Below are 56,045 nucleotides of genomic sequence, written 5' to 3'. Positions count from 1 at the left end.
ACCGATTTTTTCAGCTTCGGCGCCGGCTTTAAACATGAAGAACCCGACACGTTCACCTCGGACCAGTTCAAACTGTCCCTGCAAAGGCAGCACATCTCAAGCGGCGGCTGGAAGCTAAACAGCTTTCTGGACTATATATACGAAGCCTACCGCTCCGCCGATGTCGACAACAGCTCGCGGCTGCTGGTTCCGGGCCTTCGCCTGCAATACACGCAGAGCAATTCGCCGGTCAGGGAAACGCGGGGCTATCAATTGAATTTCGCTTTCGCCGGCGCGCATGATTCTGTGATATCCGATGTCAGCTTTCTGCAGGCCGGCGCCGGCGGCAAATGGGTTGCCGGCGTGCCCTGGTCGGGCCGCTTCATCACCCGCGGCGAGTTCGGCGCTACCCTGGTCAGCGATTTCGACAAGCTGCCGGCAAGCTACCGCTATTATACCGGCGGCGCACAATCGATCCGCGGCTACGAATACAAAGAACTCGGCCCCAAAAACAAGGAAGGCGAGGTCACCGGCGGCAAGTTGCTGAGCGTCCTGAGTCTCGAATATGAACAATTCCTCGACGAAAAATGGGGCGTGGCCGCTTTCGTCGACGCCGGCAATGCCTATAACAGCTTCGGCGCGTTCGATGCGAAGGTCGGCGCGGGGTTCGGTATCCGCTGGATATCGCCGGTCGGGCCGCTCAGGATCGATTTCGCCGTGCCTTTGCACGAATCGGGCTCGTCCTTTCAGATTCATTTTGCGGCCGGAGCGCAGTTATTATGAAGCGCAGACCTCCCGGCGTGCGCTTCATCGTAGGCCTCCTCGCCGCAGGCTTGTGCACTCCGGTGCTGCTGCTGATTTTGATCGCTAGCGAGACAGGCAGCCGCTGGCTGATCAACACGCTGTTGCGGGCGGCGGACGCCGACATCTCGGTACAGCGGATCGACGGCACGCTGCTCGATCGATTGACGCTGACCCAGCTCAGCTACACCAGCGATACCGAACGGGTCACGCTGGGAAAATTCGTTTTCGCCTGGCATCCGCCGCGCCTGTTCGCCGGCGAAGTGGCGGTCGACGCGATCGAAAGCGCCGATCTTGCGATCGAGAGAATCGCCGATTATCCGCCTTCGGATAAGCCGGAGCCGTTTTCGATGCCGCGCGTCCCTCTCGCGATTCGCATCGAACAGGTCGATTTGCGCAACGTCCGCTATAAAAACCGGAATCAGGACATTACGCTCGACCGCTTCCGCTTGAGCGCCTCCCTGCAAGACCAAGTGCTTAAGCTGCGCGATGTGTCGCTCGCAATGCCCGAATTGACCATCAAGGGCGACGCCGAGGCCGACCTAACCGACAAACTGCCCATGTCGGGCCGACTCAACTGGACCTTCAAGCGGCCGGAGATGCCGTCTATCGATGGCGATATCGTGGTGCAAGGCACGCTGAACGAACTGTCGCTGTCCGGCAGCATCAATGGCGCGCTTCGAATGACCCATCAGTCCCGTCTCGATCTGAGTGGCGAATCCCCCGCGTTTAGCGTATCGGGACGCTGGCAAAAATTGCAATGGCCGTTGACCGGCCCAGCGCAAGCCGAGGCCAAGGACGGCCGGCTGACCTTGACCGGTACGCCGAACGCTTACCGGATCGAAGTGATTTCGGAAATGGCGATCGAAAAGGCCGCGCCGTTCGGTGCCAGTCTCAAGGGTTCCGGCGACACCGATTCGTTCAACCTCGATCAGCTGGCATTGAGTCCCCGGCAGGGCAAGCTGATCGCCAGCGGCACGCTGTCTTGGCGGGATGCGCCGGCTTTTTCGCTGCGGCTCGACGCAACAAACCTGAATACCGGCGATTTTGTTGTCGGCGTGCCTGGCATGCTGAACCTACAAGCGTCCGCATCTGGAAATTTCGCCGATGACAAGATCGCCGGCAAACTGGAGATCGAAACCCTCGACGGCAAACTGTTCGAGAGCACGATCCAAGGCGCCGGCAAACTGGCCTTCGCCGATCGGCGTCTCCAGATCGAGCGCTTGCGGCTGCAATCGGCGGATAATCGCTTGTCGGCCTCCGGCATCCTGGCGGCACAAGGATCCAGCCTCGATGTTGCGCTCGACGCGCCGAGGCTGGCCGCAGTCTGGCCAGGGCTGAACGGCTCGCTCAACGGTGAAATCCAGGTGCGCGGCGATTATCAGAACCCCGCGGTCAACGCCAAACTGCAAGCCTACGGGCTGCGTTACCGGGACTTGCGGCTCGACCGGCTCGACATGCACCTGAATTATGCCGAGACATTGGCCGCACGCTCGGTCATCGGACTCGACATCAAAGGCTTGCAGATGGCGGGACAAGCGGTCGAAAAGTTCAACTTGCAAGGCGCCGGTTCACTCGCCAATCATCATTTTCAGGCGGCCTTGACCACCCACACCGCAAAAATCGACACGGCGCTGAGCGGCAGCCTACGAAAACCCATCTGGAACGGTACGCTGGAAAAATTGACGATCGAAGATGATCGGCTGAAAACATGGCAACTCGAACACCCCTGGCCCCTGCGCACAGAGATCAGGCAGGACGACATCACCGCGAATCTGCCGAGAAACTGTCTGACCCGCGCCGCTTCAAGATTCTGTCTTGCCCTAAACGGAGGGCTCAAACGCCGCTTGCAGGCCGAGGCCGAGGCCGTCAACATCGACCTCGCCATGGCCGGCCCCTGGCTGCCCGAAAACATCGGCCTGAGCGGTCAATTCGATGCGAAAACGTCCGCGCTCAAGGAGGGCGAACGCTGGACGGCCGATGCCGAGGCCTTCCTCCCGAGGGCTTCCTTGCAATTCAAACAAGAGAGGAGCGCCGAATTGAACCTACCCCTGTCCGCCACGCGACTGAGCGCACGCTACCGGAATGACGGCCTCGCCGCCGATTTACGTATCGGATTGAGCGGCAGCGATTTTATCAGCGCCCAAGTGGCGGCCTCGCCCGCGCCGGCGGCCGACCCGTCGCTGCTGTCGGGCACGCTTCAGGCCTCGATCGCCGATCTGACGCCGGTCGATGCGCTGGTGCCGGAGATTCAAAACCTGCAAGGCCGGCTGACGGCCGAACTGCATCTTGCGGGCGACACCGCGCGGCCTGATGTCAGCGGCCAAGTGCAACTCGGCAATGCCAGCCTGGACCTGCCCGCGACCGGCATTCGCCTTTCGCCTATCGAACTGAAACTACTAAGCCGCGCCGGGCAAACCGGGCGCCTCGATCTGAGCGGGCGCATCGGCTCCGGCAAGGGATCGCTGCAACTTGACGGCCGCATCAACCTGGACCCTGCCGCCGGATTTCCGACCGAAGTCCGGGTGAGAGGAAACGCCTTTGAAATCGCCAAACTGCCGGAAGCCGAAATCAGCATCTCTCCGCGCCTGACGATCAAACATGCCGATAACGCCGTGCAGGCCGAAGGCGATATCACTATCGATAGAGCCGAGCTGAAGCTGATCGAACCGCCCAAAAATGCCGTCGCACCGAGCGGCGATGAAGTGATCGTCGGCCAGGTTGCCGAGAGCGGGCAAAAAACGCCCGCGAACGTCCGGGCTGACCTTGGCATCGTCCTTGACGATAATGTCCGCTTCTCGGGTTTCGGAATCGATACGAAACTGACCGGCAAACTGCGCTATACCGCGGCGTCCGGCACCCAGCGCATGCAGGGCCGGGTGGCGATGAAGGAAGCCAAATACAAGGCTTACGGCCAGAATTTGACGATAGACAAAGGCGAATTTCTGTTCAATGGGCCGCTGGATAATCCGTGGCTGAACTTCGAAGCCACGCGTAAAGTCTCCGGCGAAGACATCACCGCCGTTTTGACCGTTACCGGCCCCGTGCAAGCACCGCAAACGAAAGTTTCGGCCCGGCCTCCGCTGCCCGAATCCGAAGCCCTGGCTTATCTCCTTACCGGCCACTCGCTGCAAAGCGCCAGCGGTTCGGAGTCCGAGGCCTTGGCCAAGGCCGCCTTGAGTTATGGCGCCGGAGAACTTACCTGGCTGAGCAGCAAGCTGGGGTTCGACCAGATCGAGATCGAAGACAGCAAGACCTTGAAGGAGTCCGCCTTACGCTTGGGCAAATACATCAACCCGGACCTCTACCTGGGTCTGACGCTCGGCCTGTTTTCGACTAGCTATGGCGTTACGCTCAAACAGCAGTTGAGCAAGGATTTCAGCCTTGAGACCCGGACCGGCCAATCGCAACGACTCGATTTGAAATACCGGCTGGACAAGGATTGACTCTGAAAAAAAGCCCCGAAATGCGGATCTGCATTTCGGGGCTCTGCATGGGGATTGTCGGCGAAAAGCCGGGGAATAAGCTATTTAGTCGTCGCCGCCGAACACACCGAGCAACTGCAACAAACTCAAGAACAGGTTATAGATCGAAACATACAGCGAAATGGTCGCCATAATATAGTTGGTTTCGCCGCCGTGCACGATGTTGCTGGTTTCGAACAGGATCATGCCGGCCATCAACAGGATAAACATCGCGGAAACCGCGAGCGACAGCGCCGGAATCGTGAAGAAGATCGCGCCCAGACCGGCCAGAAAGGCAACCAGTACGCCGACCATCAGGAATCCGCCCATGAAGCTGAAATCCTTGCGGGTGGTCAAGGCGTAAGCCGACAGGCCGAGGAAAATGACGCCGGTGCCGCCCAGTGCGGTCATCACCAGTTGATCGCCGTTGGTGAAGGCATGCAGGTACTGGTTGATGATCGGACCCAAGGTCAATCCCATGAAACCGGTCAACGCAAAGATCGACACCAAACCCCAGGCACTGTTGCGCAGCTTGGTGGTCAGAAACAGCAAGCCGAAATAGCCGACCAGCGTGAGTACCATGCCCGGATGCGGCAGATTCAGCGTCATCGAAAGCCCGGCGGTCAGCGCGCTGAACAGCAGCGTCATCGACAGCAGCATATAGGTATTGCGCAGCATTTTGTTGGTCGCCAACACCTCGGATTCGGGGCGGGCGATCACGGCTTTATTGAGATTCATCGAATGTTTTTCCTCGTGAAAAGTGAAATACGAAAGTGTAGACCGGCTAATCTTACAAGAGTTTCAGCGCGCAAGCGAAAACCTTCCGCGCATGCACGCGGAAGGTTTTGAGATCGGAGAAAATTAAGCCGCGAAATTCGCTGCCGCAAATTCCCAGTTAACCAACGACCAGAAGGCTTCCAGATAGGCTGGACGGGCATTGCGGTAGTCGATGTAATAGGCGTGCTCCCAAACATCGCAGGTCACCAGCGGTTTTTGACCCGCGGTCAATGGGCAACCGGCGTTGCTGGTGCTGACCAAAGCCAGACTGCCGTCGGCATTCTTGACCAGCCATGCCCAACCTGAACCGAAAGTCGTGACCGCGCATTTGGTGAATTCTTCCTTGAATTTCGCGAAAGAACCGAAAGTCGCATTGATCGCATCGGCCAGCGCGCCGGTCGGCTCGCCGCCGCCATTGGGAGACAGGCTGTTCCAATAAAAAGTATGATTCCAGACTTGCGCCGCGTTGTTGAAGATCCCGCCTGAAGATTTCAAAACAATCTCTTCCAAGGATAAACCTTCAAATTCGGTGCCGGGAACCAAATTGTTCAAATTCGTCACATAGGTTTGGTGATGCTTTCCGTAATGATACTCGAGCGTTTCTTCGGAAATATGCGGCGCCAAACTATTTTTAGCATAAGGCAAAGCAGGAAGTTCGAAAGCCATGTAATTAAGTCCTTAATCAGTTGAACATGTTGCGACCCATGAAGCGGAATCCCCACCCATTTAGTCAAGTACTACTTTAGCATTGCTTGCGGCTGAAACAAAGCGCGAAGTGATCGAAACGGCCGCTCTGTCTCTTTTTTCGCGCACTCGTCCGCGCAGTGGACCATCATGACGAATTAGGCTTACGGTTGTTTTACAATACGGCATTTTGAACTATCCGATTTTAGCAAAGGAAAAACGCATGGCATTAGAAGTCGAACATAAATTTTTACTCGCGAACGAGGATTGGCGGCATGAGATCGAGCATTCCGAAACATTCAGGCAAGGTTATCTGAGTTCGCAGCCGACCAGTTCGATCCGGGTCCGGATTTGCGAACAGCGCGCCTGGCTGAACATCAAAAGCGCAACGATCGGCACGCACCGGCTTGAATATGAATATGAGATTCCGCTCGCCGATGCCCAGGAAATTCTGTCCAATTTGTGCAACAAGCCGCTGATCGAAAAGACGCGCCATTATGTGCAACACGGTCCTGATCTGTGGGAGATCGACGAATTCGAAGGCGCCAATCAGGGCTTGATCGTCGCTGAAATCGAACTCGACGCCATCGGCCAGTCTTTTGCCAAGCCGGCCTGGCTTGGCGCCGAAGTCACCGATGATTTGCGTTATTACAACAACAATCTGGCGCACCATCCTTATTCCGAATGGCGCGGCAATTAACCCTATTTACGCCAATCCACGGCGATCAGGCCGTTATTCCGCCCCCGAATGAAACGCTAAGTCATTGTTTTATTATGCAGCAAGAATCATAGACGGCATACTTTTCCAGCCTCGCCGAGCGCGCTCAAAAATATTTCAGAAAATGATTGAATTGAGATAAAGTTTGCTCTATAGTTCGCTGTATGAAAAAAACTACTTTTGTTGCATTGTTACTACTTTCCAACCAAGTTGTTGCGGACACACTCGGCAACAACTTGCAGTCGATTGAAAGCGAATGGGCGGCAATTTATTACAAAACCCCCAAAGCACAACAAGGCAATGCCTATCGGCAGCTATTAAAAAAAACGGCGGCACTCGAGCAGCAACATCCGAATGCCGCCGAACCGATCGTTTGGGAAGCGGTGATCAAGGCGACCTACGCCGACCACCAAGGCGCGATGACGGCGTTATCGCTGGTCACTGAAGCCAAGGAACTGCTGCAAAAAGCGATCGACATCAACCCGCAAGCCATGGAGGGCTCGGCCTATGTAACGCTGGGCACGCTGTATTACATGGTGCCGAAATGGCCGGTCGCCTTCGGCGATGAAGACAAGGCCAAAACCTTGCTCGAAACCGCACTCAAGATCAATCCGAAGGGCATCGACAGCAATTACTACTACGGTAATTTTCTGTTATCGCAGGACCGCACGGAAGAAGCGAAAAAACATCTCGAAAACGCCGCGAATGCGCCGGCACGCCCCGAACAAACTTTTGCCGACAATCAATTGAAGGCGGAAGCGCAAAGAGCGCTGAATAAAATCAAAGAGACGGCATCCGATGCGGACAACACTGTTTTCGCGTCGTTCAGTCATGCCGCCAATGTCCGCTAAACAAGGCCGCAAGTCCGCTCAACTAGCGCATCTGTTTGATTCATAACCGCGCAGAACCGATGGGGTATTCTATCATCCCCCGGTTTCTGGTATCATAGCCCCCCTTTCACGACCCTAACTCGACAACTTTCCCGGAAATAATTATGGCTTTTGTAGTCACAGAAAACTGTATCAAATGTAAATTTACCGACTGCGTGGATGTTTGCCCGGTCGATTGTTTTCACGAAGGTCCCAATTTTTTGGTCATCGACCCCGATGAATGCATTGACTGCACTTTATGCGAGCCTGAATGCCCGGCGAATGCGATTTTTGCGGAAGATGAAGTTCCCGATGATCAACAACAGTTTATTGCGCTGAACGCCGAACTGTCCAAGAAATGGCCCAGCATCACCGAAGTCAAAGACGCGTTGCCGGAAGCCGACGACTGGAACGGCAAAGAAAACAAGATCCAATATCTGGAAAAATAATTTTCCACGCTTGAGATTCGAATCGGCAACGATTCGAATTTCACAGACACAAAAAAGCCGGGATTTACCCGGCTTTTTTATTTGCTCTTTGACGAATCTTATTGCGGTCTGTCAACCAGCTCGACGTAAGCCATCGGCGCATCGTCACCGGCTCTGAAGCCGCATTTCATGATGCGCAGGTAGCCGCCCGGTCTGCCTTGATAACGCGGACCCAGTTCATTGAACAATTTGGTCACGACATCACGATCGCGCAGTTTCGCGAAAGCCACGCGGCGTTTAGCCACGCTGTCCTCTTTGGACAGGGTGATCAAAGGCTCTGCATATCTTCTCAATTCCTTGGCTTTTGGCAAGGTGGTCTTGATCAGCTCATGGTTGATCAAAGCGCATGTCATGCTGCTGAACAGCGCCTTGCGGTGGCTACTGGTGATGTTGAATTTTTTTCCGGATTTTCTGTGTCGCATTACTGTGTGACCTAGCTATATGTTGTTAATTGCTTGAATGAATGTGCTCTGCCAGACTATCCGGCGGCCAATTTTCCAGGCGCATACCAAGCGACAGCCCTTTTAGCGCCAAAATGTCCTTGATCTCGGTCAGAGATTTTTTACCTAAATTCGGTGTTTTCAACAATTCAACTTCAGTGCGTTGAATCAGATCGCCGATGTAGAATATGTTTTCGGCTTTTAAACAATTGGCCGAACGCACGGTCAACTCAAGATCATCAACCGGCCGCAGCAGAATCGGATCAAAAATTTCTTCAGTCACCTGGACTTCGGCCTTCTCGGGCTCGGTAACTTTCTCGAAATCAACAAAGACGGACAATTGGTCATGCAAAATCGTCGCGGCCAGCTTGATCGTTTGCTCAGGATCGACGGTCCCGTTGGTTTCGAGCTCGATAATCAGCTTATCGAGATCGGTGCGCTGCTCTACGCGAGTACTCTCGACGGTATAGGCCACACGCACGATCGGGCTGTAAGAAGCATCCACATGCAAGGCGCCGACGGCAGAACTGCTGTCGCTGCGCGCTCTGCGCACGCTGACAGGCTCATAACCACGACCCCGGCGCACGCGAATCTTCATGTTCAACACGCCTGATTGAGTCAGGTTGGCAATCACCAGATCGGGATTGACGATTTCAGCATCATGCGGCAAGGCAATATCGGCCGCCGTGACAGCGCCCGCGCCGGTTTTCGACAAGGTCAAAACGGCTTCATCCCGCGAATGCAGGATCACCGCCAATTGCTTTAAATTCAGCAGTATGTCAATGACATCTTCCTGGACACCCTCGATCGTGGTGTACTCGTGCAGCACACCGTCGATCTCGACATCCGTAACTGCACATCCTGGAATCGTAGAAAGCAAAACACGACGCAAGGCATTGCCAATCGAATGACCAAAGCCGCGTTCAAGCGGCTCAATGACGATCTTTGAATGATTCTTCGATTTACTAATAACCTCAACGATACGAGGCCTCAACAAACCAGAAATTGAATTCTGCATTTAATTCCCTCAGAATGGTAATTACTTTGAGTACAACTCTACAACCAACTGTTCGTTGATATCGCTGCCCAGGTCGGCGCGATCCGGCAATGAGGTGAAAGTACCGGTCATTGTTTTAGAGTTAACATCAACCCATGAAGGAAAGCCATATTGTTCGGTAACAGCCAAAGCATCGATGATACGCTGTTGCTTTTTGGCTTTCTCTTTTACAGAAATCACATCGCCAGGAGCAACCTGGTAAGAAGGCACGTTGATGGTGGCGCCATTGACCAGGAAGGCTTTATGCGAAACCAACTGACGCGCTTCGGCGCGGGTCGCTGCAAAACCCATCCGGTAAACGACGTTATCCAGACGCGATTCGAGCAGGTTCAACAGGTTTTCACCGGTAGCGCCCTTCTTCAGGTCAGCGATCTTATAGTAATTGCTAAACTGTCTTTCCAATACGCCGTAGATTCTGCGCAGTCTTTGCTTCGCACGCAACTGCATCGCGTAATCGGAAGTTCTTGTACGTTTGGTGCCATGCTGACCGGGTCTTTGATCCAGTTTGCATTTGCCTTCCAGGGACTTGCCCCGGCTTTTTAAAAACAGGTCAGTGCCTTCTCTGCGGCTTAATTTGCAGGTAGGTCCGAGATATCTTGCCATGATTTACAACTCCAGAAACTATACGCGGCGTTTTTTGGGTGGACGGCAACCGTTATGCGGAATTGGGGTGACGTCGATAATATTGGTGATTTTGAAACCCAGGTTGTTCAACGAACGAACAGCGGATTCACGACCAGGACCGGGGCCCTTGATCAATACATCCAGGTTTTTCATACCGTATTCTTGCGCAACCGCACCAGCCTTTTCGGCAGCAACCTGTGCTGCGAACGGCGTGCTCTTACGTGAACCGCGGAAGCCTGAACCACCGGAAGTAGCCCAAGACAGCGTATTGCCTTTTCTGTCTGTAATCGTAATGATGGTGTTGTTAAATGAAGCGTGAACGTGCGCGATGCCGTCTGCGACTTCTTTCTTGATACGTTTTCTGGTACGAGCGGGACTAGCCATTGTTAACCTCTGCCGGGGAATTATTTCTTAATCGGTTTGCGTGGACCTTTACGAGTACGCGCATTCGTTCTCGTTCTTTGGCCCCTGAGCGGCAAACCACGGCGATGCCGTATTCCTCGATAGCAACCTAGATCCATCAAGCGTTTGATATTCATCGATACTTCGCGACGCAAGTCACCTTCGACGGTCATCTTGGAAATGATGTTCCGAAGCGTATCGAGCTGCTCTTCGGACAATTCCTTGATTTTGACGGATGGCAAAATTCCCGCTTCAGCACAAATGTTTTGCGCTGTCTTACGGCCAATTCCATAGATTGCGGTCAATGAAATTTCCGCATGCTTATGATCTGGTATATTTATCCCGGCAATACGTGCCATGTAGATATTCCCCTGAGTTCTGTTCTTGAGTTAAGCGCCGAATTATAACACTCGTTTAGTGACGGCACAAATAATAATTAACCTTGCCGTTGTTTGTGAGTGCCGTCTTCACAGATCACTCTAACCACGCCATTTCTTTTTACGATTTTGCATTTTCTGCAAATTGCTTTGACCGAAGCTCGGACTTTCATTGGGTTGCTCCTACTGGAAACTTAAATTGGATTTATTTTTTCAAATTAGCTTTTTTCATCAGACCTTCGTACTGATGAGACATGATATGGGTTTGCATTTGCGAGATGAAATCCATAACGACGACCACGATAATCAGGAGTGATGTACCGCCAAAATAGAAAGGCACGTTCCAGTAAAGAATCAAAAACTCAGGCAGCAAACACACCAAGGTAATATAGAAAGCGCCAATCAGCGTCAGTCGGGTCATCACCTTGTCGATATAGGCACTCGTTTGAATACCAGGCCGAATGCCGGGCAAAAAGGCGCCGGATTTTTTCAAATTTTCCGCGGTTTCTTTTGAATTGAATACCAAAGCGGTATAAAAGAAGCAAAAGAAAATGATCGCAGCCGCATAAAACATCACATACACAGGCTGCCCAGGCGACAACATCGTCGCGATGTCACGCAACCAGGTCAGACCCTCGCTGTTGCCGAACCAGTTCGCAACGGTGGCCGGAAACAGAATGATGCTCGATGCGAAAATGGGAGGAATCACACCCGCCATGTTCAGTTTCAAAGGCAAAAAGCTATTTTGCCCCGCATACATCTTGCGTCCTTGCTGTCTTTTCGGATAGTTGATGATGATGCGGCGCTGCCCTCTTTCGACGAAGACGACGATCGCGGTCACCGCTATCGTAATCAGGAACAGCAGAATGATGAACGCGCCATTCATTTCGCCGGTTCTGGCCAATTCCAGGGTACCACCTACTGCTTTTGGCAGACCGGAAACGATACCAGCAAAGATGATCATCGAGATACCGTTGCCGATGCCGCGCTCGGTGACTTGTTCACCCAGCCACATCAAAAAGATCGTGCCGGTCACCAGCGTGATCGTGGTGATCGCGATAAAAGCGACACCGGGATTGATCACGACCGAAAGGCCGCCGGCCGTCTGATTCTGCAACGCAATCGAAATACCGATCGCCTGGAACGAAGCCAAGGCCACCGTCCCATAACGCGTGTATTGCGAAATCTTGCGCCGGCCGGTTTCGCCCTCTTTCTTCATCTGCTCGACCGCAGGAATGATGATGGTCATCATCTGCATGATGATCGAGGCCGAGATATAAGGCATGATGCCAAGAGCAAACAAGCTTAACCGCATCAACGCACCGCCCGAGAACATGTTGAACATGTCCAGGATCGATCCGCTTTGCTGTTCGAACATGATTTGCAGTGCTTTCGGATCGATACCCGGCACCGGAATGTGAGAACCGATCCGGTACACGAAAAAAGCGCCCAAAACGAACAGAAGCCGGGATTTCAGCTCCGACAAGCCGGCGGGTTTATTGGCCAATTCGTCTCTTGACATACGAGCTTATTCCTCTACTTTGCCGCCAGCCGCTTGAATCGAAGCCAACGCACCGCCTGTCACCTTCAGACCTTTCACGGTAACCGCTCTGGAGATTTCACCAGATTTGATTACCTTGACGGTCTTCGTGAAAACAGGAACGATATTGCCGTCGATCAAGGTTTGTACGTCGATCACATCTGCCGTGAGACCGTTCAGTTCATTGAGACGAACTTCAGCAGTGAACATCGCTTTATGTGATTTAAAGCCGATTTTTGGCAACCGGCGTTGCAAAGGCATTTGACCGCCTTCGAAACCGACTTTATGGAAACCGCCAGCTCTGGCTTTTTGTCCCTTATGTCCGCGTCCGCAGGTCTTGCCCAAGGTACAGCCGATACCGCGACCTACGCGTTTGGCTTTCTTGCGCGCGCCTACGCTCGCCTGAATCGTATTCAAAAACATTACCGCTCCTCGACTTTCAACATGTAAGCGATTTTATTGATCATGCCTTTGTTTTCTGGCGTGTTCAGCACTTCAACCGTTTGGTTGATCTTGCTGAGTCCCAAGCCTTTCAGGCATGCCTGGTGATTTGGCAAACGGCCGTGTTTGCTCTTGATCATCGTAACACTGAGTTTATTGCTGGCCATCGTTATTGTCCCAAAATCTGTTCGATCGACAAACCACGCTTCGCGGCAATATGATTCGGGTTATGCATCGAGGTCAGACCATTGATGGTCGCTCTGACCACGTTGATCGGATTGTTGGTACCGATGCATTTCGCCAAAACGTTATGAACGCCAACGACTTCGAATACCGCACGCATCGCGCCACCGGCGATGATACCGGTACCTTCGGAAGCCGGTTGCATATAGACCTTTGCGGCGCCGGTCGTATTCGAGATCGGATATTGCAAGGTATCGCCCTTCAATGGAACTTTACGCATGTTCTTGCGCGCTTGTTCCAGTGATTTTTGGATCGCGATCGGTACTTCGCGCGCTTTGCTGACGCCATAACCGACGCGGCCTTCGCCATCGCCGACCACGGTCAATGCGGTAAAGCCAAAAACCCGTCCGCCTTTTACGACTTTTGCAACGCGTCTGACCGAAACCAGTTTTTCCTGCAGGCCGTCTGTGCTGCCTTGTTGAGGTGCTGCTGCCATTGTTTTCCCCTAAAATTTCAAACCAGCTTCACGCGCCGCATCAGCAAGCGCCTTCACACAGCCATGATACTTAAAACCAGAACGATCGAATGCGACTTCGGTGATACCCGCCGCAAGCGCACGTTCAGCGATCGCCTTACCGACTTCGGCAGCAGCCTTCACATTGCTGGTGCCGCCGACGGCGGCCTTGATCGCCGCCTGATTGGTCGAGGCGCTGGCCAAAGTCTGGTTGCCGTCACCGCTGATAATCTGAGCGTAGATATGCTGTGATGTTTTGTGAATTGACAGGCGAGTTGTACCCAGTCTCTTGATTTTGCTGCGCAGTTTCAATGCGCGCTTCATACGACTATTCTTCTTTTCCATCACGCTACCTTACTTCTTCTTAGCTTCTTTTCTGGCGACATTTTCGTCGGCATAACGCACACCTTTGCCTTTATAGGGCTCGGGTGGACGATAGGCTCTGATCTTTGCCGAAACTTCACCGACCAACTGCTTGTCGTTGCCCTTGACCAGAATATCGGTCTGACTGGGCGTTTCAACGGTAATGCCGGCTGGCACTTCAAAGTCGATCGGGTGCGAGTAACCCAGCGCCAGGCTCAAAATATTACCTTTGGCTTGCGCTCTGTAACCGACGCCGACCAGCGACAATTTCCTTTCATAGCCGGCGGAGACACCGGTGACCATGTTGTTGATCAATGCACGCGCCGTACCGGCTTGCGCGGTCGCAATCTTGTCGTCCCGATTCCATTCCATTTGGATGGTTTTGTCGACAATGCTCACGCCGATTGCGGAGTTAAAGTTATAGGACAACTGACCTTTGCTTCCTTTGACGGTCAGGTTGTTTCCATCGAGTTTGACGTCCACGCCTTGCGGAATCGTCACGGGGGCTTTTGCAATTCTTGACATATCAGGCCTACATTAGCAAACGGTACAAATCACTTCACCGCCATGGCCAATTGCACGAGCAGCTCGATCAGTCATTACACCATTGGATGTTGATACAATAGCAATACCCAATCCGCCAAGAACTTTCGGCAGCTCATCTTTAGACTTATAGATGCGCAAACCGGGTCTGCTTACTCTTTTGATATTTTCGATTACAGGCGCGCCCCTGTAGTATTTCAATACAATCGTCATCTCGGTGTGGTTGCCGACTGTTTCGGTGCTGTAATCGGTAATGTAACCTTCTTCCTTCAACACTTTCGCGATCGCGACTTTCAGCTTTGAAGAGGGTTGTTTAACTAATTTTTTACCAGCAGATTGCCCGTTTCTGATCCGGGTCAGCATATCTGCAATTGGGTCTGTCATACTCATTTATAATCTCCAAACATGATCCGGCCGTTTACCAGCTGGCCTTAACCAGGCCAGGTACGTCACCGCGCATCGTAGCTTCTCTCAATTTGTTTCTTGAGAGACCAAACTTACGGTAATAACCATGTGGGCGTCCCGTCAAATTGCAACGGTTGCGCACCCGAGAGATACTGGAGTCTCTTGGCAGCTTTTGCAGTTGCAGCACTGCGGCTTCTTTTTCTTCAAATGTAGAATTTGGATTTCTGATCGCTTCTTTCAAAGACTTGCGTTTTGCGCTGTATTTTTGCGCCAGTTTTTTACGCTTGTCTTCGCGCGCTATCATTGACTTCTTCGCCATACCAATATCGCCTTAATTCTTAAATGGAAAATTGAACTGCTTCAGCAGCGCCAGGCCTTCTTCATTGGTCTGGGCCGTGGTCGTGATGGTAATGTCCATCCCACGCAGCATGTCGATCTTGTCGTAATCTATCTCAGGGAAGATGATTTGTTCTTTCACACCCATTGAATAGTTACCGCGGCCGTCGAAGCTTTTCGAGTTCAAGCCTCTGAAGTCACGGATACGCGGAATCGCGATATTGATCAAACGATCCAAGAATTCATACATTCTGTCGCTGCGCAAGGTGACCTTGCAGCCGATCGGCATATCGTCACGGATCTTGAAGCCCGCGATCGATTTTCTAGCCAACGTAATCACCGGTTTTTGACCGGAAATCTTTTCCATATCAGCAACCGCCGCTTGCAGGATTTTCTTGTCCGCAATCGCTTCGCCGACACCCATGTTCAAGGTGATTTTGGTAATGCGAGGAGCCTGCATGATCGACTTGTAGCCGAATTGCTGCATCAGCGCAGGCAAAATTCTTTCTTTGTATTCTGTTTGTAGTCTAGCCATGATATATCACCTTACACATCAACAACTTCTTTCGTGGATTTGAAATATCTGACTTTCTCGCCATTATCCAGAATCCTGATGCCGACGCGATCCGCCTTTTTGGTCGCAGGGTTATAAAGTCCGATATTGGAAATGTGGATCGGCATGTCTTTGGTGACAATACCGCCCGTTACGCCCGCATTCGGATTTGGCTTTTGACTCTTTTTGACTTGGTTGATACCTTCAACCAGGACTTTATCATCTTTCAGAATCTTGGTTACGCGACCGCTCTTACCTTTGTCTTTACCGGTACGAACGATGACGTCATCGCCTTTTCTAATTTTTTGCATCGTCAAACCCTACCTTATAACACTTCAGGAGCCAGTGAGATAATCTTCATGAATTTCTCACCTCTCAATTCACGGGTAACCGGTCCGAAGATACGAGTGCCCAGTGGTTGCAAGTTGTTGTTCAGGATGACGGCGGCATTGTCGTCGAAGCGAATGACCGAACCATCGGGTCTACGCACGCCTTTGCAGGTTCTGACGACCAGCGCGTTGTAAACCTCGCCTTTTTTTACTCTTCCGCGCGGAATCGCATCTTTGATACTGACTTTGATAATATCGCCAATATTCGCATAGCGTCGGTGCGAACCGCCGAGTACTTTGATACACATGACCTTTTTTGCGCCGCTGTTGTCGGCGACGTCAAGGTTAGTTTGCATCTGAATCATGATAAATTCCCAGTTTTTTCAAATAAGCTGTGTGCTATTTACTTGCTAGCACTTTCTAACACTTCAACCAGTTTGAAGGTTTTATGTCTTGACATTGGACGGCATGAAGCAATCGATACGACATCACCTTCCTGGCACACGTTGCTTTCATCATGCGCCATCAACTTGGTCGATCTTTTGATGTATTTGCCGTAAACCGGATGCTTCACAACCCGTTCAACCAGAACGGTAATGGTTTTATCCATTTTGTTGCTCACGACACGTCCGGTGATCGTCCGAACTTTGGTTTGATTTTCGCTCATACTTATGCGCCTGCTTTTTCGTTCAATACGGTCTGAATCCGTGCCATTTCACGGCGAACGCGTTTCGCTTCGGACGGCTTGGCCAATTGACCGGTGCTTTTTTGCATTCTTAAATTAAAACGCTCGCGCGCCAAATCGAGCAGTAACGAATTCAGTTCGTCTTTGGTTTTTTGGCGTAATTCTGTTGCTTTCATTACATTATCGTCCGCGCGGTAAACAGTGTTTTCAATGGAAGTTTTGCCGCCGCCAGGGTAAATGCTTCCCGTGCCAGTTCTTCGCTCACTCCTTGAATTTCATAGAGCATCATACCAGGTCTGACTTGAGCAACCCAGTATTCTACACTACCTTTGCCTTTTCCCATACGAACTTCTAAAGGTTTTTTCGTAATTGGCTTATCCGGGAAGATTCGGATCCAGATTTTACCACCCCGTTTGACGTGACGAGTGATCGCACGACGGCCGGCTTCGATCTGCCGTGCGGTCAAACGACCGCGGGTAATCGATTTTAAGCCGAAGTCGCCGAAGCTGACGGATGAACCACGTACAGCAACGCCGTTGTTTCTGCCTTTGTGCTGTTTACGGAATTTTGTTCTTTTCGGTTGAAGCATGTCTCTGTCCCTTCAACAATTATTTCTTGGTTTCAGAATTAAGCGCAGCCTGATGCGCATCCATGTCGAATACTTCGCCCTTGAAGATCCAGACCTTGATGCCGATTACGCCATAAGTGGTTTTCGCTTCCGCCGTCGCGTAATCGATGTCCGCCCGCAAGGTATGCAGCGGCACACGGCCTTCGCGGTACCACTCGCTGCGCGCGATTTCAGCGCCGTTCAGACGGCCGCCGACATTGATCTTGATGCCTTCGGCACCCAGACGCATCGTGTTGGTCACCGCACGCTTCATCGCGCGGCGATACATGATCCGTTTTTCGAGCTGCTGAGCGACGCCTTCTGCGACCAGTTGCGCGTCGAGTTCAGGCTTTCTGATTTCTTCGACGTTGACTTGGACCGGAATGCCCATCATTTTTGAAACTTCCTGTTTCAAGACTTCGATGTCTTCACCTTTCTTGCCGATCACGATACCCGGACGCGCGGTGTGAATCGTGATGTGCGCATTGTTGGCCGGACGGTTGATTTGAATCCGGCTGACCGACGCATGCGCCAATTTCTTCTTGATATAGTCTCTGACTTGCAAATCCTGATGCAGAAAAACCGAATAATCCTGGTTATTGGCAAACCATCTGGAATTCCAGTCCTTCACGATGCCCAGGCGAATGCCTATTGGATGTACTTTTTGACCCATTATCTACCCCTATGCGTTCTCTGCGACTTTAACTGTGATATGGCAGGTTCTTTTCAGGATATGGTTCGCACGTCCTTTAGCTCTTGCCTTAAATCTTTTCAAGGTCGCCCCTTCATCAACATAAACGGTAGACACTCTCAAGTCATCAATATCGGCGCTGTCATTGTTTTCAGCATTCGCGATCGCGGATTCGAGCACTTTTTTCACGATCGCCGCGCCTTTCTTGGAGCTGAATTTCAATACGTTCAAGGCCTGATCCACCGGCAGTCCGCGGATCTGATCGCCAACGAGCCGGGCTTTTTGCGCCGACAGAGGCGCATTACTCAATTTTGCACTAGTTTCCATCTCTCACCTATTTGGATTTCTTGTCGGCCACATGGCCTTTGTATGTTCGAGTTGGGGCAAATTCGCCAAGCTTATGGCCGATCATATTCTCGGAGACGAGAACCGGAACATGAAGGCGTCCATTATGAACCGCAATGGTTAAACCCAACATTTCGGGCACTATCATCGATCTTCTGGACCAGGTTTTAATTGGTTTCCGATTATTGCTGCTTACCGCATCTTCCACCTTCTTGATAAGGTGGTGATCAACAAAAGGACCTTTCTTAATTGAACGTGGCACGCTAATTCCTCACTATTTTTGCTTACGGCGTCTGACGATCATATTGTCAGTCCGCTTGTTTTTTCTAGTCTTGTAGCCCTTGGTCGGCATACCCCATGGCGAAACCGGATGTCTGCCACCGGAAGTCCGGCCTTCGCCGCCGCCGTGTGGGTGATCAACCGGGTTCATGACCACACCGCGAACGGTCGGTCTGACGCCGCGCCAACGGGTTGCACCGGCTTTACCGAGGGAAGCCAGGTTGTGCTCCGAGTTGGACACTTCGCCGATTACTGCACGGCAATCCGCCAGTACTTTACGCATTTCACCGGAACGCAATCTCAAGGTGGCATGAGCGCCTTCGCGCGCCACCAATTGCGCCGATGCGCCCGCACTTCTGGCCAGCTGCGCGCCTTTGCCAGGCTTCAGCTCGACGCAGTGTATGGTCGTACCCATCGGGATGTTGCGCAGCGGCATGCAGTTGCCTGGCTTGACCGGCACGGTTTCGGAAGACAGGACTTCCTGACCGACGGTCAGACCCTTGGGAGCAATGATGTAGCGGCGCTCGCCGTCTTTGAACAAGACCAGAGCGATATTCGCGGTCCGGTTTGGGTCGTATTCGAGACGCTCGACAACGGCCGGAATGTCGGTTTTATTTCTTTTAAAATCAATAATACGGTAGTGCTGCTTGTGACCACCGCCGACATGACGTGTTGTGATACGCCCTTGGTTGTTACGACCTCCTGTTTTGCTGTTTTTATCCAGCAATGGTGCATACGGCTTGCCTTTGTGCAGATCGTCTGATTTGATCCGTACTACAAACCGTGAACCTGGTGATGTCGGTTTTGACTTTACAATCGCCATGTTAACTACCGTTTCCTAATTGATCTTTGTATCTATTAAATTAAGCCGCGGAAAAATCGATGTCGTGGCCGGGTTTCAGCTTGACATACGCCTTTTTCCAATCCGATTTTTTACCCAAGTTGCGGCCAAATCGCTTTTGCTTGCCTTGCACATTCAGCACATTGACGTTGTCGACTTCGACATTGAACATCAATTCTACCGCATCCTTGATTTGTTTCTTGGTCGCTTGCTTCAGGACTTTAAACGCGATGATCTTGTTCGCTTCGGCCTGCAGCGTGCTCTTTTCGGAAATGATCGGCGCGCGAAGGACCGTCGTTAAATAATTTTGATTCGTGCTCATGCTAAGTGCTCCTCAATTTTTTTCAGCGCACCTGAAGTCGCAATCACTTTATCAGCCGACACCAGCAGCACTGGGTTCAGATTGTTCGCTTCCACCACTTCAACATAAGGAATGTTGCGTGAAGCCAGCGCCAGGTTTTGATCGATCACATCGGTCACGATCAGAATGCGGCGCGCATTCACGCCTTGCAGCTTGGCCACAAGCTCCTTCGTTTTTGGCGTCGTCGGGAAAATGTCGTTGGAGACAACCAAACGATCTTGTCTGAGCAATTCAGACAGAATCGAGCGAATGCCGGCGCGGAACATTTTCTTGTTCAGCTTTTGCTCGTAGTTGCGCGGTCTGGCCGCGAACGCGACACCACCGGTGCGCCAGATCGGGCTGCGGGTCGAACCGGAACGCGCACGACCCGTGCCTTTTTGCCGCCACGGCTTCATGCCGCCGCCGCTCACGTCGGAGCGGGTCTTTTGCGCCTTGGTGCCGGCTCTTCTGGCCGCCAAAAAGCGTGTCACGATCTGGTGGATCAACGTTTCGTTATAATCCCGACCAAAAACCGCCTCGTTGACTTCGACCTTGCCGGCCGTGTCTTGATCATTCAATGCAGGTACTTGCAAACCCATAACTTAACCTTTATTTTTCATTTTCGAGGCAGGCTTGATCACGACATCGCCGCCTTTCGCGCCTGGCACAGCGCCTTTAACCAGAATCAGACGCTTTTCGGCATCGACGGCATGGATGGTCAGATTTTCCACAGTGGTTTTTTCCGCCCCCATGTGACCCGCCATTTTCTTGCCTTTAAATACGCGGCCAGGCGTTTGGTTCATACCGACAGAACCCAATACGCGGTGCGATACGGAGTTACCGTGGGTCGCGTCCTGCATATGGAAGTTGTGACGTTTGATCGCGCCGGCGAAGCCTTTACCCTTGCTGGTTCCCTGAACATCCACGATTTGACCCGCGGAGAAAATATCCAAAGACAGTTCGGAACCGACAGACAGGCTTTCGCCTTCGCCATCTTCGAGTCTGAATTCCCAAAGACCACGACCTGCCGTCACATTGGCCGCCGCATAATGACCGGCCATTGCTTTATTGACCCGAGATGATTTCACGTCGCCAGCAGTGACCTGAATGGCGCGATAACCATCGTTTTCAATACCTTTAACCTGAGTGACCCGATTGGAGTCGATCTGCAGTACGGTTACCGGCACAGACGAGCCATCTTCACAAAAAACCCTGGTCATACCGCACTTACGACCTATAAGACCTATTGACATCTGCCAATTCCTCTATCTTTTAATTCAACTTAATTTGGACATCCACGCCCGCCGCAAGATCCAGTTTCATCAGTGCATCAACGGTCTTGTCTGTAGGCTCTACAATGTCCAACAATCTTTTGTAGGTTCTCAACTCATATTGATCTCTGGCATCCTTGTTGGCATGCGGAGAAATCAGGATCGTGAACCGCTCTTTTTTAGTAGGCAATGGAATCGGGCCTTTGACTTGAGCGCCGGTTCTTCTTGCAGTTTCTACTATTTCACCAGCCGATTGATCGATCAATTTGTGATCGAATGACTTCAAACGGATTCTGATTGTTTGATTTGACATTGTGTATTACTCGATAATTGAAGCAACAACGCCCGCACCGACCGTACGACCGCCTTCGCGAATTGCAAAACGTAAACCTTCATCCATCGCGATTGGCGAGATCAGGGTGATATCGACGGCGATGTTGTCGCCCGGCATCACCATTTCAACGCCTTCCGGCAATTTGACTGCGCCGGTCACGTCGGTGGTTCTGAAATAGAACTGCGGACGGTAGCCGTCGAAGAAAGGCGTATGACGACCACCTTCTTCCTTGGACAAGACGTAGATTTCGGCCTTGAATGACTTGTGTGGCTTGATGGTGCCTTTTTGCGCCAACACCTGACCCCGCTCGACTTCGTCACGCTTGGTGCCGCGCAACAGGATACCGACGTTGTCACCGGCTTGGCCTTGATCCAAGAGCTTACGGAACATTTCGACACCGGTGCAAGTGGTAGTCAGAGTCGGACGAATACCGACGATCTCGACTTCCTGGCCGACCTTGATGATGCCGCGTTCAACACGACCGGTTACCACGGTACCACGACCGGAGATCGAAAATACGTCTTCGATTGGCATCAGGAACGCACCGTCCACGGCTCTTTCTGGCAGCGGAATGTAGGAGTCCAGCGCATCAACCAGTCTAATGATCGAAGGCACGCCCAGTTCGCTTTGATCGCCTTCCAGCGCTTTCAGTGCAGAGCCGACGATGATCGGAGTGTCGTCGCCTGGGAATTCGTACAGATCCAACAGTTCGCGAATTTCCATTTCGACCAGGTCGATCAACTCGGCATCGTCAACCATGTCGGCCTTGTTCAGGAATACCACGATATATGGTACGCCAACCTGTCTTGACAACAGGATGTGTTCGCGGGTTTGCGGCATCGGGCCGTCAGCCGCTGAACAAACCAGGATCGCGCCGTCCATCTGCGCCGCACCGGTGATCATGTTTTTTACGTAGTCAGCATGGCCTGGGCAGTCAACGTGCGCATAGTGGCGGGTCGCTGATTGATATTCCACGTGTGAAGTCGCGATCGTAATACCACGCGCGCGTTCTTCTGGCGCGTTGTCGATTTGGTCGAATGCTCTGACTTCACCACCTTGCAGTTCCGCCATGACCTTGGTCAATGCGGCTGTCAGTGTGGTCTTACCGTGGTCAACGTGTCCGATGGTGCCGACGTTAACGTGTGGCTTGCTACGGGAAAATTTCTCTTTGGCCATGTGTCAATACCCTATCTTTTTAATATTCAAAATAATGAAGATTTCTTTATAATCGCATCCGCAATACTAGCCGGCGCCTCATTGTACTTTTCAAATTGCATCGTATATGTCGCCCGTCCCTGAGTCGCCGACCGTAAATCGGTCGCATAACCAAACATTTCGGCAAGCGGCACTTCACAGCTGATTGCCTTGCCTGACGGCGTATCGTCCATGCCATGGATCACACCGCGCCGCCGGTTCAAATCGCCAACGACGTCGCCCATATAATCCTCGGGCGTGATCACTTCCACTTTCATGATCGGCTCAAGCAAGATCGGATCCGCCTTTCTCGCGCCTTCACGGAAACCCATCGAACCGGCGATCTTGAACGCCATTTCGCTCGAATCGACATCGTGGTAGGAACCATCAAACAGGGTTACCTTGACATCGAGAACCGGATAGCCGGCCAACACACCACTCTTCAATTGCTCCTGCACGCCTTTATCGACCGCAGGAATGTATTCTTTCGGCACCGTGCCGCCGACGATTCCGTTCACGAACAGGTAGCCTGCTCCGGCTTCCTGAGGCTCGATCTTGAGCCAGACATGACCGTATTGGCCGCGGCCGCCGGACTGCCGAACAAACTTGCCTTCCTGTTCGACCGACTTCCGGATCGTTTCACGGTAAGCCACTTGCGGCGCCCCGACATTCGCTTCGACATTGAACTCGCGGCGCATCCGGTCGACAATGATTTCCAGGTGCAGTTCGCCCATGCCGGAAATGATCACCTGCCCGGTTTCCTCGTCCGTTTTGACGCGGAATGAAGGATCTTCCTGAGCCAGTTTACCGAGCGCGATGCCCATTTTTTCCTGATCGGCCTTGGTTTTCGGCTCCACCGCCACCGAAATGACAGGATCCGGAAAGTCCATGCGCTCCAGTATGATTTTTTGATTCTGATCGCACAGGGTGTCGCCGGTCGTCACCTCTTTCAAGCCGATCGCGGCGGCAATATCGCCGGCACGGACTTCCTTGATTTCTTCGCGGCTGTTCGCATGCATCTGCACGAGCCGCCCGATACGCTCCCTGCGCTTTTTGACCGAGTTATATACGCTGTCGCCGGAATTCAGTACGCCAGAGTACACTCTAAAAAACGTCAAGGCGCCGACGAAAGGGTCGGTCGCAATCTTGAAAGCCAATGCCGCAAACGGTGCGTCGTCGGTGGACGGGCGCTCTGCCTCGGTTTCTTCGTCTTCCAGATGACCTTTGATAGCCATCACGTCGGTCGGCGCCGGCAGATACTCGATCACTGCATCCAGCATCGCCTGCACCCCTTTGTTTTTAAAGGCAGAACCGCAGAAGGCCGGCATCAGCTTATTCGCTATCGTCTGCTGACGAATGCCTTGTTTGATTTCTTCATCCGACAGAGCCTCTTCCAGCAAATATTTTTCCATCAACTCTTCACTGGACTCGGCCGCCGCTTCAACCAGGCGCTCGCGCCAGATTTTGCATTGCTCCTGCATGTCGGCTGGAATGTCCTTTTCCTGAAAGGTCATCCCCATATTGGCTTCGTCCCAATAGATCGCCTTCATCTTGATCAGATCGACCACGCCTTCGAAACGATCCTCTGCGCCGATCGGCAACTGCATGGGAACCGCAAGGCTTCCGAGCCTCGCCTTGATCTGCTCGATCACTCTCAGGAAATTGGCTCCCGAGCGATCCATCTTATTGACAAACACCAAACGCGGCACGTGATACTTATTCGCCTGCCGCCAGACCGTTTCGGACTGCGGTTCGACGCCACCGACCGCACAAAAAACTGCGCAGGCACCGTCCAGTACGCGGAGCGAACGCTCGACCTCAATCGTGAAATCGACGTGACCCGGCGTATCAATGATATTGATACGGTGCTGCGGATACTGCTTTTCCATGCCGGACCAGAAACAGGTCGTCGCCGCGGACGTGATTGTAATCCCGCGCTCCTGCTCCTGCTCCATCCAATCCATCGTGGCGGCTCCGTCATGCACCTCGCCTATCTTATGCGATACGCCGGTGTAATACAGGACGCGCTCGGTCGTCGTGGTCTTGCCGGCGTCGATATGGGCCATGATACCGATATTACGGTATCGCTCTATCGGAGTTTTACGCGCCACGGACTAAATACAACTTGAATGAATGGATTACCAACGGTAGTGCGAGAACGCTTTGTTCGCTTCCGCCATCCGGTGGGTATCTTCACGCTTCTTCGCCGCAGAGCCTCTGTTTTCATAGGCATCCAGCAACTCGCCAGCCAATTTGCCGGCCATGTTTTTTTCGTTTCTTTTGCGCGAAGCATCGATCAGCCAGCGCATCGCCAAAGCGACACGGCGTGACGGACGCACTTCAACCGGCACCTGATAGGTCGCACCACCGACACGACGGGACTTCACTTCGACCCGCGGCTGTACGTTTTCCAGAGCTTTCGACAAAACATCCAGAGGCTCGCCATGGCCTTTGCTGCCAATCACATCCAGCGCACCATAGACGATGCTTTCGGCGATTGATTTTTTGCCACTTTCCATGATCATGTTCATGAATTTGGTCAGCATCACGCTGCCATATCGCGGATCAGGAATGATTTCTCTTTTGGTAGCAACTCTTCTTCTAGACATAGTTCATCAACCTATTATTTGCCTTTTGGCCGTTTCGTACCATACTTGGAACGACCGCATTTTCTGTTATTGACACCAGAGGTATCCAGACTGCCGCGCACGACGTGATAACGCACACCTGGCAAGTCCTTGACCCGGCCACCCCTGATCAACACCACGGAGTGCTCTTGCAGGTTATGACCTTCGCCGCCGATATAGCTACTGACTTCGGCACCGTTAGTCAACCTAACCCGCGCCACTTTACGCAGGGCTGAGTTCGGCTTCTTAGGTGTAGTGGTATAAACACGCGTGCAAACCCCCCTGCGCTGTGGGCAGGCTTCCAATGCAGGAACATTGGTTTTTTCGACTTTTTTGGCACGTGGCTTACGGACCAATTGGTTGATCGTGGCCATTTTCTAATTACTCCGATATACAAATAACTGCCAGATTATAAAAAAATAACCGCCTGCCATTATTTCGCGGCGGCGGTTAATGGTTTTTTCGACCTGACCAATCACGTTAGTTTATGTTAGCCGTTTATCATACCGGCAAACATCGAGCAGGTCAAGACGATTTTTCTTAAAATTGTAATTTAACTCGGCACTTACAGATTTAATGCCTGTTTCAGTGCTTCCTCGACATCGCCGGCATCGACCGTCGTTGCCGCTTCGGACTCGACGACCTGATACTGAGCCGCCCGGTTTTTCCGGTTCTCGTGATAAGCCAAACCCGTTCCGGCAGGAATCAGGCGGCCTACGATTACGTTTTCCTTCAAGCCTTGCAAGCCGTCGCTGAGTCCGCGCACCGCCGCATCGGTCAAGACGCGAGTCGTTTCCTGGAACGAAGCGGCCGAAATGAAAGACTCGGTCGCCAGCGACGCCTTGGTGATACCCAACAAGACCGGCTCAAAACTGGCCGGAATCTTGCCTTCGGCTTCCATTTTGTCGTTTTCCTCGCGCAGGGCAGCGCGCTCGACCTGGTCGCCTTTCAGCATCGTAGTATCGCCGGACGCGGTAATCTCGACCTTTCTCAGCATTTGGCGAATGATCGCCTCGATATGCTTGTCGTTGATCTTTACGCCTTGCAGACGGTAAACGTCCTGAATTTCCTTGACCAGATAGTTCGCCAGTTCTTCGACGCCGCGCAGACGCAAAATGTCATGCGGCGTCAATTCGCCTTCGGCGATCGTTTCACCCTTTTCGACATATTCGCCTTCGAATACGGTGATATGACGCCACTTCGGAATCAGGGTTTCCACCTGCTCGCCGGCCGCATCGGTAATGATCACGCGCTGCTTGCCCTTGGTCTCCTTGCCGAAAGACACGGTACCGCTGGTTTCGGCCAGAATAGCCGGATCCTTGGTCTTGCGCGCCTCGAACAAGTCCGCGACGCGCGGCAGACCGCCGGTGATGTCACGCGTCTTGGAGGATTCCTGCGGAATCCGCGCGAGTACGTCACCCACCTTCACTTCGCCGCCATCCTTGATGCCGACGATCGCGCCGGCCGGCAGGAAGTATTGCGCCGGAATTTCGGTGCCCGGCAGGAAGATCGCCTCGCCGTTCGCGCCGATCAGTTTTACCATCGGACGCAATTCCCTGCCCGCGCTGCCGCGCTGCTTCGGATCGGTCACGACCAAGGAGCTCAAGCCGGTCACTTCGTCCGAGATTTTTTGCACGGTGATGCCTTCGTTGAAATGCTCCAGCGTGACCACACCATCCACCTCGGTAATGACCGGGTGCGTATGCGGATCCCAGGTCACGATGATATCGCCGGTATTGACCCGGCTGCCTTCTTGTACCGACAGCACCGCACCGTAAGGAATCTTGTAACGCTCTCTTTCACGACCGTAATCATCGACCACACCGACTTCACCGGAACGCGAGACCGCGACCAGATTGCCCTCGCGGTTCTTCACCGATTTCAGGTTGCTGAGCCGCACCGTACCGGACGATTTGACCTGTACGTTGCTGATCGCCGCCGACCGTGATGCCGCGCCGCCGATGTGGAAGGTCCGCATCGTCAACTGGGTACCCGGCTCGCCGATCGATTGCGCCGCGATCACACCGACCGCCTCACCGATATTGACCCGATGGCCGCGGCCCAGGTCGCGACCATAACAGGACGCGCAGACGCCGAAACGGCTTTCGCAGGTAATGATCGAACGCACCAACACCTGGTCGATACTTTGCTCTTCGAGCACGCCGACCCAGTGTTCGTTCAATAAAGTGCCAGCCGGTACGACCACGTTTTCGCCGGCCGCATCCAGCACATCTTTCGCCGCGACTCGGCCGAGCACGCGCTCGGACAACGGTTCTACGACGTCACCGCCTTCGATGATCGGCGTCATGATCAGGCCGTTTTCGGTACCGCAGTCTTCACTGGTAATCACCAGATCCTGTGCGACATCGACCAGTCGGCGAGTCAAATATCCGGAGTTTGCGGTCTTCAACGCGGTGTCGGCCAAACCTTTACGTGCGCCGTGGGTCGAGATGAAGTATTGCAATACGTCCAGACCTTCACGGAAGTTTGCGGTGATCGGCGTCTCGATGATCGAGCCGTCCGGCTTCGCCATCAAGCCCCGCATCCCGGCCAACTGACGAATCTGCGCCGCGGAACCCCGCGCGCCGGATTCGGCCATCATGAAGATCGAGTTGAACGATTTTTGCTTGACCAGCTTACCTTCGGCATTCTCGACCGCTTCTTCCCCAAGACCGTCCATCATCACCTTCGCGACCTGATCGTTCGCATGCGACCAGATATCGACGACCTTGTTATAACGTTCGCCGTCGGTAACCAAACCGGAGGAATACTGGCTTTGGATCTCGCTGACTTCGGCTTCCGCAGACTTGATGATGTCGACTTTTTTCGCCGGAATCGCCATGTCCTCGACGCCGAACGACACGCCGGAAATCGTTGCATAACGGAAACCGAGATACATCAACTGGTCAGCCAAAACCACCGTATCCTTGTTACCCAAGTAACGGTAGCAGTAGTTGATCAGGCGCGAGATATTCTTCTTGGTCATATCGCAGTTGACCAATTCGAACGGCATCAATTGAGGCACGATGTCCCAGATCAGCGCGCGGCCGACCGTCGTTTCGACACGGTGCGTGTTTTCGATGATGTCGCCGTTTTCCGCCTTGGTTCTTTCGGTGATACGCAATTGAATCTTCGATTGCAATTCGACCGTTTTTTCCATCAAGGCCTTTTGAACTTCACCGACGCTGACGAAGATGCCGCCCTCGCCTTTCGCGTTAACCTTTTGCCGGCTGATATAATACAAGCCCAAAACCACGTCCTGCGACGGGTTGATCACCGGCTCGCCGTTAGCGGGCGACAGGATGTTGTTGGTCGCCATCATCAGCGTTCTGGCTTCGAGCTGCGCTTCGAGCGACAGCGGAATATGCACCGCCATCTGGTCGCCGTCGAAGTCCGCGTTGAACGCGCTACAGACCAGAGGATGCAATTGAATCGCCTTGCCTTCGATCAGAATCGGCTCGAACGCCTGAATGCCCAGTCGGTGCAAAGTCGGCGCCCGGTTCAACAGAATCGGATGCTCGCGGATCACTTCCTCAAGAATATCCCAAACCTCTGCGCCTTCGCGCTCGACCATCTTCTTGGCTGCCTTGATCGTGGTCGCATGACCGCGGAACTGCAACTTGCTGAAGATGAACGGCTTGAACAATTCCAGCGCCATCTTCTTCGGCAGGCCGCACTGATGCAGGCGCAGGGTGGGGCCGACCACGATGACAGAACGGCCGGAATAGTCGACGCGCTTGCCGAGCAGGTTTTGCCGGAAACGGCCCTGCTTGCCCTTGATCATGTCGGCCAGCGATTTCAATGGACGCCGGTTGGTGCCGGTGATCGCGCGGCCGCGGCGGCCGTTGTCGAGCAGCGCATCGACCGATTCCTGCAGCATGCGCTTTTCGTTGCGCACGATGATGTCCGGCGCATTCAGATCCAGGAGGCGGTTCAACCGGTTGTTCCGGTTGATCACGCGGCGGTACAGATCGTTCAAATCGGAGGTCGCGAAGCGGCCGCCGTCCAGCGGCACCAGAGGACGAAGCTCCGGCGGCAGCACCGGCAATACCTTGAGGATCATCCATTCCGGCCGGTTTCTGGAGCTCAGCAAGGAATCGATCACCTTCAGGCGTTTCGAATATTTTTTGATCTTGGTTTCGGAATTGGTCGAGTTGATTTCTTCGCGCAGCAGATTGACCTCTTCTTTCAGGTCGATCGCCTTCAACAGGTCGTAGATCGCTTCGGCGCCCATTTTCGCGACGAAATCATCGCCGTGCATCTCGACCGCATCGAGATACTCGTCGTCGGTCAGCAATTGCCCCTTGTTCAACGGCGTCAAGCCGGGGTCGAGCACCACGAACGATTCGAAATACAGCACGCGCTCGATCTCGCGCAATGTCATGTCGAGCAGCAAGGCGATCCGTGACGGCAGCGACTTCAAGAACCAGATGTGTGCGACCGGGCTGGCCAGTTCGATGTGGCCCATCCGTTCGCGGCGCACTTTCGACAAGGTCACCTCGACACCGCACTTTTCGCAGATCACGCCGCGGTGTTTGAGTCTTTTATATTTGCCGCACAAGCATTCATAGTCGCTGACCGGCCCGAAAATCTTCGCGCAGAACAGACCGTCACGCTCCGGCTTGAACGTGCGGTAATTGATCGTTTCAGGTTTTTTGACTTCTCCATACGACCAGGCACGGATCATGTCGGGCGATGCCAAGCCAATGCGGATGCCGTCGAAATCTTCGGCACGGCCTTGGCGCTTCAAAAAATTCATTAAATCTTTCAAGAGTTTATCCTCTTTAAATTTAAATAGGTCCCGGCTTGCACCAGGACAGGCTAGCGTTTACTTGCAGGCTGGCTGTTAGTCGCGTTCAAGCTCGATATTGACCGCCAGCGAACGGATTTCCTTGATCAACACGTTGAACGATTCCGGCATGCCGGCATCCATCTTGTGATCGCCGTCGACGATGTTTTTGTACATCCGGGTTCTTCCGGTGACATCGTCCGACTTGACCGTCAGCATTTCCTGCAGCGTATAAGCCGCACCATAAGCTTCGAGAGCCCAGACTTCCATTTCTCCGAACCGCTGGCCGCCGAACTGGGCCTTGCCGCCGAGCGGCTGCTGGGTAACCAGACTGTACGGACCGGTCGATCTCGCATGCATCTTGTCGTCGACCAAGTGGTTCAGTTTCAGCATGTACATGTAGCCGACCGTGACTTCGCGTTCGAAACGCTCGCCGGTCAAGCCGTCGTACAGCACCGTTTGTCCGTGTTCAGGCAAATCGGCCAGCCGCAACATCGTGCGAATATCCTCTTCGGTCGCGCCGTCGAATACCGGCGTCGCCATCGGCACGCCGCCGATCAGATTTTGCGCCAATTCCAGAATTTCCTTATCCGAGAAGGAGTCCAGATTTTCCCTGCGGCCGCTGGAGTTGTAAATCTTGTCCAAGTATTCGCGAATCTCGTTGATCTTGGCTTTCGCTTCGAGCATCTTGCCGATCTTGATGCCGAGCCCCTTAGCGGCCCAGCCCAAGTGCGTCTCCAGAACCTGACCGACGTTCATCCGCGACGGTACGCCGAGCGGATTCAAGACGATATCGACCGGGTTGCCGTCGGCGGTATAAGGCATATCCTCGATCGGCCGGATCATCGAGATAACCCCCTTGTTTCCGTGCCGTCCCGCCATCTTGTCGCCGGGCTGGATGCGCCGTTTGACCGCCAGGTAGACCTTGACCATTTTCAACACGCCCGGCGGCAGATCGTCGCCCATCGTGATTTTCTTACGCTTGGTTTCGAATTTTTCATCGAACGCCTTGCGTTGCTGTTCGATCTGCTCGGCCGCCGTTTCGATGTGCACGTTCAGGTCTTCGTCCTTCATCCGGATTTTCAACCAATCCGATTGCTTCACGCCGGCCAGATAGTCTTCGGTCACTTCGGTGCCGGTTTTCAGATGCCCAGGGCCCGACTGCGCGACCTTGCCGATGATCAGCTTCGCGATGCGCGCATAAATATCGCCTTCGAGGATCTTCAACTGATCGTCCAGATCCTTGCGGTAGCGCTTGATTTCCGCGTCCTCGATCTCGAGCGCGCGCTTATCTTTCTTCACGCCGTCGCGGGTAAAGACCTGTACGTCGATGACCGTGCCTTCGATACTGCTCGGTACGCGCAGCGAAGTATCCTTCACATCCGCCGCTTTCTCGCCGAAGATCGCACGCAGCAATTTTTCTTCCGGGGTCAGTTGGGTCTCGCCTTTCGGCGTGACCTTGCCGACCAGGATATCGCCCGGCTTCACTTCCGCGCCGACGTAGACGATGCCGGACTCATCCAGTTTCGACAACGCTTCTTCGCTGACGTTCGGAATATCGGCGGTAATTTCTTCGGGACTGTGCTTGGTGTCGCGCGCGACGCAGGTCTTTTCTTCGATATGGATCGTAGTAAAGCGGTCTTCCTTGACGACGCGCTCGGACACCAGGATCGAGTCCTCGAAGTTGTAACCGTTCCACGGCATGAACGCGACCAGCATGTTCTGACCCAGCGCCAATTCGCCCAAATCGGTCGATGGACCGTCGGCCAGGATGTCGCCGGCTCTCACGATGTCGCCCGGCTTGACCAGCGGTTTCTGGTTGATACAGGTGTTCTGGTTCGAACGCGTGTATTTGGTCAGATTGTAAATATCGACGCCCGGCGCGCCGGTTTCGGTTTCGGTGTCATTGACCCGCACCACGATTCTTGCCGCGTCGACCGCTTCGATGCTGCCGCCGCGGGTCGCGACGACCGCAACGCCGGAGTCTTTCGCGACGGTCCGCTCCATGCCGGTGCCGACCAGCGGCTTCTCGGCGCGCAAGGTCGGGACGGCCTGACGCTGCATGTTCGATCCCATCAACGCGCGGTTCGCGTCGTCATGTTCGAGGAACGGAATGATCGAAGCCGCGACCGAAACGATCTGCTTCGACGACACGTCCATGTATTGCACTGTGTCGGACATCGCCAGGGTAAACTCGTCCTTATGGCGGCAGGACACCAAGCCTTCGATCAGCTTGCCGTTTTCATCGACCGGCACACTGGCCTGCGCGATCACGAACTCGCCTTCTTCGATCGCGGACAGGTAGTCGACCTGATCGGTCACCTTACCGTCGACCACCTTCCGATAAGGCGTTTCGAGGAAGCCGTATTCGTTGGTGCGCGCGTATACCGACAGCGAGTTGATCAGACCGATGTTCGGACCTTCCGGCGTCTCGATCGGGCAGACGCGGCCGTAGTGGGTCGTATGCACGTCGCGCACTTCGAAACCTGCACGTTCGCGCGCCAAACCGCCCGGTCCCAAGGCCGAAACCCGGCGCTTGTGGGTCACCTGCGACAGCGGATTGTTTTGGTCCATGAACTGCGACAACTGGCTCGAACCGAAGAATTCCTTCACGGCGGCCGATACCGGCTTCGCATTGATGATTTCCTGCGGCATCAAGCCTTCGGAATCGGCCAAGGTCAAACGCTCCTTGACCGCGCGTTCGACGCGCACCAGACCGACGCGGAACTGGTTTTCGATCATTTCGCCGACCGAACGCACCCGGCGGTTGCCCAGGTGGTCGATGTCGTCGACGTTGCCGTTGCCGTTACGAATGTCGATCAGCTCTTTCAATACATCGATGATGTCTTCGCTGTTCAGCGTGCCGGGACCGACGATCTCGGTGCGGCCCAGACGGCGATTGAATTTCATCCGGCCGACGGTCGACAGATCGTAGCGTTCGTCGGTGAAAAACAGATTCTGGAACAGGTTTTCGGCCGATTCCTTGGTCGGCGGCTCGCCCGGACGCATCATCCGGTAAATTTCGACCAGCGCTTCCATCTGGTTGGTGGTCACGTCCAGACGCATCGCATTCGAGATATAGGGACCTCTGTCCAGGTCGTTCACGAACAGCGTATCGATTTCCCTGATGCCGTTTTCGATGAAGCGCTCGATCGCAGGGATCGTGATCTCGTCATTGACGCTGGCCAGCAATTCGCCGGTCGATTGATCGATGATGTTGTTCGCAAGAATCTTGCCGACCAGATAGTCTCTCGGCACCGCGACCTGGGTCAAACCGGCCGCGAGCATTTGCCGGATATGCTTGCTGGTGATCCGGCGGCCTTCCTCGACGATCACCTTGTCTTCGTGCTTGATGTCGAAGGCGGCAATTTCGCCGCGCATCCGCTCGGGCACGATGTGGAACAGTACCTCGTCGGCACTGATCGTGAATTTGTTGGTTTCGAAGAAAATCTTGATGATTTCTTCGTTGTCCATGCCCAGCGCGCGGAGCAATATGGTCGCCGGGATTTTACGGCGGCGGTCTATCCGCACATAGACGCAATCCTTATGGTCGAACTCGAAATCCAGCCAGGAGCCGCGGTAAGGAATGATGCGCGCATTGAACAGCAGTTTGCCTGACGAGTGCGTCTTGCCCTTGTCGTGATCGAAGAATACGCCGGGAGAGCGGTGCAATTGCGATACGATGACCCGCTCGGTGCCGTTGATCACGAACGTTCCGTTTTCGGTCATTAAGGGAAGTTCGCCCATGTAAACTTCCTGTTCACGGATGTCCTTGACTACTTTTGCCGTTGCCGGCGCATCCTTGTCATAGATGACCAGCCGAACCAGAACTCTTAACGGCGCCGCAAACGTTGCACCGCGTTGCTGACACTCACGCACGTCGAATACGGGCTCGCCCAGGCGATAGCTGACATATTCCAGCACGGCATAACCGGAGTGGCTTTCAATCGGAAATACGCTGGAAAAGGCCGCATGCAGGCCGATGTTGGCGCGTTTGTGGGGAGAAACGCCGGATTGCAGGAAGCTGGCGTAAGAATTAATCTGGGTGGCTAAGAGATATGGCACATCAAGTACTTCAGTACTTTTGCCAAAGTTGTTACGGATACGCTTTTTTTCGGTAAAAGAGTAGGACATATCGATTCCAAACCTTTTCGTCATGGACTGTTTTTACTGTTTTTCGACTGGAAACAGTAAAAGGCCGGTGATAATTCTACCACCAGCCGTACTCATTTGGCTTGCGCCGGATTTGATCAAATGCAATTATTTGATATCGACGGTTGCGCCAGCTTCCAGCAATTGCTTTTTGAACTCTTCCGCTTCGGCTTTCGATACGCCTTCTTTCAAAGTAGTCGGTACGCCTTCTACCGCGTCTTTCGCTTCTTTCAAGCCCAGACCGGTGATGCCGCGAACCGCTTTAATGACGCCGACTTTGTTTTCGCCGAAGCCGGTCAAGATGACATCGAATTCGGTTTGTTCTTCAACTGCTGCTACCGCAGCACCTGCCGCTGGTGCCGCTACTGCAACCGCTGCGGTAACGCCGAATTTTTCTTCCATCGCTGAAATCAAATCAACGATTTCCATCACGGTCATGTTCGCAACCGCTTCCAGGATGTCTTCTTTTGATACTGCCATCTTAATATACCTCTAAAAATATGTTTTAAACTGGTTGACTCAAGCTTATGCCGCTTCTTTCTGGTCTCTGACGGCTGCCAAAGTGCGGGCCAATTTGCCCACCGGCGCCTTCATCACAGACATCAGCATGGCGATACCTTGATCGCGTGTCGGCAAGCTCGCCAGGCGCGCCAATTCGGCCGGGCCATAAGCCTGACCGCCGATTGCCACGACTTTAGTTACCAACTTGTCATGCGTTTTGGCAAAATCATGAATCAATCGCCCTGCCGAACCTGGATCTTCCATCGAGAATGCCAACAGCAACGGACCGACCAGTCCTGATTGCATGCATTCGAATTCGGTTCCGGCAACAGCGCGTCTTGCCAGGGTGTTTTTGACCACTCGCAGATATACGCCCGTCTCTCTCGCGGTTTTACGTAATTCGGTCAGTTCCGTTACGCTCAAACCACGATATTCTGCAGCGACGGCAGAAAACGCTTTAGCGGCATATACAGCGACTTCTTCGACAACAGCTTTTTTGCCGTCTAAATTTAGTGCCACAGCCTACCTCCGGTAAGTTGCTGGATATATTCCAGCATGATGAAACGCATCCTTCAGGATGCACCTTACGGTCCCTTTCCCCAGTTTGTTAGGTTCCAGCTTCCGTCTGCGCAGGAAATTAAGTTATTGCAACACCTGCGGTCTTTGACGGTTGCCGTCGTTACCGGCAACCCAAAGTCTTGCCAGTCTTAGCTTGAAAGACTGTTCTGGTCCAGCCACAGGCCAGGACCCATCGTTGACGACAAGGTAATCTTCTTGATGTAAATACCTTTTGAAGTGGCGGGTTTGGCTTTTCTCAGATCCGCCAGCAACGCTTCCAGGTTGCCCTGAATCGCGGCCGCATCGAAGCTGATCTTGCCGAGCGTGCAATGGATGATGCCGGCTTTGTCGGTACGGTAACGCACCTGACCGGATTTCGCATTCTTGACCGCGGTCGCAACATCGGGCGTCACGGTGCCGACTTTCGGGTTCGGCATCAGACCGCGCGGACCCAGGATCTGGCCCAACTGACCGACGACACGCATCGCATCGGGAGACGCGATCACCACGTCGAAATTCAATTCGCCTTTTTTGACTTGATCGCCGAGGTCATCCATACCGACGATATCGGCGCCGGCCGCTCTGGCCGCATCCGCATTCGGGCCTTGTGCAAATACGGCAACGCGCACACTCTTACCGGTGCCGTTCGGCAACACGGTCGCGCCTCTGACGTTTTGATCGGATTTACGCGGATCGACCCCCAGATTCACGCTGACATCGATCGATTCGCTGAATTTCGCGGTACCCAGTTCCTTCAGCAAGGCAACGGCTTCCGTGATCGAATATTGCTTGGTTCTTTCGACCTTGCTTTTAATCAGTTTTGCTTTTTTAGATAATTTGGCCATTATAAGCCCTCCACGTTCAAGCCCATGCTGCGCGCGCTGCCGGCAATCGTTTTGACAGCGGCTTCCAGATCCGCCGCATTCAAATCTTCCATCTTGGTCTTCGCAATTTCTTCCAATTGCGCACGCGTGACGGTGCCGACCTTCTTGGTGTTCGGATTGCTGCTACCGCTCTTGATGCCGCTGGCTTTCTTCAGCAGGATCGTCGCCGGCGGGGTCTTGGTGATGAAGGTGAAACTGCGGTCACTGTAGACAGTGATCACGACAGGCAAAGGCAGGCCTTTTTCGACATCCTGGGTCTTGGCATTGAATGCTTTACAAAACTCCATGATGTTGACGCCGCGCTGACCCAGAGCCGGACCGACCGGCGGGCTTGGGTTCGCTTCACCTGCTTTGACTTGCAGTTTGATGTATGCTGTAATTTTTTTAGCCATTGTTACTCCAAATTGGGTGCAAACGCATTTCTGCTCCCCCAGACATAAAAATCCCCGTCTTATGCAGACAGGGACTCAGATTAGGATAAATTGTAATCGTTCAGCTTTTTTCGACTTGATTGAAGCTCAGCTCTACCGAGGTCGACCGTCCAAAAATCAAAACCGACAATTTCAATTTACTTTTTTCATAATTGACTTCTTCGACCACACCGTTGAAATCCTTGAACGGCCCATCGATGATGCGAATCACTTCGCCGACTTCGAACAATATCTTAGGCCTTGGCTTGTTGATGCCCTCCTCGACCCGATTCAGGATGGCCATCGCTTCCTTCTCGGAAATCGGCGCCGGCCGATCCGACGTGCCGCCAATGAAGCCCAGGACTCTCGGTACGTCGCGCACCAAATGCCAGGTTTCATCGGTCAATTCCATTTGCACCAACACATAGCCCGGAAAAAACTTTCTCTCGCTTTTCCGCTGTTGACCCAGACGCATTTCGACGATTTCTTCGGTCGGAACCAGAATCTTGCCGAAATATTGTTCCAAACCTTCTCTTTTAATTCTTTCTTCGAGCGCTTGCTTGACCTTACTCTCGTAATTGGAGTAAGCATGCACCACATACCAACGCAATGCCATTTGATTACCCGCCTTGGCCCGTTAACAGGCGCACACCCCAAAAAAGAAACATATCCAGCAACCAAAGAATCAATGAAACGACGGTCACCATCGCGAATACCAGCATCGTCGTGCGCGTGGTCTCATCTTTCGTTGGCCAGACGACTTTTCTGACTTCGACTTTCGACTCTTGCACGAAAGCCCAGACGGAGCGACCCAAATCGGTCGTTACCATCATACCCAGAACCGCCGCCACGATTACGATCAAACCGAGCACTCGGTAAATCAACTGCACCTGTTCCGCAAAGTAGTAGAATGCAGCGATGCCGCCAACCACCAATACCACGGAAAAAACTTGCTTGACTATATCCAGTATCGATGTTTGCGCTTCAGCTTGTGTATTCATATCTTGTAAAGTCAGCAAAAATGCTTGTGTTGTTATTCGTAAATGGCAGGCCAGGAGGGTCTCGAACCCCCAACCTGCGGTTTTGGAGACCGCTGCTCTACCAATTGAGCTACTGACCTGTTACGAAAACCACAGAACTGCTAATTGTAACTAAATTGCAATCATTATTCAATAATTGATGCCACGACACCCGCACCGACCGTGCGACCGCCTTCGCGAATTGCAAAACGCAAACCTTCATCCATCGCGATCGGCGAAATCAGCTTGATTTCTACCGCAATGTTATCGCCCGGCATCACCATTTCAACGCCTTCCGGCAAATCCACCGCACCGGTCACGTCGGTCGTTCTGAAATAGAACTGAGGACGGTAGCCATTGAAGAATGGCGTATGACGGCCACCTTCTTCCTTGGACAAAACGTAAATTTCGGCCTTGAAGTGGCTGTGCGGCTTGATGGTGCCTTTTTGCGCCAAAACCTGGCCACGCTCGACTTCGTCGCGCTTAGTGCCGCGGAGCAGGATACCGACGTTGTCGCCGGCTTGGCCTTGATCCAAGAGCTTCCGGAACATTTCGACGCCGGTGCAAGTGGTAGTCAGGGTCGGCCGGATACCGACGATCTCGACTTCTTGACCGACTTTGATGATACCGCGCTCGACACGACCGGTTACCACCGTACCACGACCGGAAATCGAGAACACGTCTTCGATTGGCATCAAGAAAGCGCCATCGACCGCTCTTTCCGGCAGCGGAATGTATGAATCCAGCGCCTCGACCAGCTTAACGATCGAAGGAACACCCAGCTCGCTTTGATCACCTTCCAGCGCTTTCAGCGCGGAACCGACGATGATCGGAGTGTCGTCGCCCGGGAATTCGTACAGATCCAACAGCTCGCGAATTTCCATCTCGACCAGGTCGATCAACTCGGCGTCGTCAACCATGTCGGCCTTGTTCAGGAATACCACGATGTAAGGCACACCGACCTGTCTTGACAGCAGGATGTGCTCGCGGGTTTGCGGCATCGGGCCGTCTGCCGCAGAGCAAACCAGGATCGCGCCGTCCATTTGCGCCGCACCGGTAATCATGTTTTTAACGTAGTCAGCATGGCCCGGGCAATCAACGTGCGCATAGTGCCGGGTCGCCGATTGATATTCCACGTGCGAAGTCGCGATCGTGATACCACGCGCACGCTCTTCAGGCGCATTGTCAATCTGATCGAACGCCTTGACTTCACCACCTTGAATTTCCGCCATGACCTTGGTTAAGGCAGCGGTCAATGTGGTCTTGCCGTGGTCAACGTGTCCGATGGTGCCGACGTTAACGTGTGGCTTGCTACGGGAAAATTTCTCTTTGGCCATCTGAATAAACCTTTAAAAACATACAAATCTCTGGAGCCCATAACCGGATTTGAACCGGTGACCTCTTCCTTACCAAGGAAGTGCTCTACCTACTGAGCTATATGGGCGGTATCACAGAATTCTTTTTGGAGCGGGTGATGGGAATCGAACCCACGTGATCAGCTTGGAAGGCTGGAGTTCTACCATTGAACTACACCCGCAGATCTCAAAAAAATTGGTGGAGAGGGGAGGATTCGAACCTCCGAAGGCAGAGCCGGCAGATTTACAGTCTGATCCCTTTGGCCGCTCGGGAACCTCTCCGATAACGAGTTAGTCGCTTATTATCTTTTATTTATATCTCTCTGTCAACAAAAGATTTAAGCAAATGATCTAAAAATTCCAGTTTATGCATTAATCTTGTTCATTGCCGCATCGAGCTCGCCCGCAACCATCTGCGGCACAAAAGCCAAGCCGGCTTTGATCGCAACATCCAGTGAATCCGCTTCCTGCCTGGACGGCGAAGACAATACAAAATCGGCAACCGCCCTTCCCGCCGGAGGCCGACCTATCCCCAATCTTAAACGATAAAAATCTTTCGTTCCCAAATGGGCGATAATGTCACGCAAGCCATTATGTCCGGCATGCCCACCATCTTTCTTCAGCTTGACGATACCCGGATTGAAGTCGAGCTCATCATGCACAACCAGCAAATGCTCCGGTTGCAATTTATAATACTTCAGCAGCGCACTCACCGCCTGACCGCTGCGATTCATAAAGGTCGCAGGTTTCAGCAGCAACAACTTTTCGGTTCCAACCTTGCACTCCGCAACCTCACCGAAAAACCGGGACGCCTGTGCAAACGACGAACCGCAATCTTGCGCGAGCGCATCCACAAACAAAAACCCGGCGTTGTGCCGGGTCTTTTCGTATTGTCGCCCTGGATTCCCCAAACCAACAATAAGCTTTATCACTTTCTCTTAAGAAGCCGACTCTTCTTGACCCGCCTTGCCCGGCATCATCGACACCACTGGCAAGTCGTGTTCTGGACCGTGCGACAATGCAACGACTTCGACACCCGCAGGCAATACCAGATCCGAAAGATGGATCGACTCGCCGATATCCAGCTTTGCCAAATCCACCGCAATGAACTCAGGCAAAGCACCCGGCAAGCACGCGACTTCGAGATCAACCAAAGAGTGCGCGGCAACGCCGCCTTTTTTGCCGCCGACCGAAGTGCTTTCATTGATGAAATGCAAAGGCACATGCACCTTGATCGCCTCGGACATGCTGACTCTCATGAAATCGAGATGCATGACCTGAAACTTTGCAGGATTGCGCTGAACGCCTTTCAAAACCGCTTTTTCGGTCTTACCGTCGATCGTCACATCGAGAATATGAGAGTAAACCGCTTCATGCTCAAGATGCTTGATCACTTCGTTATGATTCAAAACCAGCATTTGCGGATCTTGATGACCACCGTATATTACCGCCGGCACATCACCCTGACGGCGCACATTTCTTGCTGCGTTTTTTCCTGACTGCCCACGAGCCTGAGCAACAAATTCAAATACGTTAGACATTTTATCTCTTAACCCCGCGCTTCAACGCGCACAAATCATTCTATCAATCGACATACAGAGAACTAACCGATTCACCGACAGCGATCCGCCTGATCGTCTCGGCCAGCATCTCGGCGACGCTGAGCTGCCTGATTCTTCCGAGCGCCTCGGCTTCCGGACGCAAAGGAATCGTATCGGTCACCACCAACTCATCCAGCACAGAGCGCTCTATATTCGAAATAGCCGCACCGGACAGCACCGCATGCGTACAATAGGCAACCACCTTGATCGCGCCATGATCTTTCAATGCTTTCGCGGCATGACACAAGGTACCCGCCGTATCGACAAGATCGTCAACCAGCACGCAACTACGCCCCTCGACATCACCGATGATGTGCATCACCTCCGAAACATTGGCCTTCGGACGACGCTTGTCGATGATCGCCAGGTCCGCATCATCGAGCCTCTTGGCTAACGCACGCGCTCTTACGACACCACCAACATCGGGCGAAACCACCATGAGCCGGTGATATTTTTGCCGCCAAACATCGCCCAACAAAATCGGCGACGCATAAACATTGTCTACAGGAATATCGAAGAACCCCTGTATCTGATCGGCGTGCAAATCGACGGTCAGCAAGCGATGCGCGCCGGCCTGTTCGATCATCTTCGCGACCAGCTTGGCCGTGATCGGCACCCGCGCCGAGCGGGTCCGCCTATCCTGCCTGGCGTAACCGTAATAAGGAATTACCGCCGTGATCCGCGATGCCGACGCCCGTTTCAGCGCATCGATCATCACCAACAATTCCATCAAGTTTTCATTGTTCGGCGAACAGGTTGGCTGGATGACGAAAACATCCTTACCGCGTACGTTTTCGCCGATTTCGACAGCCACCTCGCCATCACTGAATCGACCTACGCTCGCCAAACCGAGCCGCATATTGAGCTTTCTTACGATACCCTCTGACAAAGCCAGATTGGCATTTCCAGAAAACACCATCATTGCGGCTTCATTCATTTTTTCACTCCTAAAATGAACTCGACTTGATGCAGAAAAATGGCTGGGCCGCAAGGATTCGAACCTTGGTATGCGGGGATCAAAACCCCGTGCCTTACCGCTTGGCGACGGCCCAATAATTTAAGAAGTATGCTTGATAGCCCCGAGCCTGGCATACAAAGGAGATTGATTAACCCCTCTGACCAAGTAGCATTGCCATTTGCCTGCCAGCGCTTGATAAGCGCTTCTCGCGGACCGCTCCGAATCAAACTGCGCAAATACGCAAGCCCCCGTCCCTGTCAGCCTGCCTTCGGCAAATTCGGATAAAGCACCCAGAGCATCTTTCACTGCCCCGTACCGCCGCGTCACCACCTCAAGACAATCATTTTGATGCTGACCGGCTGTAAAGTCGACTATTCTGATCGATTTGCTGTCACGTGTCAAGCCTTTATCAGAAAAAATTTCTCCGGTGTTCACATGACAGTCGGGACGGATCACGACAGTCCAGCATTCGGGCACATTAATCGCCTGCAATTGCTCACCGACACCCTCTCCCCAGGCCGCCTGCCCGAAAACAAAAACCGGCACATCGGCGCCCAAGCGCACGCCCAACTGCATCAAGCGCTCGGTCGTCAGCCCCAGCCCCCACAAATGATTCAGCGCCACCAGGGTCGTTGCCGCATCGGAACTGCCGCCGCCGAGCCCGCCGCCCATCGGCAGATTTTTTTCGACCTCGATGCGGACCCCACGCGCATAGCCTGTCTCCGCTTTCAGCAATTGCGCCGCCCTGACCGTCAAATCATCCGCCTCCGCCACCCCTGGCAGCGTATTATAGAGACCCACCCTGTCTTCATCGACCGGATGAAAAGTGATCCAGTCGCACAAATCGATGAACTGAAATACCGTCTGCAACAGATGATAGCCGTCATCGCGGCGCCCGGTAATTCGCAACATGAGATTCAGTTTGGCCGGCGCGGGCCATTTCTCTGCCCATGCCGACGGATTATTTCGCATTTCCGTCATTGAGTGTCCATTGATCGATGATCAGTTTTAATTTGACGCGGTCATTCGCGACCGACATTTTGCGCGGCAACAGTAATTGCCCCACCGGCTGCATGGCCTGATAGGCGACCGTCCAGCCCGACTGTCTGAAACCGCTGCCGACATCCTCGAAATCCAGCTCAGGCTCCGGCAGACCGAGCACCCAGTAGCGCAGCGAAGTGACCGGCACAAACATGCCCAATTGCTGATTGATGAAGGTTTCGGGATCGTCGGACGACTGCACCTTGCCGTCGCCCTGCGCCACCGTGACTGAATTGCCGGCCAAATGAATCATCACCGCGCCTTGCCCGAGCGGCCCCGACAACTTGATTTGTTCGTCACCCTGCTGATGCGCCCAAGCCAGATCGGCGGTCCAAGAGTCGCGTTCGCCGGTCAGCGCAACCCGGCCCTCCAATGACCACGGCTCCAGACGATACAAGGCCTCATTTGCCGTTCTTGTATAGGAGATTTCGGGCGGAGCGGGCCTAAATAATGTACAGGCCGACAGCGAAGCCGCCAATGCCGCGCAAAGTAGCCCTGCCGCCTGCTTTCGCGCCCCGCCGTATCGACCCTCGATTTGGTTCATCATCATCAATTTTAGGCGATCAGGCGACTTATTCAGCACCGTTCAAAATTCTTTGCTTGAAATCGAGTAAATATTCGTCCTCCGGCGCCGCTTTGAACGCCTTGTCGAACAACTTTCTCGCCTCGTCCTTTCTGCCCAATGACCAAAGCACCTCGGCAATATGCGCCGCGATCTCGTTTTCCTTCTGCTTGGCGTAGGCCCGCTCAAGATATTCCAGCGCTTTTTCGGCCTTGCCCTGCTTGAACAAAAGCCAGCCGTAGCTATCCAGAATGACCGGCTCATCAGGCTGCAACTTCAAAGCCTGCTGCAAATAAGTCTCGGCCTCACCCAGGCGCGAAGGAAAACCCAGCAAGGTATAGCCCAGTGCATTGAGCGCTTCCGCGTTATCCGGATATTGCGCGAGGATTTTTTTCAGATCGGACTCCAGTACATCCAGCTTGCCGATCCGCTCGGCGATCAAGGCGCGGGTATAGAGCAGCTCCTTGCTGTCCGGTTGTTCGACGAGAGCCGCCGTCAGCACATCATAAGCCTCTTGATAATGCTTCTGCTGATTCAACAATTCCGCCTTCATCAGCGTAATGCGGAGCTTTTCCTTCGGAAAACTGTCCTGCATCGTCTGCAAGCGCTCAACCGCTTCGTCATACTGCTTGTTATGCGCGAGCAGATTGACCGCCGCGATGCCCGCCTCGAAGCTGAAGGGCTCCTCTCTGACCTGGTCATACCAGTTCAGTGCCTTTTTAATGTTATCGCGTTTTTCTTCCAGCTTGCCGAGATAAAACCGCGCCTGCTCGCGCCATTCATCCTGCTCCAGCAGCTTCTTCAAACTCTCTTCGGCTTCCTTCTCCCGGCCCAACTGCATATCCACCAGCGCCAAGGCGAGCAAACTTTCAAAATCCTTCGGATCCTTTTCAACCAGCCCTTGATAAACCTTGGCCGCTTCATCGTAGCCGTCGGACTTGATCAAAAGCTGCGCCAGCATTTTGCCGATCTTTTGATTGTCCGGATATTTCAGGTGGACGTTGCGCAAAACCTCGATCGCTTTCGGCAAATCACCGGACATTAACGCGATTTGGGCCTGAAAGACCAGGGCCTTATCCCACTCCGGCTGAAGCCTCAACGCCTCCCCGATCTGCTTTTCGGCGAGAGCCTGATTTTTCATCTGCATCGCGATGATGCCCTGGAGATAATGAACGACCGCCTGATTCGGCCTTTTGGCTGACAAGGCCTCCAACGCGTCGTAGACGTCCTGCAACTTGCCTTCGCCTTGCAGCGCATTCGCAAGTTCCAGCACCGTGCTCTCGAAGCCGGCCGGATCGCTGTCAAGAATCACCGCCAGATGTTCCAGCGTCTTTTGCTTATCGCCATCCTTCAGACTGGCCAATACCGCAAGCTTTCTCGCGGTAACATTCTGCGGCTCCTTTTTCAACCAGAGCGCCAGCGACTTTTTTAGCTTTTTCGCATCCTTTAAATACATGGCGATCATCGCCGCCCTTTCGGCAGGCTTCGGATCCTTGACCCGCTTGGCCGCTTCGATATATCCCTCATAGGCCAGCTCGTACTGGCCACGCTGACCGGCAATCTCCGCCGACATCAGCATGAATAGCACGTCCTGGTCGATTTCTGTTTTCGCTTCTGTGCCTTTGGGGAGCTCTTTTTTGATTGATGGCGCGGAAGCCGCCGGCGTAAGAGGCTCTTGCTGTTTTTCTGGCGAGCTGGCGCAACCATTGAGTACAATAGGGGCTAACACCGCAAACAATCTAAAAATTAACACAAAAACATCCTATAATTCGTCTGACCTAAGATTATAAGGAAAATCGGATGATTCACGCATCTAAATTTATTCCTTTCGGCTCAAGTTAAATGCGCACGCCCGCCGACATAGACACTCGAATGAACGTAAAGATCAATCCGGCAGCCGCCGTTTGAAATTATCGAATAAAACCATGACTCTTCTTGCCGTAGGACTCAACTACAATACCGCACCGCTCGCGGTCCGCGAACGCTTGGCTTTTCCCGCCGACATGCTGGAGTCGGCCTTGCAGGAACTGGGTCGCATCAAGGAAATCAGCGAAGCGGCGATCCTGTCCACCTGCAACCGCACCGAGTTTTATTGCACGACCGATTTGCCCGATCAGCAGATTTTGATCGATTGGGTCGCCAGCAGCCGAAATCTCCAGCCCGCCGACTTCGCGCCGTATTTATACTGCCACACCGACACCGCGCTGATCCGGCACATGTTCCGCGTCGCCAGCGGCCTGGACTCGATGATCCTCGGCGAACCGCAAATTCTCGGGCAAATGAAAACGGCTTATCAGGCCGCCCTGGAAGCCGGCACGATCGGCAAACAACTCGGCAAACTGTTTCAATCGACGTTTACCGCCGCGAAAAAAGTCCGCACCGACACCGCAATCGGTTCGAGTCCGGTTTCGGTCGCCTTTGCCGCGGTGCAGATGGCGCAGCAGATTTTCGACAAGCTCAGCGATCAAACCGCGCTGTTGATCGGCGCTGGCGAAACGATTGAACTGACCGCCCGCCACCTGACACAGCAAGGCATCGGCCGCCTGATCATCGCGAACCGCACTTATGATAAGGCGCATACGTTGGCGATGCAATTCAACGGTTATGCGATCGCGCTTTCGGAACTACCGAACCATCTGGAAGAAGCCGATATCGTGATCTCCTCGACCGCCAGCCAGTTGCCGATTCTCGGCAAGGGCCGTGTCGAGAGCGCGCTGAAAAAACGCAAACACAAGCCGATGTTCATGGTCGACCTGGCCGTGCCGCGCGACATCGAAGCGGAAGTCGAACACCTCCGCGACGTTTACCTTTATACCGTCGACGACCTGAAAAATACGATCGATCAAAACATGAACTCGCGCCGCCAGGCCGCCGAGCAAGCCGAAGAAATCATCGACACCCAGGTCGGCCATTTTCTGGCCTGGCTGCGCGCGCAAGGTGCGCAGACGACGATCCAGGACTATCGCCAGCAAGCTGAACAAATCAGAAATGAAGCTTTGCAAAAAGCGCTCGCCATGTTAAAAAATGGCACGCCGCCGGAGGATGCATTGAACCGGCTGGCCCACAGTTTGACTAACAAGCTGATTCACACACCGAGCGCACAAATCAGAGCCGCCGCCGAAAACGAAAGACACGACCTGGTCGCCGCGGCCCGCGAAATTCTGAAATTAAAACATACTCAATGAAAGACTCCATCAAACTCAAGCTGGAAAATCTAAGCGAACGTTACGAAGAAATCGCCGCCCTCCTCTCCCAACCCGAAGTTCAAAACAATCAGAAGCAGCAGCGCTCGTTGAGCCAGGAATACGCGCAAATCGGCCCCTTGGTCGATTGCTTCCGGCGTTATGAACAAGCCCAGGCGCAGCGCCAGGCCGCCCAGGACATGGCCAATGACAGCGACCCGGAACTGCGTGAACTGGCGCGCGAGGAAATCCGCGACGCCGATACGCTGATCGACACCCTGGATCACGAGCTGCAAATCCTCTTGCTGCCAAAGGACCCGAACGACAACCGCAACATCTTTTTGGAAATCCGCGCCGGCACCGGCGGCGACGAGGCGGCGATCTTTTCCGGCGACCTGTCCCGGATGTATCAGCGCTATGCCGAACGCAAGGGCTGGCAAACCGAAGTGATCAGCGAAAACCCCGGCGATCACGGCGGTTACAAGGAAATCATTCTCCGCGTCTCCGGCCGCGACGTGTATTCGCAACTGAAGTTCGAATCCGGCACGCACCGGGTGCAGCGCGTACCCGAAACCGAATCGCAAGGCCGCATCCATACCTCGGCCTGCACGGTCGCGATCATGCCCGAAATCGATGAAGTCGATGCGATCGACATCAATCCGGCCGATCTGCGGATCGATACCTACCGCTCCTCGGGCGCCGGCGGCCAGCACGTGAACAAGACCGAATCGGCAATCCGGATTACCCATATTCCGACCGGGGTCGTGGTCGAGTGCCAGGACGAACGCTCGCAGCACAAGAACCGCGCCCGCGCGATGTCGCTCCTGCAATCGCGGCTGCTCGCCGCAGAACAGGAAAAGCAAAGTTCCGAACAGGCCAAAGCCCGCAAATTGCAGGTCGGCTCCGGCGACCGCTCCGAGCGCATCCGCACCTACAACTATCCGCAAGGGCGACTGACCGATCACCGGATCAACCTGACCCTTTACAAACTCGAAGACATCATGGAAGGCGGCCTCGAACAAGTCGTCGGCCCGTTGATCAACGAGCATCAGGCGGAACTCTTGACCCAACTCGGCGAAGACTCAGCCTGATGACCACCATAGCGACGCTGCTCAGGGAGGCTGCAACGATCCTTTCCGACAGCTCCGACTCGGCCGCGCTCGATGCGGAAATCCTGCTCTGTCTGGCGCTCGACAAGCCGCGCTCGCATCTGCGCGCCTGGCCGGACCGGGTGCCCGAGGCGGAGCGGACCCTGCATTTTCAGACCCTGCTGCAACAGCGCCGACAAGGCATGCCGGTCGCCTACCTGACCGGCCGCCGCGAATTCTGGTCACGCGATTTCCAAGTCACGCCCGACGTGCTGATTCCGCGTCCCGAGACCGAACTGTTGATCGAAATCAGCCTATCCCTGCTCCCGAAAGACCAACCGGTAAAAATCATCGATCTCGGCACCGGCTCCGGCATCATCGCGATCACCCTGGCCAAGGAATTGCCGCAAGCCGAAGTGACCGCAACCGATTTGAGCCTGGCCGCGCTGGAGGTCGCCAGACACAATGCCGCCGCACACGCCGCGGAGCCTATTCGCTTCCTGCACAGCAACTGGTTTGCCTCGGCACCGAAGGAAAAATTCGACCTGGTGATCAGCAATCCGCCTTACATCGCCGAAAACGACGACCACCTCGACCGGGGCGATGTGCGCTTCGAACCCAGGACCGCGCTGACCGCGCCGCAGCAGGGGCTTGCCGACATTCGCACGATCGCAGGCGATGCCCGCGGCTACCTGAAAACCGGCGGCCATCTATTGATCGAGCACGGTTACGACCAGGAGCAGGCCGCGCAATCGATTTTCCGCGATTTGGGTTATGATAGCGTGCAAACCTATAAAGATTTGTCCGGTCAGCCTCGGGCAACCTATGGAAGAAATGCAGAGAATCGTAAGACTCAAGGCTGAAGTCTTTCCCCGAAGTCCCGTTGATTTCGCCTTTCCCTTTTAGCCCGAAACCACCATGTTCGAACAAGAAGAAATCCATATCCCTCGCAAACTCGCCCAGCAACTCCTGCACCTTGCGCAAATCTCCCCCGATGCCGAAATTTGCGGTCTGGTCGGCGGCAAAGACGGCATGCCGACGTCCTGCTATCCGGTCTCTAATGTTTCCGAACACCCCGACCGCCTCTTTCTGCTCGACGCCAAACAGCAAATCGCCGCGATGGCCGCGATGCGCGACCAGGGCGAACAACTGTTCGCGATCTACCATTCCCACCCGACCGCCCCCGCGCTTCCCTCGCAGACCGACCTTGAAGAGTCAGCTTACCCCGAAGCCTTGTATTTGATCATTTCGTTGAATACCAAAGGCATACTCGAAATGCGCGGCTTTAAAATCGCCGGCGGAAAAGCGGCAGAAATCGCCTTGCTGTTAAGCGAAAACTAAAGCCTATCCCCAAGTAAAAGCTCGTTTTATTCTTCACCCTGTTCATCACGAACCCCATGTCGACAGTTGAAGCAGAGAAGCGTCCTTGAAGGCACGCCGGCTACCCCCCAGCCTTGCCCTTTTATCCCCACCTCCAATCTTCTCCCTCCTCCTATTACCCTTTCATTGCGTTCGTTCGGATACAGGATGAAGGGAAACCTAATCTGTCATTAAGACTTAATTGACAATTTGCTCACGGCAAAGCCAGTCAATTATTAATAATGCGACAGACATCACAGAACCTGGACTACATTCCCGCCAAACCATAATTTAAGCCTGTGTTAATTTCCAATGTACTAGACTTCAAATACTCAAAAAGTCTGACAATAACACTACGAAATTATTTATTTTGCATGGATTTGCACACGGAAGTTACAGCATTTTCTAACTGTTTTCCCAGTCGATCGGCAAATTCATGAGTCCCTTAAAAAAATTAACAAAAAAGGCGAATTATGAAAAGAATCTTGATTAAGCGCTCACTTGAAAAGGCGGTCAACGGGGGGGTCATCGCCTGCGCGCTGGGTTTTGCCGGTGCTTACTCAACGCCGGTTTTGGCCGGCATGGAAATGTTGACCGACGATAGTTATGCATCCTCAAAAGCACCGACCAAAGTCTACGGAAAAGCCGGCGATATCATCGTCACATCAATGCAAACGGGTTATATCAACTTTGCTTTGAATACCCCAGAGCACTATTCGGGCGCCAATGTCGCCAAGGCGATGGTCAGACTGTTCGTCGGCACCATCAAAAGCGGCGGCAATTTAACCATCAGCCAGGTTACCGGCAATTGGTCGGAAGGATCGCTGTCCGGGGCCAACTTGCCCGCCGTATCCGCGGCGGCGACCCATGTCCCCATTGGCATGGACCGAAAGATGCGTTGGATCGAAGTCGATGTCACTGAATTGGTGCAAGAATGGATCGATGCGCACCCGGATAATCGCAATTTCAGCTTGGCGCTGAAAAGCGACGGCGGCTTGAACATCAAGATCAACAGCAAGGAAAATGGCAAAAACAGCCACGAGCCCTCCCTCAATATCGTTTGGGATAATGCCGGACCTGCCGGCTCTCAAGGTGCACCCGGAGCAACAGGCCCTGCCGGTGCTAAGGGCGATAAAGGCGACACGGGCATGACCGGACCCAAAGGAGACGCCGGACCGGCCGGTCCTCAGGGAGATATCGGACCCATGGGTCCTGCCGGCGCTAAAGGCGATAAAGGTGACAAGGGCGATACGGGCGCAAGAGGCGATAGCGGACCCAAGGGCGACACGGGTTCTACCGGTCCTGCCGGAGCCCAAGGCCTTCAGGGTCCAAGCGGGGTGGTCACCACCTCCAATTTGAACGGCGGCATCAGGAGTATCGACCCAAACGAAACGGCATTTACCTTCCATGGTCCCCTCGCGGAAGTCACGATCACCGACACCCAATACATCACTTCGACGATTACGGCGAGTTTAAAAACCTCAGCGGCATATAGTCATGCGGATTTTCGCGCGAACATTTGTTACCAGCTGCAACCCTCTGGCACAGTCACGCCATTTGTTGCAAACGGCTTTCAACTGCATACCGCCACCCCCACGGGGGTTTCCTTTTCTCTTGCGCAAAGCGCTCTTCCTCGGATCGCCGGCATGTACAAGGTCGGATTTTGCAGCTTTAATCTCAGTACCACGACCCCTATCGATAACAATGACTACTTGCAAGGATGGGTGATGGTGACCAATTGATCGGCCCGCCGCCCGGGAACGACTGACCGGTTTCGGGCGGCAATGTTCAAGCGTACGGCTATTGACTCTTACAAGATATGCACCCACTCACAACACCCCAAGCCATTCTAATCGGATCGGCCATGATCAGCATCGGCGCTTTTTTCGGCCTCAAAAACTCAGCCCTTCCGGCAACGCTGGCAGCAAACTCCGCTCCGCAAACCGCGACGCCGAATGCGCAGATCCTCAGTCAGGACCAACTCCTAGAACAGGTTAAGCAGGCGTTGGCGCAATCCAAACCCGCGTTGCTGAAAGCCTGCCCGACCGAATCAGGCAAGACGCCGGATCATTTCCTGATCGATTTCACCTTCAACGCCGAAGGTCGGCAAATTGCCCGCGGATTCTCCGAAGACCGGAACAATGTACACCCTGGATTGGGCACCTGTTTATCGGATGCGTTTCAAGCCATCAGCATCCCTCCACCCGGCAAGACGGTCAGAGTGGATGCGGAGCTTGCATTTCCTTAAACTGTCGATGTTCAATTCAGAATAGGCTGGAGATGCCGGGTTAGAAGTTCAACAGAGACGCCTTGCAGACCAGCTTTTTCGACTTCGACTCTTGGACAGGACCCGTCACTAGCGCCGGCCCGCCAATCGAGGTATGGGTTGTGGTCGTAAACAGTTCGGAGGTAAATCTTACCTGCGGCGCGGTGTCGGTCACGTTCACGTCGGGCACGACCAAGGTCAGCGTCTCGGTAGAAAGATCCGGCGTTTGTTCGGTCACGATGCTTACCAGCTTGCCGAGAACGGTGTCCTGAATGCTGATTTGCTCCCCGCTCTGCGAAAGACTTTCCGCGGGAGTGGTTACCGTCAGGGTCGGCTCGCCCGTAAAGCTCGTCGTCGCATAAGAGACGCTCACCCCCGCACCCCGGCATTCGTAGGAGTTTGCCGGAACCGGTTCCGCATAGGCGCTTGCAGACAGAAGACTCAGCACTACAATCAGTTTCAATTTCATCAGTATTTTCCTCAAAAATAGCGTGTTATTTCAAAATAGAATCTGACGTCCCTACCCAGGTGACAGCAGATTAACAAGACAAAAGCCCCTGAGGAAAGATTCTAACTAATTTTCCTTACGCGCTACTTAATGCAAGCAAGGCCGCCATAACCCGCCGCTGATCATTTTAACCCCCCTTATTGCTGCGCCAGATAGAAAACAGCAGCCAAACGCCGCCCAAAGAGGCGAAGACATAGCCGAAGAAACCGAAAACCGGCAACCCGAAGACCTGGTTTTCCTCCTTGACCGTCATGATGATCGAGGTGCCGATGATCAGCGCGGCGGTCACGATCCCCATCGTCAGCCGGCTGATCGCCATATCGATCTTGTCGACATAACGGCCGATGCCCTTGACGTTGATGTCGACCTGAATCGCGCCTTTGCGGGAGGCTCTGAGCAGGTGATGCAGTTCTTTCGGGAAGGCGGACATCAGATCGACGACGCCGGCCAGATTGCGCCAGCCGCGTTTGACGATCACGTCAGGGCGGTAGCGGTCGGCCATCAACTTCTGCAGATAAGGCCCCGCGAACACCAAGGTATTAAATTCCGGATCGAGATGCCTGCCGAAACCGTCCAGCGTGATATAAGCCTTGATCAAGAGCGCCAGATCGGGCGGCAGGCTCAGGTCATGATCCCTGAGGATCGCCAACAGGTCGCCCAGCATCAGTTGGAGGTTTAAATCCTTCAGCGACTGCGCGCTGTATTGATCGACAAAGGCGTCGATCTCGACCGCCAACGCCTGTTCGTCGGTCTGAATCACATCGGACCAATCCTCGAGGATTTCGACGACCTTGATCGGCATCCGGTTGACCATGCCGTACAACAGGCTGATCACCTGCTCCCGCCTCTCCTCGGTCAGACGCCCCATCATGCCGAAATCGATGAAGGCCAGCCGATTGTCGGGCAGATAGAACACATTGCCAGGGTGCGGATCGGCGTGGAAGAAGCCGTCTTCCATGATCATCTTCAGGATCGCCTTGGCGCCCCGTTCGGCCAACAGCTTATGGTTCAGGTCGGCCTTGACCAGCGCGGCCAAGTCCCGCCCCGGAATGCCCTGGATATATTCCTGCACATTCAAGCGCTCGCCGGTAAATTCCCAATACACGCGCGGAATATGAATGTCGGCGTCTGCCGCCAAATTGCCCGCCACCCGTTCGGCATTGCGGCCCTCCGCGGCAAAGTCGAGTTCCGCCCGGAGCGACTGCGAGAATTGCCGGAAGATTTCGCGCGGATGGTAGCGGCGCAGCTCCGGCACATCGCTCTCGATCACATCGACCAGCCGGTTCAACAAGCGCAAGTCGGCCTCGATGATTTTGCGGATGCCGGGACGGCGAATCTTCAGGATCACCGCCGTGCCGTCCTTCAACACGGCTTTGTGCACCTGCGCAAGGGATGCCGCCGCCAGCGGCGCACGGTCGATTTCGAGGAAGACTTCGCCGATATAGCCGCCGATGTCTTCCTGCAATTGCGGAATCAGTTCGTCGAATGGCACAGACGGCGCTTCATCGAGCAACTTTTCAAATTCCGCGATATAAGCCGGCGGAAACAGATCGATCCGGGTCGCAAGAATTTGCCCCATCTTGATGAACGTCGGCCCCAGATCCTCCAGCACGCGCCGCACCCGATGCGGCGTATCGAGCGTCGCAAATTCCTCGACGCTCTGCCAATGCAGCGTTCTCCCGAGACGCTCCAGCGCACGCTCGACGCCGAGCGCGTGCACGAGCCCTCCGAAACCGTAACGGATCAGCACCGTCGCGACATCCTGGGCCCGGCTTAAATCCTTGGCCGCATTGATCAGTTCCCATAACATGATGTGTGCTTTACTCGCTATTCGTGCGGCTTTTCAGGGTGGAGGCTCTCGGCGATCCCCGCCAGAAAGCCGCCGGCTATTTTCGCCAGTGCCGATGTCGTAACGACCGCGCCGGTCACCACCGCATGTTGACCGGAAACCCTGAGGTTATCGAGCCCCTCCAGAATGAGCCGGCTTTGCCTGCCGACCTCGGTGCCGTTCGCCCGCGCATGGGCGAGAAAGTCTTTCGCTATTTTCGAGGCGGTCTCATTGCCGTGCCGGCCGATCGTTTCGATCGTGTCGAGAAACATCCCTTCTAGGCTTTTCAAGTCTTCGGCCGCGCGCTTGAAGTCGTGGCTCGAAAACTCGTCCACATTCGAGGCCGCCTCCTCGATCGCGAGCTTGGAAGCCTCGGCGGTCTTCGTCAAGGCGTCGTCCAGAGCCTCGGTCGATTGTTTGAAGGCGTGTTTGGCCGGATCATACTGCTGGCTCAAGCCATCGCTCATGCCTTTCAACACCGACTCCATCACGTCCTTGATGTTATCGACATCCAAGGTTCGCTCGGTCAAGGCCTTCAGCGTGATGCCCCTGACCCGCTCATAAATGTCGACACCGGACTCGACCGTCTCGCGGACTTCTTTTTCTATTTGCTGCTTCGTATCGTTCATGGCGTTTCTCTCTGCTAATCGAAAAATGGAAAATCATGATCCCTGTTAGAAATGACCGTGCCAGCAAGGTTCCGCGGCAAAGATTGGCTTCAAATTCGGACGCCCGGCGCCCGGCTATGGCTGTCGAGCAGGTTCAGATAATTCGAGCGCTCGAAAACGCCAGGATTCGCGCAGCGCTGCTTGCTCAATTGTCCCTTCAGCTCATACAGCGCAGCAACCTCACTGCGTTCCAGCCAATCCAGCATGTCGTTCTTGATCGTGCCGAGATATGCCGGTCCGCGTTCGAGCAAGACCGAACACAGCTGCGTCACGTCCGCCCCGGCCAGGATCAGCTTCAACGCGTCCTCGGCCGAACGTACGCCACTGGTCGTCGCGAGCGACAGTTTGACCTTGCCGCACAGCAGCGCGACCCAGCGCAGCGACAACAGGCTGTCGGCCGAACGCGACCATTGCAACTCGGAGGTCACCTGCAAGTTGTCCAGATCAATATCGGGCTGATAGAAACGATTGAACAACACGACGCCGTCGGCGCCGGCCTGTTCGAGACGCTTCACGAAATGCGCAAGTCCTGTGAAATACGGCGACAGTTTCATCGCGATCGGGATAGCGACCTGACTCCGCAGTTCGCCGAGCAGCTCCAGATAACGCGCCTCGATGTCGGCGCCGGATTCGTCGACATCGGCGCTCAAATAATACACATTCAATTCGAGCGCATCGGCGCCGGCCTCCTGCAAGGCTTTGCCGTGCGCGACCCAACCGTCCAGCGACACGCCGTTCAGGCTCGCGATCACCGGGATTTTGAGCGACCGTTTGAGCTTGGCGAGTTGCTCCAGATACTGATCCAGGCCGTGCCGATAGCCGCTGCCTTCGGGCAAAAAGCTGTCGGCCTCGGGATGCCCGATACCCTGGTTGATCAAAAACCTAGCCGCCGTTTCTTCCTGATGCCGAAGTTCCTCCTCGAACAGCGAATACATCACGATCGCGCCGGCGCCGGCGTCTTCGAGCCGCAAGGCCGAATCGAGACTGCGCGACAGGGGCGAGGCCGAGGCGACCAGGGGACTGGCCAATTTCAGGCCCAGATAGTCGGTGCTTAAATCGATGCCGTTCATGCTTTTTCTCCTGGGTTGGCGGACTTGCCGGCCGCATGGCTTGGCGCATCCTCCGTCTTCGTGAAGACCCTGTCCGCGAGTTCGCGGTAATGCCGGTAGCGCACGTTCACGTCCTGCTGAGATAGCTGCAAGAATCGTTCCGAATCCTCCGGATGCGTCCGGCTGAGTAGGCTGAAGCGTGCCTCGGTCAGTGCATAATCGCGGAACGGCAGCGACGGTTTCTGGCTGTCGAGCTGCAAGGGATTATGGCCTTCCTTTTCTCTGCGCGGATCGTAGCGGAGCAGCGGCCAATGCCCGCTGCGCACCGCCATGTCCTGTTGGCGCAGATTGTTCGATAGATCGACGCCGTGCGCGATGCAGGGACTGTAGGCGATGATCAACGAGGTGCCCGGATACGACTCGGCTTCCAGGAACGCGCGCAGGGTCTGCGTATCCTTCGCGCCATAGGCGACCTGCGCGACATAGACCTGTTCGTAATCGATCGCGAGCCGCGCCAGATCCTTCTTCGGGGTCGCTTTGCCGCCGGCCGCGAACTTCGCGATCGCACCGCGCGGCGTCGCTTTCGACATCTGGCCGCCGGTATTCGAATACACCTCGGTATCGAGCAGCAAAATGTTCACGTCGCGTCCGGACGCCAGCACGTGATCGAGGCCGCCGTAGCCGATGTCGTAGCCCCAGCCGTCGCCGCCGATGATCCAGACGCTGCGTTTGACCAGCGTATCCACGACGGCGAGCAGACGCGACGCAGCCTCGTCGTTTAGAGCGCTCAATCTTTCCTTCAATACTGCGACCCGCTCATGCTGCTCATAGATTCCGGCCTCGTCGCTCTGATCGGCACTCAAGATCGCGTCGGTCAACTCCGCGCCGATCTCGCCGCGCAAAGTTTCCAGCAACTCCTCCGCATATTCCTTCTGCTTGTCGATCGCGATCCGCATGCCGAGGCCGAATTCGGCATTGTCCTCGAACAGGGAATTCGCCCAGGCCGGCCCCCTGCCCTCGCTATTCCGGCTCCACGGCGTGGTCGGAAGATTGCCTCCGTAAATCGACGAGCAGCCGGTCGCATTCGCGACCACCATCCGGTCGCCGAACAGCTGCGTCGCAAGCCGGATGTAAGGCGTTTCGCCGCAACCGGCGCAGGCGCTCGG

At 54.1% G+C, this 56,045-nt stretch carries 65 protein-coding genes and 5 tRNA genes (2 of these 70 only partly in view); 11 read left to right on the top strand and 59 right to left on the bottom strand.

All coding sequences use genetic code 11. The features are described 5' to 3' along the window. Together ACEPPP_RS13680 and ACEPPP_RS13675 are read left to right on the top strand one after the other, a co-directional pair. On the top strand, positions 1–762 hold the final stretch of the coding sequence (locus tag ACEPPP_RS13680; RefSeq protein ID WP_374087551.1) for an autotransporter assembly complex family protein. The gene continues 1,050 nt to the left of window position 1, outside the view; the window shows 762 of its 1,812 coding nt (coding positions 1,051–1,812); its start codon lies off the left edge, out of view; it ends in the stop codon at positions 760–762. Continuing rightward, positions 759–4,226, top strand: a complete 3,468-nt coding sequence (locus ACEPPP_RS13675) for a translocation/assembly module TamB domain-containing protein (protein ID WP_374087549.1) — start codon at positions 759–761, stop codon at positions 4,224–4,226. The genes ACEPPP_RS13680 and ACEPPP_RS13675 overlap by 4 nt, the downstream gene beginning before the upstream one ends. Positions 4,227–4,310: 84 nt before the next feature. On the opposite strand, the gene ACEPPP_RS13670 is transcribed toward ACEPPP_RS13675, so the two are convergent. Beyond that, positions 4,311–4,982 (bottom strand): Bax inhibitor-1/YccA family protein, encoded by a 672-nt coding sequence (locus tag ACEPPP_RS13670; RefSeq protein ID WP_374087548.1) that lies wholly within the window; start codon positions 4,980–4,982, stop codon positions 4,311–4,313. Positions 4,983–5,105: 123 nt separating this feature from the next. Continuing rightward, entirely contained in the window at positions 5,106–5,687 is a 582-nt protein-coding gene (sodB, locus tag ACEPPP_RS13665; RefSeq protein ID WP_374087547.1) for a superoxide dismutase [Fe], read from the bottom strand. A gap of 241 nt (positions 5,688–5,928) precedes the next feature. Here sodB and ACEPPP_RS13660 point away from each other — a divergent pair, with 241 nt between their 5' ends. The 3 genes from ACEPPP_RS13660 to fdxA all read left to right on the top strand — a co-directional run bounded on the left by ACEPPP_RS13660 (position 5,929) and on the right by fdxA (position 7,741). Continuing rightward, positions 5,929–6,405 (top strand): CYTH domain-containing protein, encoded by a 477-nt coding sequence (locus ACEPPP_RS13660; RefSeq protein WP_374087545.1) that lies wholly within the window; start codon positions 5,929–5,931, stop codon positions 6,403–6,405. A 254-nt stretch (positions 6,406–6,659) separates the two neighbouring features. Continuing rightward, positions 6,660–7,274, top strand: a complete 615-nt coding sequence (locus ACEPPP_RS13655) for a tetratricopeptide repeat protein (protein ID WP_374087543.1) — start codon at positions 6,660–6,662, stop codon at positions 7,272–7,274. A 143-nt stretch (positions 7,275–7,417) separates the two neighbouring features. Continuing rightward, a complete protein-coding gene (gene fdxA, locus ACEPPP_RS13650; protein WP_374087542.1) occupies positions 7,418–7,741 on the top strand; it encodes a ferredoxin FdxA in 324 nt (107 codons plus the stop codon). 98 nt (positions 7,742–7,839) lie between these two features. On the opposite strand, the gene rplQ is transcribed toward fdxA, so the two are convergent. The 52 genes from rplQ to ACEPPP_RS13390 form a co-directional block, all read right to left on the bottom strand. Then, entirely contained in the window at positions 7,840–8,202 is a 363-nt protein-coding gene (rplQ, locus tag ACEPPP_RS13645) for a 50S ribosomal protein L17 (protein WP_374087540.1), read from the bottom strand. Between the two features lie 25 nt (positions 8,203–8,227). Further along, entirely contained in the window at positions 8,228–9,238 is a 1,011-nt protein-coding gene (locus ACEPPP_RS13640) for a DNA-directed RNA polymerase subunit alpha (RefSeq protein ID WP_374087538.1), read from the bottom strand. Positions 9,239–9,259: 21 nt separating this feature from the next. After that, the gene (gene rpsD, locus ACEPPP_RS13635) at positions 9,260–9,880 is read right to left on the bottom strand and encodes a 30S ribosomal protein S4 (protein WP_374087536.1); all 621 of its coding nucleotides are present in this window, start codon (positions 9,878–9,880) and stop codon (positions 9,260–9,262) included. A gap of 18 nt (positions 9,881–9,898) precedes the next feature. Further along, entirely contained in the window at positions 9,899–10,285 is a 387-nt protein-coding gene (gene rpsK / locus ACEPPP_RS13630) for a 30S ribosomal protein S11 (RefSeq protein ID WP_374087534.1), read from the bottom strand. 20 nt (positions 10,286–10,305) lie between these two features. Beyond that, complete coding sequence (rpsM, locus tag ACEPPP_RS13625) at positions 10,306–10,662, bottom strand: 30S ribosomal protein S13 (protein ID WP_202050454.1); 357 nt, start codon at positions 10,660–10,662, stop codon at positions 10,306–10,308. A gap of 77 nt (positions 10,663–10,739) precedes the next feature. After that, positions 10,740–10,853, bottom strand: a complete 114-nt coding sequence (gene rpmJ, locus ACEPPP_RS13620) for a 50S ribosomal protein L36 (RefSeq protein WP_374087532.1) — start codon at positions 10,851–10,853, stop codon at positions 10,740–10,742. A gap of 32 nt (positions 10,854–10,885) precedes the next feature. Beyond that, positions 10,886–12,202, bottom strand: coding sequence for a preprotein translocase subunit SecY (secY, locus tag ACEPPP_RS13615; protein ID WP_374087530.1), 1,317 nt, complete (start codon positions 12,200–12,202; stop codon positions 10,886–10,888). 6 nt (positions 12,203–12,208) lie between these two features. Continuing rightward, the gene (gene rplO, locus ACEPPP_RS13610; RefSeq protein ID WP_374087528.1) at positions 12,209–12,643 is read right to left on the bottom strand and encodes a 50S ribosomal protein L15; all 435 of its coding nucleotides are present in this window, start codon (positions 12,641–12,643) and stop codon (positions 12,209–12,211) included. After that, positions 12,643–12,828, bottom strand: a complete 186-nt coding sequence (gene rpmD / locus ACEPPP_RS13605) for a 50S ribosomal protein L30 (protein ID WP_024298639.1) — start codon at positions 12,826–12,828, stop codon at positions 12,643–12,645. Before rpmD ends, rplO begins: the two co-directional genes overlap by 1 nt. Positions 12,829–12,830: 2 nt before the next feature. Then, the gene (rpsE, locus tag ACEPPP_RS13600) at positions 12,831–13,340 is read right to left on the bottom strand and encodes a 30S ribosomal protein S5 (protein WP_374087526.1); all 510 of its coding nucleotides are present in this window, start codon (positions 13,338–13,340) and stop codon (positions 12,831–12,833) included. A gap of 9 nt (positions 13,341–13,349) precedes the next feature. After that, positions 13,350–13,706: a 50S ribosomal protein L18 gene (rplR, locus tag ACEPPP_RS13595; RefSeq protein ID WP_374087525.1), complete on the bottom strand. Its 357-nt coding sequence runs from the start codon at positions 13,704–13,706 to the stop codon at positions 13,350–13,352. A 6-nt stretch (positions 13,707–13,712) separates the two neighbouring features. Beyond that, positions 13,713–14,246 (bottom strand): 50S ribosomal protein L6, encoded by a 534-nt coding sequence (gene rplF, locus ACEPPP_RS13590; RefSeq protein WP_374087524.1) that lies wholly within the window; start codon positions 14,244–14,246, stop codon positions 13,713–13,715. 12 nt (positions 14,247–14,258) lie between these two features. Continuing rightward, positions 14,259–14,654: a 30S ribosomal protein S8 gene (gene rpsH / locus ACEPPP_RS13585; protein WP_374087522.1), complete on the bottom strand. Its 396-nt coding sequence runs from the start codon at positions 14,652–14,654 to the stop codon at positions 14,259–14,261. Positions 14,655–14,682: 28 nt separating this feature from the next. Next, complete coding sequence (gene rpsN, locus ACEPPP_RS13580) at positions 14,683–14,988, bottom strand: 30S ribosomal protein S14 (RefSeq protein ID WP_374087520.1); 306 nt, start codon at positions 14,986–14,988, stop codon at positions 14,683–14,685. 12 nt (positions 14,989–15,000) lie between these two features. After that, on the bottom strand, positions 15,001–15,540 hold the full coding sequence (gene rplE, locus ACEPPP_RS13575) for a 50S ribosomal protein L5 (RefSeq protein ID WP_374087518.1): 540 nt from the start codon (positions 15,538–15,540) through the stop codon (positions 15,001–15,003). An 11-nt stretch (positions 15,541–15,551) separates the two neighbouring features. Next, the gene (rplX, locus tag ACEPPP_RS13570) at positions 15,552–15,869 is read right to left on the bottom strand and encodes a 50S ribosomal protein L24 (protein ID WP_374087517.1); all 318 of its coding nucleotides are present in this window, start codon (positions 15,867–15,869) and stop codon (positions 15,552–15,554) included. Positions 15,870–15,883: 14 nt separating this feature from the next. Next, positions 15,884–16,252 (bottom strand): 50S ribosomal protein L14, encoded by a 369-nt coding sequence (gene rplN / locus ACEPPP_RS13565; protein ID WP_024298647.1) that lies wholly within the window; start codon positions 16,250–16,252, stop codon positions 15,884–15,886. 38 nt (positions 16,253–16,290) lie between these two features. Continuing rightward, on the bottom strand, positions 16,291–16,554 hold the full coding sequence (gene rpsQ / locus ACEPPP_RS13560) for a 30S ribosomal protein S17 (RefSeq protein ID WP_374087515.1): 264 nt from the start codon (positions 16,552–16,554) through the stop codon (positions 16,291–16,293). Positions 16,555–16,556: 2 nt separating this feature from the next. Beyond that, positions 16,557–16,748, bottom strand: a complete 192-nt coding sequence (gene rpmC, locus ACEPPP_RS13555) for a 50S ribosomal protein L29 (protein WP_374087513.1) — start codon at positions 16,746–16,748, stop codon at positions 16,557–16,559. Then, positions 16,748–17,161: a 50S ribosomal protein L16 gene (gene rplP, locus ACEPPP_RS13550; protein WP_374087511.1), complete on the bottom strand. Its 414-nt coding sequence runs from the start codon at positions 17,159–17,161 to the stop codon at positions 16,748–16,750. Before rplP ends, rpmC begins: the two co-directional genes overlap by 1 nt. A gap of 19 nt (positions 17,162–17,180) precedes the next feature. Beyond that, positions 17,181–17,852, bottom strand: coding sequence for a 30S ribosomal protein S3 (rpsC, locus tag ACEPPP_RS13545; protein ID WP_374087510.1), 672 nt, complete (start codon positions 17,850–17,852; stop codon positions 17,181–17,183). 9 nt (positions 17,853–17,861) lie between these two features. Beyond that, positions 17,862–18,197 carry a 50S ribosomal protein L22 gene (gene rplV / locus ACEPPP_RS13540; RefSeq protein WP_374087509.1) on the bottom strand — a complete coding sequence of 112 codons (336 nt, stop codon included), beginning with the start codon at positions 18,195–18,197 and terminating at the stop codon, positions 17,862–17,864. 7 nt (positions 18,198–18,204) lie between these two features. Further along, a complete protein-coding gene (gene rpsS / locus ACEPPP_RS13535; RefSeq protein ID WP_005373958.1) occupies positions 18,205–18,477 on the bottom strand; it encodes a 30S ribosomal protein S19 in 273 nt (90 codons plus the stop codon). 12 nt (positions 18,478–18,489) lie between these two features. Beyond that, the gene (gene rplB / locus ACEPPP_RS13530) at positions 18,490–19,317 is read right to left on the bottom strand and encodes a 50S ribosomal protein L2 (RefSeq protein ID WP_374087507.1); all 828 of its coding nucleotides are present in this window, start codon (positions 19,315–19,317) and stop codon (positions 18,490–18,492) included. 40 nt (positions 19,318–19,357) lie between these two features. After that, positions 19,358–19,657 carry a 50S ribosomal protein L23 gene (rplW, locus tag ACEPPP_RS13525; protein ID WP_374087506.1) on the bottom strand — a complete coding sequence of 100 codons (300 nt, stop codon included), beginning with the start codon at positions 19,655–19,657 and terminating at the stop codon, positions 19,358–19,360. Further along, positions 19,654–20,274: a 50S ribosomal protein L4 gene (gene rplD, locus ACEPPP_RS13520; protein WP_374087505.1), complete on the bottom strand. Its 621-nt coding sequence runs from the start codon at positions 20,272–20,274 to the stop codon at positions 19,654–19,656. Before rplD ends, rplW begins: the two co-directional genes overlap by 4 nt. Positions 20,275–20,277: 3 nt before the next feature. Beyond that, the gene (gene rplC / locus ACEPPP_RS13515; RefSeq protein WP_374087503.1) at positions 20,278–20,928 is read right to left on the bottom strand and encodes a 50S ribosomal protein L3; all 651 of its coding nucleotides are present in this window, start codon (positions 20,926–20,928) and stop codon (positions 20,278–20,280) included. A gap of 19 nt (positions 20,929–20,947) precedes the next feature. Beyond that, on the bottom strand, positions 20,948–21,259 hold the full coding sequence (rpsJ, locus tag ACEPPP_RS13510; RefSeq protein ID WP_326501405.1) for a 30S ribosomal protein S10: 312 nt from the start codon (positions 21,257–21,259) through the stop codon (positions 20,948–20,950). A gap of 6 nt (positions 21,260–21,265) precedes the next feature. Continuing rightward, positions 21,266–22,456: an elongation factor Tu gene (gene tuf / locus ACEPPP_RS13505; protein ID WP_374087501.1), complete on the bottom strand. Its 1,191-nt coding sequence runs from the start codon at positions 22,454–22,456 to the stop codon at positions 21,266–21,268. Between the two features lie 26 nt (positions 22,457–22,482). Next, positions 22,483–24,585 carry an elongation factor G gene (gene fusA / locus ACEPPP_RS13500; RefSeq protein ID WP_374087500.1) on the bottom strand — a complete coding sequence of 701 codons (2,103 nt, stop codon included), beginning with the start codon at positions 24,583–24,585 and terminating at the stop codon, positions 22,483–22,485. 27 nt (positions 24,586–24,612) lie between these two features. After that, complete coding sequence (gene rpsG / locus ACEPPP_RS13495; protein ID WP_374087498.1) at positions 24,613–25,083, bottom strand: 30S ribosomal protein S7; 471 nt, start codon at positions 25,081–25,083, stop codon at positions 24,613–24,615. 14 nt (positions 25,084–25,097) lie between these two features. Then, positions 25,098–25,475 (bottom strand): 30S ribosomal protein S12, encoded by a 378-nt coding sequence (gene rpsL / locus ACEPPP_RS13490; RefSeq protein WP_374087496.1) that lies wholly within the window; start codon positions 25,473–25,475, stop codon positions 25,098–25,100. 191 nt (positions 25,476–25,666) lie between these two features. Continuing rightward, positions 25,667–29,872: a DNA-directed RNA polymerase subunit beta' gene (gene rpoC, locus ACEPPP_RS13485; RefSeq protein WP_374087493.1), complete on the bottom strand. Its 4,206-nt coding sequence runs from the start codon at positions 29,870–29,872 to the stop codon at positions 25,667–25,669. 75 nt (positions 29,873–29,947) lie between these two features. Beyond that, complete coding sequence (gene rpoB / locus ACEPPP_RS13480) at positions 29,948–34,024, bottom strand: DNA-directed RNA polymerase subunit beta (protein ID WP_374087491.1); 4,077 nt, start codon at positions 34,022–34,024, stop codon at positions 29,948–29,950. 126 nt (positions 34,025–34,150) lie between these two features. Next, positions 34,151–34,522 carry a 50S ribosomal protein L7/L12 gene (gene rplL, locus ACEPPP_RS13475; protein WP_374087489.1) on the bottom strand — a complete coding sequence of 124 codons (372 nt, stop codon included), beginning with the start codon at positions 34,520–34,522 and terminating at the stop codon, positions 34,151–34,153. A gap of 45 nt (positions 34,523–34,567) precedes the next feature. After that, positions 34,568–35,062: a 50S ribosomal protein L10 gene (gene rplJ / locus ACEPPP_RS13470; protein ID WP_374087487.1), complete on the bottom strand. Its 495-nt coding sequence runs from the start codon at positions 35,060–35,062 to the stop codon at positions 34,568–34,570. Between the two features lie 188 nt (positions 35,063–35,250). Further along, on the bottom strand, positions 35,251–35,946 hold the full coding sequence (gene rplA, locus ACEPPP_RS13465; RefSeq protein WP_374087486.1) for a 50S ribosomal protein L1: 696 nt from the start codon (positions 35,944–35,946) through the stop codon (positions 35,251–35,253). Then, positions 35,946–36,377 carry a 50S ribosomal protein L11 gene (gene rplK, locus ACEPPP_RS13460; RefSeq protein ID WP_005373988.1) on the bottom strand — a complete coding sequence of 144 codons (432 nt, stop codon included), beginning with the start codon at positions 36,375–36,377 and terminating at the stop codon, positions 35,946–35,948. Before rplK ends, rplA begins: the two co-directional genes overlap by 1 nt. A 100-nt stretch (positions 36,378–36,477) precedes the next feature. Further along, on the bottom strand, positions 36,478–37,011 hold the full coding sequence (nusG, locus tag ACEPPP_RS13455) for a transcription termination/antitermination protein NusG (RefSeq protein ID WP_374087484.1): 534 nt from the start codon (positions 37,009–37,011) through the stop codon (positions 36,478–36,480). 4 nt (positions 37,012–37,015) lie between these two features. Continuing rightward, positions 37,016–37,396, bottom strand: a complete 381-nt coding sequence (secE, locus tag ACEPPP_RS13450; RefSeq protein ID WP_374087482.1) for a preprotein translocase subunit SecE — start codon at positions 37,394–37,396, stop codon at positions 37,016–37,018. Between the two features lie 43 nt (positions 37,397–37,439). After that, positions 37,440–37,515: transfer RNA gene (locus tag ACEPPP_RS13445), tRNA-Trp, on the bottom strand. Positions 37,516–37,560: 45 nt separating this feature from the next. Beyond that, positions 37,561–38,751 (bottom strand): elongation factor Tu, encoded by a 1,191-nt coding sequence (gene tuf / locus ACEPPP_RS13440; RefSeq protein ID WP_374087481.1) that lies wholly within the window; start codon positions 38,749–38,751, stop codon positions 37,561–37,563. Between the two features lie 31 nt (positions 38,752–38,782). Beyond that, positions 38,783–38,858 (bottom strand) — tRNA-Thr (locus ACEPPP_RS13435). 19 nt (positions 38,859–38,877) lie between these two features. Further along, positions 38,878–38,951: transfer RNA gene (locus ACEPPP_RS13430), tRNA-Gly, on the bottom strand. A gap of 15 nt (positions 38,952–38,966) precedes the next feature. After that, positions 38,967–39,051 (bottom strand) — tRNA-Tyr (locus tag ACEPPP_RS13425). 83 nt (positions 39,052–39,134) lie between these two features. Next, positions 39,135–39,701, bottom strand: a complete 567-nt coding sequence (pth, locus tag ACEPPP_RS13420) for an aminoacyl-tRNA hydrolase (RefSeq protein WP_374087480.1) — start codon at positions 39,699–39,701, stop codon at positions 39,135–39,137. Positions 39,702–39,707: 6 nt separating this feature from the next. Beyond that, positions 39,708–40,310, bottom strand: coding sequence for a 50S ribosomal protein L25/general stress protein Ctc (locus ACEPPP_RS13415; protein ID WP_374087478.1), 603 nt, complete (start codon positions 40,308–40,310; stop codon positions 39,708–39,710). A gap of 43 nt (positions 40,311–40,353) precedes the next feature. After that, complete coding sequence (locus ACEPPP_RS13410; protein WP_374090924.1) at positions 40,354–41,292, bottom strand: ribose-phosphate diphosphokinase; 939 nt, start codon at positions 41,290–41,292, stop codon at positions 40,354–40,356. Between the two features lie 55 nt (positions 41,293–41,347). After that, positions 41,348–41,422 (bottom strand) — tRNA-Gln (locus tag ACEPPP_RS13405). Positions 41,423–41,427: 5 nt separating this feature from the next. Next, positions 41,428–42,309: a 4-(cytidine 5'-diphospho)-2-C-methyl-D-erythritol kinase gene (ispE, locus tag ACEPPP_RS13400; protein ID WP_374087476.1), complete on the bottom strand. Its 882-nt coding sequence runs from the start codon at positions 42,307–42,309 to the stop codon at positions 41,428–41,430. After that, complete coding sequence (gene lolB, locus ACEPPP_RS13395) at positions 42,290–42,919, bottom strand: lipoprotein insertase outer membrane protein LolB (protein ID WP_374087473.1); 630 nt, start codon at positions 42,917–42,919, stop codon at positions 42,290–42,292. The genes ispE and lolB overlap by 20 nt, the downstream gene beginning before the upstream one ends. 22 nt (positions 42,920–42,941) lie before the next feature. Next, complete coding sequence (locus tag ACEPPP_RS13390) at positions 42,942–44,684, bottom strand: tetratricopeptide repeat protein (RefSeq protein WP_374087468.1); 1,743 nt, start codon at positions 44,682–44,684, stop codon at positions 42,942–42,944. Between the two features lie 172 nt (positions 44,685–44,856). Between ACEPPP_RS13390 and hemA the strand changes: the two genes are divergently transcribed. The 6 genes from hemA (at position 44,857) to ACEPPP_RS13360 (ending at position 50,808) form a co-directional block, all read left to right on the top strand. Further along, on the top strand, positions 44,857–46,116 hold the full coding sequence (gene hemA, locus ACEPPP_RS13385; protein WP_374087466.1) for a glutamyl-tRNA reductase: 1,260 nt from the start codon (positions 44,857–44,859) through the stop codon (positions 46,114–46,116). After that, the gene (gene prfA / locus ACEPPP_RS13380; RefSeq protein ID WP_374087464.1) at positions 46,113–47,204 is read left to right on the top strand and encodes a peptide chain release factor 1; all 1,092 of its coding nucleotides are present in this window, start codon (positions 46,113–46,115) and stop codon (positions 47,202–47,204) included. The genes hemA and prfA overlap by 4 nt, the downstream gene beginning before the upstream one ends. Next, entirely contained in the window at positions 47,204–48,064 is an 861-nt protein-coding gene (gene prmC / locus ACEPPP_RS13375; RefSeq protein ID WP_374087462.1) for a peptide chain release factor N(5)-glutamine methyltransferase, read from the top strand. The genes prfA and prmC overlap by 1 nt, the downstream gene beginning before the upstream one ends. A 55-nt stretch (positions 48,065–48,119) precedes the next feature. Next, on the top strand, positions 48,120–48,542 hold the full coding sequence (locus ACEPPP_RS13370; protein WP_374087460.1) for a Mov34/MPN/PAD-1 family protein: 423 nt from the start codon (positions 48,120–48,122) through the stop codon (positions 48,540–48,542). A 491-nt stretch (positions 48,543–49,033) separates the two neighbouring features. Further along, a complete protein-coding gene (locus tag ACEPPP_RS13365) occupies positions 49,034–50,302 on the top strand; it encodes a DNRLRE domain-containing protein (RefSeq protein WP_374087458.1) in 1,269 nt (422 codons plus the stop codon). A 122-nt stretch (positions 50,303–50,424) separates the two neighbouring features. Further along, positions 50,425–50,808 (top strand): hypothetical protein, encoded by a 384-nt coding sequence (locus tag ACEPPP_RS13360; protein ID WP_374087456.1) that lies wholly within the window; start codon positions 50,425–50,427, stop codon positions 50,806–50,808. A gap of 40 nt (positions 50,809–50,848) precedes the next feature. Here the strand turns inward: ACEPPP_RS13360 and ACEPPP_RS13355 are convergent, their stop codons facing one another. The 5 genes from ACEPPP_RS13355 to nifJ all read right to left on the bottom strand — a co-directional run. Further along, positions 50,849–51,295, bottom strand: a complete 447-nt coding sequence (locus tag ACEPPP_RS13355) for a hypothetical protein (protein WP_374087455.1) — start codon at positions 51,293–51,295, stop codon at positions 50,849–50,851. Positions 51,296–51,461: 166 nt separating this feature from the next. Then, positions 51,462–53,144, bottom strand: coding sequence for an ABC1 kinase family protein (locus tag ACEPPP_RS13350; protein WP_374087453.1), 1,683 nt, complete (start codon positions 53,142–53,144; stop codon positions 51,462–51,464). 17 nt (positions 53,145–53,161) lie between these two features. Next, positions 53,162–53,791 (bottom strand): DUF6781 family protein, encoded by a 630-nt coding sequence (locus ACEPPP_RS13345; RefSeq protein WP_374087451.1) that lies wholly within the window; start codon positions 53,789–53,791, stop codon positions 53,162–53,164. Between the two features lie 89 nt (positions 53,792–53,880). Next, positions 53,881–54,900, bottom strand: a complete 1,020-nt coding sequence (locus ACEPPP_RS13340; RefSeq protein ID WP_374087449.1) for a dihydroorotate dehydrogenase-like protein — start codon at positions 54,898–54,900, stop codon at positions 53,881–53,883. After that, positions 54,897–56,045: the final stretch of a pyruvate:ferredoxin (flavodoxin) oxidoreductase gene (nifJ, locus tag ACEPPP_RS13335; protein ID WP_374087448.1), read on the bottom strand. It continues 2,475 nt past the right edge of the window; 1,149 of the gene's 3,624 nt are visible here — the last part of the coding sequence; the start codon falls outside the window, past its right edge; it ends in the stop codon at positions 54,897–54,899. Before nifJ ends, ACEPPP_RS13340 begins: the two co-directional genes overlap by 4 nt.

The organism is Methylomicrobium lacus (genome assembly GCF_041897535.1).
Lineage (GTDB): Bacteria > Pseudomonadota > Gammaproteobacteria > Methylococcales > Methylomonadaceae > Methylomicrobium > Methylomicrobium lacus_A.
This window is presented reverse-complemented; position numbering and strand designations above follow the sequence as displayed.

Bases quoted from the DNA above. Each gene is read 5' to 3' on its own strand.
- hemA (WP_374087466.1), top strand. From the start codon at position 44,857: ATGACTCTTCTTGCCGTAGGACTCAACTACAATACCGCACCGCTCGCG.
- ACEPPP_RS13345 (WP_374087451.1), bottom strand. From the start codon at position 53,791: ATGAACGATACGAAGCAGCAAATAGAAAAAGAAGTCCGCGAGACGGTC.
- rplN (WP_024298647.1), bottom strand. From the start codon at position 16,252: ATGATTCAGATGCAAACTAACCTTGACGTCGCCGACAACAGCGGCGCA.
- ACEPPP_RS13660 (WP_374087545.1), top strand. From the start codon at position 5,929: ATGGCATTAGAAGTCGAACATAAATTTTTACTCGCGAACGAGGATTGG.
- ACEPPP_RS13365 (WP_374087458.1), top strand. From the start codon at position 49,034: ATGAAAAGAATCTTGATTAAGCGCTCACTTGAAAAGGCGGTCAACGGG.
- ispE (WP_374087476.1), bottom strand. From the start codon at position 42,309: ATGACGGAAATGCGAAATAATCCGTCGGCATGGGCAGAGAAATGGCCC.
- ACEPPP_RS13415 (WP_374087478.1), bottom strand. From the start codon at position 40,310: ATGTCTAACGTATTTGAATTTGTTGCTCAGGCTCGTGGGCAGTCAGGA.
- rpmJ (WP_374087532.1), bottom strand. From the start codon at position 10,853: ATGAAAGTCCGAGCTTCGGTCAAAGCAATTTGCAGAAAATGCAAAATC.
- rpsN (WP_374087520.1), bottom strand. From the start codon at position 14,988: ATGGCGAAGAAGTCAATGATAGCGCGCGAAGACAAGCGTAAAAAACTG.
- prfA (WP_374087464.1), top strand. From the start codon at position 46,113: ATGAAAGACTCCATCAAACTCAAGCTGGAAAATCTAAGCGAACGTTAC.
- rplA (WP_374087486.1), bottom strand. From the start codon at position 35,946: ATGGCCAAATTATCTAAAAAAGCAAAACTGATTAAAAGCAAGGTCGAA.
- rpsH (WP_374087522.1), bottom strand. From the start codon at position 14,654: ATGAGTATGACAGACCCAATTGCAGATATGCTGACCCGGATCAGAAAC.
- rplX (WP_374087517.1), bottom strand. From the start codon at position 15,869: ATGCAAAAAATTAGAAAAGGCGATGACGTCATCGTTCGTACCGGTAAA.
- rplQ (WP_374087540.1), bottom strand. From the start codon at position 8,202: ATGCGACACAGAAAATCCGGAAAAAAATTCAACATCACCAGTAGCCAC.
- rpmC (WP_374087513.1), bottom strand. From the start codon at position 16,748: ATGAAAGCAACAGAATTACGCCAAAAAACCAAAGACGAACTGAATTCG.
- rplV (WP_374087509.1), bottom strand. From the start codon at position 18,197: ATGGAAACTAGTGCAAAATTGAGTAATGCGCCTCTGTCGGCGCAAAAA.
- rplL (WP_374087489.1), bottom strand. From the start codon at position 34,522: ATGGCAGTATCAAAAGAAGACATCCTGGAAGCGGTTGCGAACATGACC.
- ACEPPP_RS13640 (WP_374087538.1), bottom strand. From the start codon at position 9,238: ATGCAGAATTCAATTTCTGGTTTGTTGAGGCCTCGTATCGTTGAGGTT.
- secY (WP_374087530.1), bottom strand. From the start codon at position 12,202: ATGTCAAGAGACGAATTGGCCAATAAACCCGCCGGCTTGTCGGAGCTG.
- rpsG (WP_374087498.1), bottom strand. From the start codon at position 25,083: ATGTCTAGAAGAAGAGTTGCTACCAAAAGAGAAATCATTCCTGATCCG.
- prmC (WP_374087462.1), top strand. From the start codon at position 47,204: ATGACCACCATAGCGACGCTGCTCAGGGAGGCTGCAACGATCCTTTCC.
- rplE (WP_374087518.1), bottom strand. From the start codon at position 15,540: ATGGCTAGACTACAAACAGAATACAAAGAAAGAATTTTGCCTGCGCTG.
- ACEPPP_RS13360 (WP_374087456.1), top strand. From the start codon at position 50,425: ATGATCAGCATCGGCGCTTTTTTCGGCCTCAAAAACTCAGCCCTTCCG.
- rplB (WP_374087507.1), bottom strand. From the start codon at position 19,317: ATGGCGATTGTAAAGTCAAAACCGACATCACCAGGTTCACGGTTTGTA.
- rpsE (WP_374087526.1), bottom strand. From the start codon at position 13,340: ATGGCAGCAGCACCTCAACAAGGCAGCACAGACGGCCTGCAGGAAAAA.
- rpsK (WP_374087534.1), bottom strand. From the start codon at position 10,285: ATGGCTAGTCCCGCTCGTACCAGAAAACGTATCAAGAAAGAAGTCGCA.
- ACEPPP_RS13670 (WP_374087548.1), bottom strand. From the start codon at position 4,982: ATGAATCTCAATAAAGCCGTGATCGCCCGCCCCGAATCCGAGGTGTTG.
- rpoB (WP_374087491.1), bottom strand. From the start codon at position 34,024: ATGTCCTACTCTTTTACCGAAAAAAAGCGTATCCGTAACAACTTTGGC.
- ACEPPP_RS13370 (WP_374087460.1), top strand. From the start codon at position 48,120: ATGTTCGAACAAGAAGAAATCCATATCCCTCGCAAACTCGCCCAGCAA.
- rpsM (WP_202050454.1), bottom strand. From the start codon at position 10,662: ATGGCACGTATTGCCGGGATAAATATACCAGATCATAAGCATGCGGAA.
- rpsC (WP_374087510.1), bottom strand. From the start codon at position 17,852: ATGGGTCAAAAAGTACATCCAATAGGCATTCGCCTGGGCATCGTGAAG.
- rpsD (WP_374087536.1), bottom strand. From the start codon at position 9,880: ATGGCAAGATATCTCGGACCTACCTGCAAATTAAGCCGCAGAGAAGGC.
- ACEPPP_RS13355 (WP_374087455.1), bottom strand. From the start codon at position 51,295: ATGAAATTGAAACTGATTGTAGTGCTGAGTCTTCTGTCTGCAAGCGCC.
- rplC (WP_374087503.1), bottom strand. From the start codon at position 20,928: ATGTCAATAGGTCTTATAGGTCGTAAGTGCGGTATGACCAGGGTTTTT.
- rplK (WP_005373988.1), bottom strand. From the start codon at position 36,377: ATGGCTAAAAAAATTACAGCATACATCAAACTGCAAGTCAAAGCAGGT.
- rpmD (WP_024298639.1), bottom strand. From the start codon at position 12,828: ATGGCCAGCAATAAACTCAGTGTTACGATGATCAAGAGCAAACACGGC.
- ACEPPP_RS13340 (WP_374087449.1), bottom strand. From the start codon at position 54,900: ATGAACGGCATCGATTTAAGCACCGACTATCTGGGCCTGAAATTGGCC.
- secE (WP_374087482.1), bottom strand. From the start codon at position 37,396: ATGAATACACAAGCTGAAGCGCAAACATCGATACTGGATATAGTCAAG.
- ACEPPP_RS13675 (WP_374087549.1), top strand. From the start codon at position 759: ATGAAGCGCAGACCTCCCGGCGTGCGCTTCATCGTAGGCCTCCTCGCC.
- rplD (WP_374087505.1), bottom strand. From the start codon at position 20,274: ATGGGTTTGCAAGTACCTGCATTGAATGATCAAGACACGGCCGGCAAG.
- tuf (WP_374087481.1), bottom strand. From the start codon at position 38,751: ATGGCCAAAGAGAAATTTTCCCGTAGCAAGCCACACGTTAACGTCGGC.
- ACEPPP_RS13350 (WP_374087453.1), bottom strand. From the start codon at position 53,144: ATGTTATGGGAACTGATCAATGCGGCCAAGGATTTAAGCCGGGCCCAG.
- rpsQ (WP_374087515.1), bottom strand. From the start codon at position 16,554: ATGAGCGAAAATCAAACCAAAGTTCGGACGATCACCGGACGTGTCGTG.
- rpsJ (WP_326501405.1), bottom strand. From the start codon at position 21,259: ATGTCAAATCAAACAATCAGAATCCGTTTGAAGTCATTCGATCACAAA.
- sodB (WP_374087547.1), bottom strand. From the start codon at position 5,687: ATGGCTTTCGAACTTCCTGCTTTGCCTTATGCTAAAAATAGTTTGGCG.
- rplF (WP_374087524.1), bottom strand. From the start codon at position 14,246: ATGTCAAGAATTGCAAAAGCCCCCGTGACGATTCCGCAAGGCGTGGAC.
- nusG (WP_374087484.1), bottom strand. From the start codon at position 37,011: ATGGCATTGCGTTGGTATGTGGTGCATGCTTACTCCAATTACGAGAGT.
- rplW (WP_374087506.1), bottom strand. From the start codon at position 19,657: ATGAGCACGAATCAAAATTATTTAACGACGGTCCTTCGCGCGCCGATC.
- rplP (WP_374087511.1), bottom strand. From the start codon at position 17,161: ATGCTTCAACCGAAAAGAACAAAATTCCGTAAACAGCACAAAGGCAGA.
- fdxA (WP_374087542.1), top strand. From the start codon at position 7,418: ATGGCTTTTGTAGTCACAGAAAACTGTATCAAATGTAAATTTACCGAC.
- tuf (WP_374087501.1), bottom strand. From the start codon at position 22,456: ATGGCCAAAGAGAAATTTTCCCGTAGCAAGCCACACGTTAACGTCGGC.
- rpsL (WP_374087496.1), bottom strand. From the start codon at position 25,475: ATGGCCACGATCAACCAATTGGTCCGTAAGCCACGTGCCAAAAAAGTC.
- ACEPPP_RS13410 (WP_374090924.1), bottom strand. From the start codon at position 41,292: ATGATGGTGTTTTCTGGAAATGCCAATCTGGCTTTGTCAGAGGGTATC.
- lolB (WP_374087473.1), bottom strand. From the start codon at position 42,919: ATGATGATGAACCAAATCGAGGGTCGATACGGCGGGGCGCGAAAGCAG.
- rplO (WP_374087528.1), bottom strand. From the start codon at position 12,643: ATGTTTTTGAATACGATTCAGGCGAGCGTAGGCGCGCGCAAGAAAGCC.